The sequence below is a fragment of the Cystobacter fuscus genome (assembly GCF_044360685.1).
GTDB lineage: Bacteria > Myxococcota > Myxococcia > Myxococcales > Myxococcaceae > Cystobacter > Cystobacter fuscus_C.
The window spans coordinates 6,610,371-6,667,688 of sequence record NZ_CP043491.1 but is presented as its reverse complement, the minus strand read 5'-3'; the positions used below and the strand labels follow the sequence as shown (position 1 = coordinate 6,667,688).

At 66.2% G+C, this 57,318-nt stretch carries 46 protein-coding genes (2 of these 46 running past the window's edge); 25 read left to right on the top strand and 21 right to left on the bottom strand.

The features are described 5' to 3' along the window. From F0U63_RS27250 to F0U63_RS27240, 3 genes are all read left to right on the top strand, one after another. Positions 1–699, top strand: the final stretch of a protein-coding gene (locus F0U63_RS27250) for an STT3 domain-containing protein (RefSeq protein WP_395833960.1). 1,395 nt of this gene lie to the left of the window's left edge; the window shows 699 of its 2,094 coding nt (coding positions 1,396–2,094); its start codon lies off the left edge, out of view; the stop codon is at positions 697–699. Positions 700–735: 36 nt separating this feature from the next. Next, a complete protein-coding gene (locus F0U63_RS27245; RefSeq protein ID WP_395833957.1) occupies positions 736–1,281 on the top strand; it encodes a 2'-5' RNA ligase family protein in 546 nt (181 codons plus the stop codon). Positions 1,282–1,660: 379 nt separating this feature from the next. Then, on the top strand, positions 1,661–2,455 hold the full coding sequence (locus tag F0U63_RS27240; protein WP_395833955.1) for a hypothetical protein: 795 nt from the start codon (positions 1,661–1,663) through the stop codon (positions 2,453–2,455). Between the two features lie 156 nt (positions 2,456–2,611). Here the strand turns inward: F0U63_RS27240 and F0U63_RS27235 are convergent, their stop codons facing one another. Continuing rightward, positions 2,612–4,111 (bottom strand): IS1182 family transposase, encoded by a 1,500-nt coding sequence (locus F0U63_RS27235; RefSeq protein ID WP_395833953.1) that lies wholly within the window; start codon positions 4,109–4,111, stop codon positions 2,612–2,614. 229 nt (positions 4,112–4,340) lie between these two features. Between F0U63_RS27235 and F0U63_RS27230 the strand changes: the two genes are divergently transcribed. Both F0U63_RS27230 and F0U63_RS27225 read left to right on the top strand, forming a co-directional pair. Further along, entirely contained in the window at positions 4,341–4,727 is a 387-nt protein-coding gene (locus F0U63_RS27230; RefSeq protein ID WP_395833951.1) for a Tox-REase-5 domain-containing protein, read from the top strand. A gap of 2 nt (positions 4,728–4,729) precedes the next feature. After that, complete coding sequence (locus F0U63_RS27225; RefSeq protein ID WP_395833949.1) at positions 4,730–5,449, top strand: Imm52 family immunity protein; 720 nt, start codon at positions 4,730–4,732, stop codon at positions 5,447–5,449. 17 nt (positions 5,450–5,466) lie between these two features. Here the strand turns inward: F0U63_RS27225 and F0U63_RS27220 are convergent, their stop codons facing one another. Together F0U63_RS27220 and F0U63_RS27215 are read right to left on the bottom strand one after the other, a co-directional pair. Further along, complete coding sequence (locus tag F0U63_RS27220; protein WP_395833947.1) at positions 5,467–6,273, bottom strand: hypothetical protein; 807 nt, start codon at positions 6,271–6,273, stop codon at positions 5,467–5,469. Between the two features lie 100 nt (positions 6,274–6,373). After that, the gene (locus F0U63_RS27215; protein WP_395848430.1) at positions 6,374–6,724 is read right to left on the bottom strand and encodes a DUF2019 domain-containing protein; all 351 of its coding nucleotides are present in this window, start codon (positions 6,722–6,724) and stop codon (positions 6,374–6,376) included. A 220-nt stretch (positions 6,725–6,944) separates the two neighbouring features. Between F0U63_RS27215 and F0U63_RS27210 the strand changes: the two genes are divergently transcribed. Genes F0U63_RS27210 through F0U63_RS27195 form a run of 4 tightly spaced genes read left to right on the top strand, consistent with a single transcriptional unit; the run spans position 6,945 to position 10,298 of the window. Further along, entirely contained in the window at positions 6,945–7,979 is a 1,035-nt protein-coding gene (locus F0U63_RS27210; RefSeq protein ID WP_395833945.1) for a hypothetical protein, read from the top strand. Further along, positions 7,979–8,536 carry a 16S rRNA (guanine(966)-N(2))-methyltransferase RsmD gene (gene rsmD, locus F0U63_RS27205; protein ID WP_395833943.1) on the top strand — a complete coding sequence of 186 codons (558 nt, stop codon included), beginning with the start codon at positions 7,979–7,981 and terminating at the stop codon, positions 8,534–8,536. The genes F0U63_RS27210 and rsmD overlap by 1 nt, the downstream gene beginning before the upstream one ends. Positions 8,537–8,569: 33 nt before the next feature. Next, positions 8,570–9,049 (top strand): pantetheine-phosphate adenylyltransferase, encoded by a 480-nt coding sequence (gene coaD, locus F0U63_RS27200; RefSeq protein WP_002625995.1) that lies wholly within the window; start codon positions 8,570–8,572, stop codon positions 9,047–9,049. A gap of 58 nt (positions 9,050–9,107) precedes the next feature. Continuing rightward, positions 9,108–10,298, top strand: a complete 1,191-nt coding sequence (locus F0U63_RS27195) for a pyridoxal phosphate-dependent aminotransferase (RefSeq protein ID WP_395833941.1) — start codon at positions 9,108–9,110, stop codon at positions 10,296–10,298. 44 nt (positions 10,299–10,342) lie between these two features. Here the strand turns inward: F0U63_RS27195 and F0U63_RS27190 are convergent, their stop codons facing one another. Beyond that, on the bottom strand, positions 10,343–10,981 hold the full coding sequence (locus F0U63_RS27190) for a hypothetical protein (protein WP_395833939.1): 639 nt from the start codon (positions 10,979–10,981) through the stop codon (positions 10,343–10,345). A gap of 107 nt (positions 10,982–11,088) precedes the next feature. On the opposite strand from F0U63_RS27190, the gene carB reads away from it, so the two are divergent. Continuing rightward, complete coding sequence (gene carB, locus F0U63_RS27185) at positions 11,089–14,322, top strand: carbamoyl-phosphate synthase large subunit (RefSeq protein ID WP_395833937.1); 3,234 nt, start codon at positions 11,089–11,091, stop codon at positions 14,320–14,322. A 214-nt stretch (positions 14,323–14,536) separates the two neighbouring features. Then, positions 14,537–16,051, top strand: a complete 1,515-nt coding sequence (locus F0U63_RS27180; protein ID WP_395833935.1) for a fibronectin type III domain-containing protein — start codon at positions 14,537–14,539, stop codon at positions 16,049–16,051. A gap of 76 nt (positions 16,052–16,127) precedes the next feature. Here F0U63_RS27180 and F0U63_RS27175 read toward each other — a convergent pair whose 3' ends face one another. From F0U63_RS27175 to F0U63_RS27165, 3 genes are all read right to left on the bottom strand, one after another. Beyond that, entirely contained in the window at positions 16,128–18,137 is a 2,010-nt protein-coding gene (locus tag F0U63_RS27175; protein ID WP_395833933.1) for a M13 family metallopeptidase, read from the bottom strand. 71 nt (positions 18,138–18,208) lie between these two features. Further along, complete coding sequence (locus F0U63_RS27170; RefSeq protein WP_395833931.1) at positions 18,209–18,718, bottom strand: response regulator; 510 nt, start codon at positions 18,716–18,718, stop codon at positions 18,209–18,211. Then, positions 18,715–20,832 carry an ATP-binding protein gene (locus F0U63_RS27165; protein ID WP_395833929.1) on the bottom strand — a complete coding sequence of 706 codons (2,118 nt, stop codon included), beginning with the start codon at positions 20,830–20,832 and terminating at the stop codon, positions 18,715–18,717. Before F0U63_RS27165 ends, F0U63_RS27170 begins: the two co-directional genes overlap by 4 nt. 237 nt (positions 20,833–21,069) lie before the next feature. Between F0U63_RS27165 and F0U63_RS27160 the strand changes: the two genes are divergently transcribed. Continuing rightward, on the top strand, positions 21,070–21,966 hold the full coding sequence (locus F0U63_RS27160; RefSeq protein WP_395833927.1) for an alpha/beta fold hydrolase: 897 nt from the start codon (positions 21,070–21,072) through the stop codon (positions 21,964–21,966). Between the two features lie 48 nt (positions 21,967–22,014). Here F0U63_RS27160 and F0U63_RS27155 read toward each other — a convergent pair whose 3' ends face one another. The 5 genes from F0U63_RS27155 to F0U63_RS27135 all read right to left on the bottom strand — a co-directional run bounded on the left by F0U63_RS27155 (position 22,015) and on the right by F0U63_RS27135 (position 27,494). Then, the gene (locus F0U63_RS27155; RefSeq protein ID WP_395833925.1) at positions 22,015–22,491 is read right to left on the bottom strand and encodes a hypothetical protein; all 477 of its coding nucleotides are present in this window, start codon (positions 22,489–22,491) and stop codon (positions 22,015–22,017) included. Between the two features lie 253 nt (positions 22,492–22,744). Next, complete coding sequence (locus F0U63_RS27150; RefSeq protein WP_395833923.1) at positions 22,745–22,942, bottom strand: hypothetical protein; 198 nt, start codon at positions 22,940–22,942, stop codon at positions 22,745–22,747. Positions 22,943–23,013: 71 nt separating this feature from the next. Continuing rightward, on the bottom strand, positions 23,014–25,944 hold the full coding sequence (locus tag F0U63_RS27145; protein ID WP_395833921.1) for a CHAT domain-containing protein: 2,931 nt from the start codon (positions 25,942–25,944) through the stop codon (positions 23,014–23,016). Further along, the gene (locus F0U63_RS27140; RefSeq protein ID WP_395833919.1) at positions 25,944–26,495 is read right to left on the bottom strand and encodes an RNA polymerase sigma factor; all 552 of its coding nucleotides are present in this window, start codon (positions 26,493–26,495) and stop codon (positions 25,944–25,946) included. Before F0U63_RS27140 ends, F0U63_RS27145 begins: the two co-directional genes overlap by 1 nt. A gap of 180 nt (positions 26,496–26,675) precedes the next feature. Continuing rightward, entirely contained in the window at positions 26,676–27,494 is an 819-nt protein-coding gene (locus F0U63_RS27135; RefSeq protein ID WP_395833917.1) for an SDR family NAD(P)-dependent oxidoreductase, read from the bottom strand. Positions 27,495–27,641: 147 nt separating this feature from the next. On the opposite strand from F0U63_RS27135, the gene F0U63_RS27130 reads away from it, so the two are divergent. Then, on the top strand, positions 27,642–28,616 hold the full coding sequence (locus F0U63_RS27130) for an AraC family transcriptional regulator N-terminal domain-containing protein (protein ID WP_395833915.1): 975 nt from the start codon (positions 27,642–27,644) through the stop codon (positions 28,614–28,616). Positions 28,617–28,764: 148 nt separating this feature from the next. Further along, positions 28,765–29,478, top strand: a complete 714-nt coding sequence (locus tag F0U63_RS27125) for a hypothetical protein (RefSeq protein WP_395833913.1) — start codon at positions 28,765–28,767, stop codon at positions 29,476–29,478. A 162-nt stretch (positions 29,479–29,640) separates the two neighbouring features. On the opposite strand, the gene F0U63_RS27120 is transcribed toward F0U63_RS27125, so the two are convergent. Next, positions 29,641–33,078, bottom strand: coding sequence for an NACHT domain-containing protein (locus F0U63_RS27120; protein WP_395833911.1), 3,438 nt, complete (start codon positions 33,076–33,078; stop codon positions 29,641–29,643). Positions 33,079–33,279: 201 nt separating this feature from the next. After that, a complete protein-coding gene (locus F0U63_RS27115; RefSeq protein ID WP_395833909.1) occupies positions 33,280–34,779 on the bottom strand; it encodes an aldehyde dehydrogenase family protein in 1,500 nt (499 codons plus the stop codon). Between F0U63_RS27115 and dacB the strand changes: the two genes are divergently transcribed. Both dacB and F0U63_RS27105 read left to right on the top strand, forming a co-directional pair. After that, positions 34,778–36,280, top strand: a complete 1,503-nt coding sequence (dacB, locus tag F0U63_RS27110; RefSeq protein ID WP_395833907.1) for a D-alanyl-D-alanine carboxypeptidase/D-alanyl-D-alanine-endopeptidase — start codon at positions 34,778–34,780, stop codon at positions 36,278–36,280. The genes F0U63_RS27115 and dacB overlap by 2 nt on opposite strands. Before the next feature lie 61 nt (positions 36,281–36,341). Further along, complete coding sequence (locus tag F0U63_RS27105; RefSeq protein WP_395833905.1) at positions 36,342–37,202, top strand: NAD-dependent epimerase/dehydratase family protein; 861 nt, start codon at positions 36,342–36,344, stop codon at positions 37,200–37,202. Between the two features lie 85 nt (positions 37,203–37,287). Here F0U63_RS27105 and F0U63_RS27100 read toward each other — a convergent pair whose 3' ends face one another. Further along, a complete protein-coding gene (locus tag F0U63_RS27100; RefSeq protein ID WP_395833903.1) occupies positions 37,288–40,224 on the bottom strand; it encodes a carbohydrate binding domain-containing protein in 2,937 nt (978 codons plus the stop codon). Between the two features lie 122 nt (positions 40,225–40,346). On the opposite strand from F0U63_RS27100, the gene F0U63_RS27095 reads away from it, so the two are divergent. Next, positions 40,347–40,850, top strand: a complete 504-nt coding sequence (locus tag F0U63_RS27095) for a hypothetical protein (protein WP_395833901.1) — start codon at positions 40,347–40,349, stop codon at positions 40,848–40,850. A 173-nt stretch (positions 40,851–41,023) separates the two neighbouring features. Continuing rightward, positions 41,024–42,322, top strand: a complete 1,299-nt coding sequence (locus tag F0U63_RS27090; RefSeq protein ID WP_395833899.1) for a carboxypeptidase-like regulatory domain-containing protein — start codon at positions 41,024–41,026, stop codon at positions 42,320–42,322. Positions 42,323–42,388: 66 nt separating this feature from the next. Here F0U63_RS27090 and F0U63_RS27085 read toward each other — a convergent pair whose 3' ends face one another. Together F0U63_RS27085 and F0U63_RS27080 are read right to left on the bottom strand one after the other, a co-directional pair. Beyond that, on the bottom strand, positions 42,389–43,060 hold the full coding sequence (locus F0U63_RS27085; protein WP_395833897.1) for a hydrolase: 672 nt from the start codon (positions 43,058–43,060) through the stop codon (positions 42,389–42,391). 126 nt (positions 43,061–43,186) lie between these two features. Further along, entirely contained in the window at positions 43,187–44,101 is a 915-nt protein-coding gene (locus F0U63_RS27080; RefSeq protein WP_395833895.1) for a helix-turn-helix domain-containing protein, read from the bottom strand. A 184-nt stretch (positions 44,102–44,285) separates the two neighbouring features. On the opposite strand from F0U63_RS27080, the gene F0U63_RS27075 reads away from it, so the two are divergent. Continuing rightward, entirely contained in the window at positions 44,286–46,031 is a 1,746-nt protein-coding gene (locus F0U63_RS27075) for a PPC domain-containing protein (protein ID WP_395833893.1), read from the top strand. A 468-nt stretch (positions 46,032–46,499) separates the two neighbouring features. After that, complete coding sequence (locus F0U63_RS27070; protein ID WP_395833891.1) at positions 46,500–46,715, top strand: hypothetical protein; 216 nt, start codon at positions 46,500–46,502, stop codon at positions 46,713–46,715. 78 nt (positions 46,716–46,793) lie between these two features. Here the strand turns inward: F0U63_RS27070 and F0U63_RS27065 are convergent, their stop codons facing one another. Both F0U63_RS27065 and F0U63_RS27060 read right to left on the bottom strand, forming a co-directional pair. Then, positions 46,794–49,064 (bottom strand): carboxypeptidase regulatory-like domain-containing protein, encoded by a 2,271-nt coding sequence (locus F0U63_RS27065; RefSeq protein WP_395833889.1) that lies wholly within the window; start codon positions 49,062–49,064, stop codon positions 46,794–46,796. Between the two features lie 117 nt (positions 49,065–49,181). Next, on the bottom strand, positions 49,182–49,529 hold the full coding sequence (locus F0U63_RS27060; RefSeq protein ID WP_395833887.1) for a hypothetical protein: 348 nt from the start codon (positions 49,527–49,529) through the stop codon (positions 49,182–49,184). 110 nt (positions 49,530–49,639) lie between these two features. On the opposite strand from F0U63_RS27060, the gene F0U63_RS27055 reads away from it, so the two are divergent. After that, entirely contained in the window at positions 49,640–50,584 is a 945-nt protein-coding gene (locus F0U63_RS27055) for a fatty acid desaturase (protein ID WP_395833885.1), read from the top strand. A gap of 221 nt (positions 50,585–50,805) precedes the next feature. Here F0U63_RS27055 and F0U63_RS27050 read toward each other — a convergent pair whose 3' ends face one another. After that, on the bottom strand, positions 50,806–51,711 hold the full coding sequence (locus F0U63_RS27050) for an alpha/beta hydrolase (protein WP_395833883.1): 906 nt from the start codon (positions 51,709–51,711) through the stop codon (positions 50,806–50,808). Positions 51,712–52,124: 413 nt separating this feature from the next. Between F0U63_RS27050 and F0U63_RS27045 the strand changes: the two genes are divergently transcribed. The 3 genes from F0U63_RS27045 to F0U63_RS27035 all read left to right on the top strand — a co-directional run bounded on the left by F0U63_RS27045 (position 52,125) and on the right by F0U63_RS27035 (position 55,775). After that, the gene (locus F0U63_RS27045) at positions 52,125–52,523 is read left to right on the top strand and encodes a VOC family protein (protein ID WP_395833881.1); all 399 of its coding nucleotides are present in this window, start codon (positions 52,125–52,127) and stop codon (positions 52,521–52,523) included. Between the two features lie 191 nt (positions 52,524–52,714). Next, positions 52,715–54,550: an AAA family ATPase gene (locus tag F0U63_RS27040; RefSeq protein ID WP_395833879.1), complete on the top strand. Its 1,836-nt coding sequence runs from the start codon at positions 52,715–52,717 to the stop codon at positions 54,548–54,550. A 256-nt stretch (positions 54,551–54,806) separates the two neighbouring features. After that, positions 54,807–55,775, top strand: coding sequence for an NAD-dependent epimerase/dehydratase family protein (locus F0U63_RS27035; protein WP_395833877.1), 969 nt, complete (start codon positions 54,807–54,809; stop codon positions 55,773–55,775). Here F0U63_RS27035 and F0U63_RS27030 read toward each other — a convergent pair. After that, on the bottom strand, positions 55,772–56,290 hold the full coding sequence (locus tag F0U63_RS27030) for a hypothetical protein (RefSeq protein ID WP_395848554.1): 519 nt from the start codon (positions 56,288–56,290) through the stop codon (positions 55,772–55,774). The two genes, F0U63_RS27035 and F0U63_RS27030, sit on opposite strands and share 4 nt — an antisense overlap. 43 nt (positions 56,291–56,333) lie before the next feature. Here F0U63_RS27030 and F0U63_RS27025 point away from each other — a divergent pair, with 43 nt between their 5' ends. Beyond that, positions 56,334–57,318, top strand: the 5' portion of a protein-coding gene (locus tag F0U63_RS27025; protein ID WP_395833875.1) for an oxygenase MpaB family protein. It continues 32 nt past the right edge of the window; only the first 985 of its 1,017 coding nucleotides appear in the window; it begins with the start codon at positions 56,334–56,336; its stop codon lies off the right edge, out of view.

Below are 57,318 nucleotides of genomic sequence, written 5' to 3'. Positions count from 1 at the left end.
CCGTGGGACGCGAGTGTCCGCCCGGGGTGGAGTGTCATCGCGCCCTATGACATGGGGCACCTGCTGGTGCTGTGGGCCGAGCGCCCCGCGGTGGCCACGCCCTTCTCCCAGGTGCCGGTGCACCAGGAGGCCAATGCCCGGGCCAGCGCGGTGCTCGGCGCCACGTCCGAGGAAGAGGCCTATGTGCTCGCGCGGGCGTCGTCCGCGCGCTACCTGCTGCTCACGCCCATGGATGGGGTGCTGGGACGCCCCGAGGTGAAGCTGTCCGACACGCTCGCGTTCTGGCTGCGGGAGCACGCGGGGCTCGCCACGGGAGCGTGGGCCGCGAGCGCGCGCTTCCGCCTCGTGCATGACTCGGTCGAGTCGCGCCGCCAGCATCCGGAGCTGCCGCATGCGCGCGTGTTCGAGGTCGTCCCTGGAGCCGAGCTGCGCGGCCGGTGTTCGCCCGGCGCGTTGGTGACGGCCTCGTTGGAGCTGGAGACGGGGCGGGGGGCGACGCTCCGGTACGAGCCCCGGGCCACCGCAGGTGCGGAGGGAGGCTTCTCCCTGCGCGTGGCCTATCCAACGGTCCGGGACACCCGCGAGTCCGATGTGCTCGCCCGGGGCGCCTACCGCGTCCAATGTGAGGGAGGCGGAGGCACCGCCCAGGTGTCCGAACGGGCCGTGCGCGAGGGACAGGCGGTGGACGTAGGGGCGTGAGCGGCCGGACGCCTCGAGGCTGAGAAGGAGAGGCGGATGGAGCCACTCATCGTGACCTTGAAGCTCGACGCGGACACGTTCGCCCACTTCGACCGCCTGCGCCGGGAGCACTTCCCGGCGAAGCTCAACCACCTCTCCGCGCACCTGACGCTGTTCCACCATCTGCCCGGGGAGGAGCGGGGCAGGGTGGAGGCGGACCTGCGCGCGGTGGCGCCCACGGCCGCAGTGGAGTTGCAGGTGACGGGCCTGCGCTCACTGGGGCGAGGGGTGGCATTCGAGCTGGCCTCTCCGCCATTGAATTCGTTGCGCGCGGAGCTGGCCCAGCGGTGGGCACATTGGCTGACGCCCCAGGATCGGCAGGGATTCCGCCCGCACGTGACGGTGCAGAACAAGGTCACCCCGGAGGAGGCCCGCGCATTGAAGGCTTTACTGTTGGCGGACTTCTCGCCCTTCACGGCACGAGGAGAAGGCTTTCAATTGTGGCGCTATCTGAACGGGCCCTGGGCATTGGATGCCGAGGTCGCGTTCAGTCCCTCTTTTGGTGGGAGAAAAAGTGCTTCTCCAGTAATTTCGGACACCTAAGCCGAATTGATGGGGTGAGAATAGCGGAAATTAAGGTTTGCTCTAACATTCTGCTGAAAAAGGGTCGGAACCTCTGTTGTTGCGCATCCAATATTTGGGGTTCGGTCCCGATGCTTTATCCATCTAGTAGTGGATTGTCTGGGGGCCGAAGGACTTTTTCAGCACCTTGCTAGCGCTCGAAGCTACATCTGTAGGTAACCACATGAGAAAGGGTCGTCAAAACCATGGAATTGGAAGAAAAGGTAAAGGACTGGCTTCTCAAAGAGGGTTACCCACTCGAATTCAAGACGGGAGCTCTTTTCGAGAAACACGATTTCTTGGCAGGACATGGGATTTATGCCCGCGCCACAGATGATTCCCCCCTAGAGAAATCGATGTATTGGCATCAAGAACGCAAGACATCGGCGATAAAGGATTCCTGCGTATCGAGTACGTAGTCGAATGCAAATGGACTCGTGATAAGCCCTGGGTCGTTTTCGCATCCAAGCGCGGCATACATCCAGCCGCAGCAATCGCACAAACAATGGGTTCTTCATTAGGTGAGGCGTGCTTGTGGTTTGCAGCAGACAATGCCGAGATGCAGAATCTTGATTTGTTCAAGAAGTTGCCGAGGAGTGGATTCAGCGGAGTACGTGCATTTGGCGCCGGTGAGGATTTGTTTTACAATGCGCTTCGAGGAGTGGCGGAGCGCGCATGGTGTCGAGTTGCCTATTATGACAGCCCTCCGACCCCTCCAGATGTTCTTCCTGAAACGACAGTTATCGTGCGCCCCGTGATTGTTATCGACGGAGATCTGCTCGAGGCCTATTATGATGATTCAACTCAGAAGCTTGAGCTTGTGCGAGCGTCCAAGGCGCGCATTCATTGGCGGGGCGCTGAAAAATGGAGTCTTCATTGCTTGGTTGATGTCGTAACCGTGGATGGATTGGAGGAATACGTACAGACACAGGCCAAGCAAGTAAAAACGGTGTTCTCGGTGTTGGGGCGAGCGAGAGAAGATATTGAAAAATGCTTCATCGAGAAAAGTCTGGACGTGCTTAGGCCAACCAAGGGACCGCGTGGAGTTTTGAACTTGCCACCACTGCTGGCGCTTTTCCAGGAACACCTGGAGGGCAGTCACCGGACACTTCCAAAACACCCCCCCAAAAAAAAGAGGCAGACCCGACGTAAATAGATGGAGTAGGAAGAGGGGCAGTTGTTTTGGCATGCCGCTTCAATTGGTGCAGTTCCTCTAGGAGCTTGTCGGCGAATCGGCTAGGAGCACGTCCGAGCGTAGCAGGCACCAGGAGGTGCCTGTCTCCGCGGCTCGACGGGCGTGGGGCCCCGCCCGTCAGGCGGGCTGCGCCACCAGCACGGGCAACTGCCTGCCCTTGCGCCACAGCTTCTTGAGGTTGTGCACTGCGCACGCCAGGGAGAATTCTCCGCTTACCTTGTGCAGACCCCGCAGAGAGAAGCGCGGCAGCGTCCCATTCTTCACCTGCCCGATGACGGGCTCGGCCGTCACCTTGCGTCGGGCATAGGCCGCACGGCCTCGCTTCGTCAGCAGCTTGCGCTGCATCCGCCCCTTGAAGCTCAAGTCCTTGGGCGGGCGTCCGCGGGGTGCCGCTTCTGGCTCCTGTCCGTGCTTGGAGCGGCCCGTGGCGACAAAGCACTCCACTGCCTGGGCCTGCACCTTCTCTATGTCTTCCTGGCACAAGTAGCCCGAGTCCGCGCTCAACTGCACGGGCAACAGCCCCGTGTTGTCGCGCGTCTGCTCCACCATCGGCTCGAGCTGCCGCGCATCGTTGCCGCTCTGCCCCACCTGCTGCGCCACTATCAATTGGCTGTCCGCGTCCACCGCCACCTGCGCGTTGTAGGACTGCTGGAAGCTGCCTGCCCGGGGCATGATTCTGGAGTCCGGGTCGGTGAAATTGCGCTGCGCCTTCTCGCCAGGCCTGGCCTCCTCGGGGTTTTCTCCCCGGGCCTCGGCCTTCTCCCGGGCCTCCTTCTCCAAGTCCTTCTTGGCCTGGCCAATCTTCTCCCGGCGCTTCTTCTTCTGCGCCGCCAGCTCGCGCTTCTTCTCCGCCTCCAGCTGACGTGCCGCCTGCCGCAGACGCTCGGCCCGCTTCTCTGGATTCTTCAGCTCCTCGGGCAGCTCGTCCCCGCGCCTGCCCTTGCCGTAGCGCTTGTCCTCCTCGGCATCCAGTGCCGCGGCCTGCTCCAATAGCCTGTCAATCTGCTCGTCCAGCTTCTTCATGGCCTCCTCCATGCGTCCGTAGCTCATGGCCTTGTGCTTGCTGGCATTGGCTTTCACCTTCGTGCCGTCCACCGACACATGCCCCAGCTTCTTGAGCCCCGAGCCGCGCGCCAGTCTCAGCGTGTCCACGAAGAGCGCGCGGAAGGCTTCCAGGTGCCTCACCCGGAAGGCGCAGACCGTGTCATGGTCGGGCCTCCCTCCTCCCGTCAGATAGCGGAAGGCGATGTCCGTCTCGCACCGCCTCTCAATCTCCCGGCTGCTCGTAATGCCTCGTGCGTACGCGTACATGAGCAGCAGCGCCATCATCACCGGGTGGTAGGCCGGCTGGCCGCACTCCTTCGTGTACGCACTCAGGATGGGGCTGAAGTCGAGCGCCTTGCGCAGCTCGACGAAGAAGCTCGCCAGGTGTCCTTCTCCCAGCACCTCCCGCGCATACTGCGGCAGCAACTGCCCCTGCTCCGGTTGCCACTCCCGGAACGGCCTCGGCGAGCTGAACCGGGCGGAGCTCTTCGTCTCCTCCCGCCTCGGCTTCTCCTTGGTGGCTACTTCCAACAGCGCGGCCTGCTCCGGCTTCTTCGTCGACGGGGTGCTCACCCTCCACCTTCAACCAGAACTCGCCTCCCCTCTGAAGGACCACCTGGGGCATCACCCCTCCGGCCCACCCTCTACGGTGGGATTCTCCGACAAGCTCCTAGGCATGCCGATGAGTGTCAACGGAGTTGTCGCGAGAAGCTGACTCAAGCAGTCAGCCGAAATGAAGGCACTGCAGGGGTGGAGTGCTGGGAGGGGCTGAGGCGGACAGGGCCAGCCGGTCAAGTAGGAAATGGCCGACGAGAATACGTCTTCGAATGCCCGGCGCTATCAGTCCCAGGTAACAGGTTCCCCTCCAGGTTGGGTGTACCGCGTATGGAGGAATGGAGAGAAGGTTGACTTCGACGGTTACAGTCTCAGCGAGGGCTTGCTCCTGGACGCCAAGGCGTTCAGTTACGCCAAGCACTTCGACGAGAATCTCGACCCCAAGGCGTACTATCAGGGAGCCAAGAAGCTGATTGATATGGCTTGGCGTCAGAGCAGGGTCGCCAATGGGGTTCCCATCCGGTGGCATGTGGCGGAAGCCAGGATGGTCCCGATCCTCCAGAAGATGCTCGCGGGACAAAGAATCCGTGGTATCGAGGTTGTCTACACCGCGCCATTGCCGAGAGTTGATTGATTATGGCAGATAGCTACCACGCAGCCGTATATTGGCCAGATCGTCAGGAGTCCGCAGCGGCGTGCGCCCGGCGCGCTGAAGATTTCTTTCATCTCCTCTCACGATGTGATCCCATCTACTCGCGATGGTTTGAGCAGGCGGATACGCCCGAGGAGGCACTTCAGCTCCCGTTTGAGCCTACCTCTGACGTGTTCCTACGCTTTTTCGCACAAGAGAGGTATCAACTTGGTCGAGAAGGATTCAGTTTCGGCGCCTGGACGGGACACCCAGAGGATGGGCGGGGTGGGGGTGTCCTGTTGTACTGTGGCTCTGCCGCTGAGGTCGCGCCCAACAGTTGTCAACTTCACCTGCCCTGGCCTCAAAGAGAGCCAGAAGGGCCTCGTGTCTTGAATGTCCCAGTTCTGAAGGAAGTGTTGCGAGCCTTGGTTCGCTCCTGGGAGCCGGAGGTGGGAGTCATCGTCTCCGATGACTTCCGGGAGACCATGAGGACTCAGGGGGATTGGCGGGAGAGCGTGGGCTGGCTCATGTATCTGTCGCGGGCCCGGGGGGAGGTGCCTCGCCTCCCAGCACCCGTGCACGTGGAACCCTTCGAGGACAAGGGGACACTCATCATCCTCACCCCGGAGCGACTCCAGGGCACAAACCCAGAGCACCTGGAACTCGGGCTCCGTGTTCAAGCGCTCATGGATGAGAAGGACCTCCTCCGGCCGGTTGTCCCGTGACCCCGCCGCTTCGTGATTCAAGGATGGCTGGAGCGGGGCTCGCGGTCCCGTTTCTTTGAAACGGGCAGGTAACACTTGCCCTGGTATTCCGCCTGGACCTCGGTGCACGGAGGCCGCCGAGCGATTTCCACCCAACAGCCACCATTGATCTCTTCTTCGCCCATCTTGAGTCGGCAAGGAGTTGATGATTGATCCCTGAATGGCTTCGGGGGCAGTGGATAGGCGATGCGTTCCTCGTTTGGTTCATTGGCATGGGACGGTCCCATGTCAGTCAACGAATGAGGCGCATCGGCTAATGTCAGAGCATCGGATGTCAGGGTGGGCATGGGCTTCTGCGGCTGCGCGCATCCAGCACCCCTCGCCGCGTGGAGCCAGACCCCCAGGGTGACCACGGCCAGTCCCGCGACCGCGACCCCCTTCCAGGAACTCCCGAGGTGGCGAGCACGTCCCGCCCACTGTTTGGCGAATCCTGCCGAGCCTCGTGCGAGGTGGGCCTGGACCTGGGCGTTGTTCTCCACGCGTTCGACCGAGGCCGCCATCAGGACGAGGATGTTGGCCAGCTCCGACACCCGAGCCGCGGAGGGCGCCTGCTTGACCTCCAAAGTCACCCGGGTGGGTGCCGGCCGACACGTGAGTTGCACCCGCCACGGGCCTTCGGGCTGCCAGTCCACATGCTCTCCCAGCCGCAGCATCAAGGCCGCCGTCCCCGTGCCCACATGCCGTGCCTCGTAGAGGAGGCCCAGGTCCGGCCCCACCTCTTCGCACCTCCTGACGAGGTGGAAGGGTCCCATCCATCCACCCGCGATGCTCTTCCCGTCCGCCACGCGTCCTCCTTACTTTGGAAGTAGGCACGTCGTAGCAGATCATCGGACGTGACTCAAGAGGTCATGGTGCGTGGCCATCCGGAGAGGTCATGTCGTGTGACTACTCCGGGTCGAGAGCCCAGGTGCCGTCATCCCAGCGCTTCAGTGTCATGACCGCTCCGATGGCGGCCACGCCTCCTTCTTTCGCCGCCTCTTCCAGGACTGCCCTGGCTTCGGCTGTCCGGTAGCGGAGTAGGAACGCAGCCGCCATGGTGCGAACATCCATTCGGGGGTGCTTCAGCAGCACGGCGAGGGCATCGCGTCCGGCATTTCCCCGCGCGCGTAGTTCCTGAAGCGCGGCGGTGTATTGCCTGGCGTGTTTGTTCCCCGTCCTGGCGTTGCCTTGCCGAAGGGCCTCGGTCTGCGCGGCCACGTTCCGGGCGAACTGTTCGACCAACTCCTCCATCTCCATCACCAGGACCCCTTCGTCACGGTCGCGCAACACGGCTTCATGGAGACTCCTCCTGGCCCCGCCATCCTCCCTTGACTCCCGGCCCCCGGGTGAAACCCCGGGCCGCTCCCCCTGTCCAGCGGTGAACCCGACCCCCGTACGGGCGTACCGGTAAGGGGCTGAACGGAAGCGCTACGGGAATGTTGCAGCGGACCCGGGGGAAGATGATTCTCCGCGCCGGATGAACGTACTCGACAAGGTACTGACGTTGCGGCCGACGAGCGTGGTGAGCCGGCTGGGCCCCGCCTCGCGGCTGCCCGTGCTCAGTCCCCGCGAACTCGCCAAGGCACTGGAGAACGCCCCGGCGGCGCTGCCGTGCCTGCCCGTGCCCGCCCGTCCCATGCTGCCCGGCCTGCTCGCCGCCGCCCGGGGCGAGGACGCGGTGCTGGGGCTCGTGTGTCCCCATCCCCTCGCGGACCGGGGCGCCGCCGAGCGCTTCGTGGCGGCCGTGCAGGAGGTGGCCGAGGCCGATGGTCACGCGCGCCCGCTCTTCCTCCAGGCCGGGCCCGTGCGTGTGACCGGTACCGCTCCGGCGAGCCTGGCGCCCGTGCAGGACGGCCTCTTCCGGCTCGTGGACACGGGCTTCTCCCTGCTGGCACTGGACGTGTCGCGGCTGCCCGCCAGTGCCGCGGTGGAGGCGGTGCTCCGGCTGTCGGAGACACTGGTCGAGCGCGAGTTCGCCCTGGAAGTCTCCCTGCCGGGTGGCCCCGAGGGCGAGGAGCTGGAGGGCGCGCGCATCCTCCTGGAGGGGCTCGCGCCGCGGATGCCGGGCCTGCGCTTCCTGCGCGTCTCCGAGTCGGTGCTCGGCGACGAGGTGCAGGACGTGCAGTTCCTGCGCTCCCTGGTGGAGCTGGCCGGGCAGTACGGGCTGGGCATCTCCGTGGGCGAGGCGGGGCGGCGCTCCACGCGGGTGCTGCCCACGTACGTGGCCGCGGGGGTGAAGAAGGTGGAGTGCGCGGCGCCCTTCGAGCACCTGGCGCTGGCCGCCTGGCCCGCGGAGCGCGAGGGCCTGGAGCAGAAGGCTCAGAAGGCCGGACTGACGCCGGGGGAACTGCTGGGGGTGCTGGGTGGACAACTGTCTCCGTTGGAGCCCGCGGACGCCTCGCGGCTCGAGGCGCTCACGTTCGCCGAGGCTTCCGAGGTATTGGAGTCTCTGGGTGCGAGCCGGACGGGCTGGAAGTCCATGCTCTTCCTCGCCGAGAACCGGGGAGATTGATGCGGATTGTTGCGGGCAGTGCGAAGGGACGGGCCCTGGCGGGCCCCAAGGCGACCTCCAAACATATCCGTCCCACGGCGGATCGCGTGCGCGAGACGCTCTTCAACGTGCTCGGCCAGTGGTTGGAAGGGCAACGGGTGTTGGATCTGTACGCCGGGACGGGCGCGCTGGGCCTGGAGGCCGTGTCGCGCGGGGCCAAGGGCGTGGTGCTGGTGGACTCGGATCGCGAGGCCCTGGCGCTGTGCCGCGCGAACACCGACACCCTGGGCTTCTCGGCCCGCGTGGAGGTGCTCGCCCAGCCCGTGGCGCGTGCCCTGGAGACGCTCGGCCGCCGGGGAGACCGCTTCCAGCTCATCTTCGCCGACCCGCCCTACGCCGCGCGCGTGGTGGAGACGGTGCTGGAGGGACTCTCGGCCCACCAACTACTCGCCGACGGGGGCACCGTGGTCATCGAGCACGACAAGCGCGAGCCCGCGCCCGAGGCCCACGCGGGCTTCACCCGGGTGGATCAGCGGCGGTTCGGCGACACGTTGGTGAGCCTGTTCCGCATTGCTTGACCCTTTGCCGGGGTGCGTCGAGACTGCGCCGACATGCGTATCGCCATCTATCCAGGCTCGTTCGATCCACTGACCAACGGGCATCTGAGCATCATCCATCGCGCGCTGCAGATGTTCGACCGGGTGATCGTCGCCGTGGCGGTGAACCCGAAGAAGACACCGCTGTTCACCGAGGAGGAGCGCAAGGCGTTCATCCGCGAGGCCTGTCCGGACCCGCGCGTGGAGGTGGATGCCTTCCATGGCCTGCTGGTGGAGTACGCCAAGGCGCGTGGGGTGAACGTGCTGCTGCGCGGCCTGCGGGCCGTGTCGGACTTCGAATACGAGTTCCAGCTCGCGAACATGAACCGCAAGCTCGCCCCCGGCGTGGAGACGGTCTTCATGATGACGGGCGAGGACTATTTCTACGTGTCGTCGAACCTGGTGCGCGAGGTGGCGCTGTTCGGCGGAGACGTGGAGGGGTTGGTGCCTCCCGGGGTCTTCCAGGCCCTGCGCGCCAAGTACACGAAGAAGTAGGGCAGGGTGCCCACCACCGTTGTCTCCACCGTTTTCTCTCTCTTTTCCCAGGTCGATCATGAACCTCGCGAACCGGCTCAAGGCCATCAAACCGTCCCCCACGCTCGCCCTCAACGCGAAGGCCAAGGCGCTGGCGGCCCAGGGCGTGGACGTGGTGAGCTTCGCCGCGGGTGAGCCCGACTTCGACACGCCCGACTTCATCAAGCAGGCGGCGATCGACGCCCTCAACAAGGGCTTCACCAAGTACACGCCCACCGCGGGCATCCCCGAGCTGCGCGAGGCCATCTGCGCCAAGCTCGAGCGCGACAACCACCTCACCTATGCACCGGAGCAGGTGCTGGTGTCGGTGGGTGCCAAGCACTCGCTCTACAACATCTTCCAGGCGCTCCTGAACGAGGGGGACGAGGTCATCATCCTGTCGCCCTACTGGGTGAGCTACCCGGACATGGTGCAGCTGGCCGGGGGCAAGCCCGTCATCATCGAGACGCGCGAGGAGGACGGCTTCGCGCCGGACCCCGAGGCCATCCGCAAGGCGCTCTCGCCGCGCACCAAGGCGCTCATCATCAACAGCCCGAGCAATCCCTCCGGCGTGGTGTTGTCGCGCGACACGCTCTCGAAGATCGCCGACGCGGTGCGCGGGCATGAGTGCCTGCTGGTGAGCGACGACATCTACGAGAAGCTGCTCTACACGGGCGAGTTCGCCAACATCGGCAACGTGGCGCCGGATCTGGTGCCGCGCCTGGTCGTCGTCAACGGCATGAGCAAGGCCTTCTCCATGACGGGCTGGCGCCTGGGTTACACGGCGGGGCCCAAGTGGCTCATCGCCGGCATGCAGATGATCCAGGATCAGTCCACGTCCAACCCCTCGTCCTTCTCGCAGAAGGCCGCGGTGGCGGCGCTCAAGGGGCCCGAGTCCATCTTCGAGCCCATGGTGAAGGAGTACCGGGCGCGGCGGGACATGGTGGTGGAGCTGCTCAACTCGTTCGACGGGGTGCGCTGCCGCTCGCCCGAGGGCGCCTTCTACGTGCTGCCCAACATCTCCGGCCTGTACGGGCGCTCGTACAAGGGCACGCCGCTGCAGGGCTCGCTCCAGGTGTCGGAGATCCTCCTCAACGACTTCCGGATCGCCGCGGTGCCGGGCGCGCCCTTCGGCGTGGACGCGAACATCCGCCTGAGCTTCGCCACCTCGCGCGAGCTGCTGCGCAAGGGCCTGGAGCGCTTCCGGGAGTTCACCGCCTCCGTGCGCTGAGGCGGCGCGGGGGTCCCCCCAGGAAGAGGGGGGACCGCCCACCCTCAGTCCGTGTAGGCGAAGGCCTTCCAGCCGTCCTCGGTCTGCCGGTAGAGGATGACCGCCGCGTGCCCCGAGAGGTTGGCCACGGCGGCGTACACCTCGGTCCCCCGTGGGATGATGGCCCCCAGCCGGGCGGGGGGCTTGCCGTACTTCCTCTCCAGCTCCGCGTAGGGCAGCACCTCGATGTCGTACAGGGTGACGAGATCCGTGCGCTTGTTGCGCAGCTCCTTCACCCAGGTGGCCACCAGGGGCTCGGGCGCGTCGAACCGCCGCTCCTCCAGTTGAAAGGGGAAGGCCAGGTGCCCCACGGAGCCCCGGACATCCCCGGCGAGCAGGGAGTCGACCAGCTGGTGTGCATCCTTGCGGATGCGCTCCGGCTCGTTACCGGTCCGTGATGTGGGCCGTGGCTCGGGCGCCTCCTCGGCGGGAGCGGGGGCCGGTGCGGGGGCAGGAGCCGGGGTGGGGGCCTCGGTTCGGGTCCGGGAGCGGCGGCGAGAGGGCCGGGTGCCCTCGGAGGCGGGCGGAGGGGAGGTGGGAGCCTCGGCGGCGGGCGCCTGGGCGGGCGGGGCCTCGGTGGGCGGGTTTTCCTGGGAGAGGGCGGGAGCGGCGGACAGCAGCAGGAGCAGGGACCAGCGGCGCATGGGACCTCACGAGAATCGGTGCCGAGCCTACCAGAGGCCGGCGGGGGACCGACCCCTTCACACGAGTTCGTGCAAGCGCGGGTGAACGTGCTATGGGCCCCCCCTCGATGCCTAAGCGAAATGATATCCGGAAGGTTCTCGTCATTGGCTCGGGCCCGATCGTCATCGGGCAGGCGTGCGAGTTCGACTACTCAGGGACCCAGGCCATCAAGGCGTTGCGCGAGGAGGGCGTCGAGGTCGTCCTGCTCAACAGCAACCCGGCCACGGTGATGACGGACCCCGAGTTCGCTCACCGGACGTACATCGAGCCCATCACCGTCGAGGTCGCCGAGCGCATCCTCGCCCAGGAGCGTCCCGACTCGGTGCTGCCCACCATGGGCGGCCAGACGGCGCTCAACCTCGCCAAGGCGCTCGCCGAGCAGGGGATCCTGGAGAAGTACGGCGTGCGGCTCATCGGCGCGTCCCTCGAGGCCATCAACAAGGCCGAGGACCGGCAGCTCTTCAAGGCGGCCATGCAGAAGATCGGCGTGGCGCTGCCCAAGAGCGGCTACGCGACGAACATGCAGGAGGCGCTCGCCCTCATCGACGAGGTGGGCTTTCCCACCATCATCCGCCCCTCGTTCACCCTGGGCGGCACCGGCGGCGGCATCGCCTACAACCGCGAGGAGTTCGAGGCCATCTGCCGCTCGGGCCTCAAGGCGAGCCCCAACTCCACCATCCTCGTCGAGGAGAGCGTGCTCGGCTGGAAGGAGTACGAGCTGGAGGTGGTGCGCGACTCGGCGGACAACGTCATCATCATCTGCTCCATCGAGAACCTGGATCCGATGGGCGTGCACACCGGCGACTCCATCACGGTGGCCCCGGCGCAGACGCTCACCGACCGCGAGTACCAGCGGCTGCGCGAGGCGTCCCTGCGCATCATCCGGGAGATCGGCGTCGACACGGGCGGCAGCAACATCCAGTTCGGCGTGAACCCCAAGGATGGCCGCATCGTGGTCATCGAGATGAACCCGCGCGTGTCGCGCTCCAGCGCGCTCGCGTCCAAGGCGACGGGCTACCCCATCGCCAAGGTGGCCGCGAAGCTGGCCCTGGGCTACACGCTGGACGAGCTGCGCAACGACATCACCCGCGACACCCCGGCCTCCTTCGAGCCCACGCTGGACTACGTGGTGGTGAAGGTGCCGCGCTTCAACTTCGAGAAGTTCCCCCACGCCGACCGCACCCTCACCACCAGCATGCGCGCGGTGGGCGAGGTGATGGCCATGGGCCGCACCTTCCGCGAGGCCTACCTCAAGGCCATGCGCTCCATGGAGTCGGGCCGCACGGGCCTGGAAGCGCCCGAGCTGCCCACGGAGAAGGAGGAGCGGCGCAAGGTGCTGCGCGACTACGTGCGCGTGCCCCGTCCCGAGCGTCCCATCTACGTGGCCCAGGCCTTCCGCGAGGGGCTGAGCGTGGAGGACGTGCACGAGCTATCCGCCATCGATCCCTGGTTCCTGCGCCACATCCAGGGCCTCGTCCAGGAGGCCGAGTCCATCCAGGCGCTCGGCGGGCTGGACAAGCTGCCGGATGACACGCTGCGCGCGGCCAAGGCGGATGGCCTCTCCGACAAGTACCTCGCGTCGCTGCTCGGGTGCACCGAGGCGGAGGTGCGCGCGCGTCGGCACGCCAAGGGCATCCGCCCCGTGTACAAGCGCGTGGACACCTGCGCCGCCGAGTTCGAGGCCTACACGCCCTACCTGTACTCCACCTACGAGGAGGAGGACGAGGCGCCCCCCACGGCGCGCCAGAAGGTGCTCATCCTGGGCAGTGGCCCCATCCGCATCGGCCAGGGCATCGAGTTCGACTACTGCTGCGTGCACGCGGCGTTCGCACTGCGCTCGGCCGGGTACGAGACGGTGATGGTCAACTGCAACCCGGAGACGGTGTCCACCGACTACGACACGTCGGACCGGCTGTACTTCGAGCCGCTCACCATCGAGGACGTGCTCGAGGTGGCCCAGCGCGAGAAGCCCGTGGGCGCCATCGTCCAGTTCGGCGGCCAGACGCCGCTGCGCCTGTCGGTGCCCCTGGAGAAGGCGGGCCTGCCCATCCTCGGCACGTCCCCGGACGCCATCGACCGCGCCGAGGACCGCGAGCGCTTCGCGCAGCTGATCGAGAAGCTGGGCCTCACCCAGCCGGAGAACGGCGTCGCGCGCAGCCACGAGGAGGCCTACAAGGTCGCCCAGCGCATCGGCTACCCGGTCATGGTGCGCCCCTCCTACGTGCTCGGCGGCCGGGCCATGGAGGTCGTCTACGATCAGCAGAGCCTGGAGCGCTACATGCGCGAGGCGGTGAGTGCTTCGCCCGAGCACCCGGTGCTCATCGATCGCTTCCTCAAGGAGGCCATCGAGGTGGACCTGGACCTCGTCGCGGACCGCACCGGCGCGGTGCTGGTGGGCGGAGTGCTCGAGCACGTGGAGGAAGCGGGGGTGCACTCGGGTGACGCGGCGTGCACGCTGCCGCCGCACTCGCTGTCGCCCGACCTGGTCGAGCGCATGAAGGATCAGGCCATCGCCCTGGCGCGCGAGCTCGGGGTGGTGGGGCTGATGAACGTGCAGTTCGCCATCCAGGGAAAGAAGATCTACGTGCTGGAGGTCAACCCGCGCGCGAGCCGCACCGTGCCCTTCATCTCCAAGGCGACGGGCGTGGCGCTCGCGAAGATCGCCAGCCTGTGCATGGTGGGCAAGACGCTCGCGGAGCTGGGTGCCACGAGCATTCCCGAGTTCAAGCACGTGGCCGTCAAGGAGTCCGTGTTCCCCTTCGCGCGCTTCGCCGGCGTGGACGTCATCCTCGGCCCGGAGATGAAGTCCACGGGTGAGGTGATGGGCATCGCCGCGGACTTCCCGTCGGCGTTCGCCAAGAGCCAGCAGGCCGCGGGCGTGAAGCTGCCCCGGAGCGGCAAGGTCTTCATCTCCGTGCGCAACGACGACAAGCCAGCGGTGGTGGACCTGGCGCGGCGCCTGCGCGCGCTCGGCTTCAAGCTGGTGACCACGGGCGGCACCCACGACTACCTGGCGAACAAGGGCATCGAAACGGAGAAGGTGCTCAAGGTGGCCGAGGGCCGTCCGCACATCGTGGACAAGATCGTCGACGGGCAGATCGTCCTCGTCATCAACACCACGTTCGGCAAGCAGGAGATCTCCGACAGCTTCTCCATCCGCCGCGAGGCGCTGATGCACAGCGTGCCGTACTTCACGACCGTGCAGGCGGCCCGCATGGCCGTGGGCGCCATGGAGTCGTTGATCCACACCGAGCAGACCGTCAAGCCGCTCCAGGACTACCTCGGCGCGAACGCGAAGTAATCCAGGCGCCCCGGGCCTGCGGCGGCGGTGGCGGGCCCCCACCTGATCAGGACTTCAGGTGGGGGTTTCCCCGTCGCCGTCATTGCGGCCTTCCTCTTCCTTCCCCTTTTGTGCGTACGCTGTTCACCGCCAGTCCAGGGCAGGCCCGTGGGCCCATCCTGGCTGGCGCGAGAGCCGTGAACCGCAGGGGACTCACATCCGAAGGGGGAAAATCATGTCGAAGGCGAGCAAGGCACTGCTGCTCCTGGCTTCTCTGGGACTGGGCTGCGATCCGAAGAGCGAGCCGCAGCCGCCTCCTGTCGAGGACAAAAGCTTCCGGGTACGCAGCGTCCAGTACTTCCACACGGCGAGCGGTGTGGAGGAACGCCCGGCGGACTTCTCCACCGACCCGATGAAGCTGTTCGTCTTGGCGGATGGGAACTTCATCGCCCGTCCCGGCGCGCGGACGAGCGCGGAAGAGTATGCGTTCGCGGACGTGCCAGACGGCACCTACTACCTCAAGTGGGGAAACAGCTATGTCGTCACCTCCGCACGGCGTGTGGACCGGAGTTCCCACTGGCTCGGCCGGGCGGATGCCCAGGAACTCCCCGAGTCCACTTTCCCAGTGCGGGTCCGGTTGGACATCAACGGGCTCGAGCCATGGGCGGAGGACGTGCAAAGCCTCTGGGGGAACATGCAGCTCGTCTCCGGGGAGCTGGACGTCGCGGGGTCCATCAACGCCGACGAAGTCATGCAGCCGCAGAGCACGTCGGTCCGTGGCGCAGTCGTCTCGTTCAACATCCACTCCAACCTGCTTCCGTTTCGCTTCGAGCAAGCGCGCGGAGACCGGGCCTGGGTGAACCAGCTCGTGCCCCGGGTGGCGGGCAAGCTGGCGGATGGCAGCTCCCTGCGCTACGCCACCCTCGCTCGCTCCCTGCACCTGGCGCCCTTCTCCTTCGATGGGAGCCAACCCCTCTCCGTGAGCGGGACGTTCCAGGCGCTGCCCCAGAAGCCGCTCTCCCTGAGCTGGGCGCTGTCCTCCTTCGCGCCTCATGCCGCGGACGTGCACCCGGCCGCGAGACTGGACGGCGCGACGTTTTCACTCGTCGCGGCCGCGCACGGAGTGGAGGACGCCGGGTGGGTGGGTTTCTCGGGTGAGCTGCTCTCGTTCGTGCTGCCCGCGGACTACGCCACGGACGTCCGTGACACGCTCGTCTACGGCAACCCCTTCCCGTCCACCTGGGGTGAGGTCGCCTGGTTCGATGCCCCCTTCGCAGTGAACTACCCCATCCCAGGCACCGAGTCGCTGGTCACCGTCTACGCCAGCATGGAGGTCTACGAGCGCGTCTCCTCCCTGGCCGCCGGCCCCATCCAGCCTCTCATCCTCCCTCCTCGTGGCTTGAGGCTCGACGGAGAGGACACCTTCCCGGCACGGCCCGTCACGCTGGGGAGCCACGTCATCTCGTGGCAACCCCCGGCCTCGGGCCAGGTGAGTGCCTACAGGCTGATGCTCCGACGGTATGTGGTGGACGGGGACTCCGCCCGATTCGTGGATCGGGTCTCCTTCACCCTGGGGGGACAGTCCACCTCCATGCGGCTGCCGCCTGATGTCCTGAAACCCGCGAGCCATTACGTCGTCCAACTCGCCGCCATCTCCGCGCCCGGGTATTCGGCGGAGAACACGGGCGCCCTCTACCACTTGCCCAAGGGCCAGGCGGAGACCCTGAGCGGCCTGCTCTCCACGCCGTGAACTCGTGGGGACTGCCGCCTGGAGCCCCACGGCCTCCTGTGCCCGGCGGGCTGCCCTCCGCCGCGGGTGCATCGCACTACCAGACGCGGACGCGGTCCTCGGGGGCGAGGTAGAGCTTCTGGCCGGGTTCTACCTGGTACGCGGCATACCAGGAGTCGAGGTTGCGCACGGTCCACACGCGCTCGCGCGCCGGGGCGTGCGCATCCGACAGGAGCTGGGCTCTGAGCGCGGGCTCACGGTACTTGCTCCGCCTGCTGCGCGCATGGCCCAGGAAGAAGCGCTGGTCGCCCGTGGTGCCGCCGAGCACCGGGGCGGGCTCACCCCGGAGCGACCGGTGATAGGCGTCATATGCCACCGCGAGTCCGGCCAGATCGGCGAGGTTCTCGCCCAGCGTCAGCGCGCCTTGGATGTGCTGCCCGGGGATGGGCTCATAGGCGTCATATTGCGCGATCAGCTTGTCGGTGCGCGCGGTGAACCGCTCGACGTCCCGCGGCGTCCACCACTCGGCGAGCCGGCCCGACGCATCGAACTTGCGTCCCTGGTCGTCGAAGAGGTGGCTGAGCTCATGGCCAATCGTGGCGCCGATGCCGCCATGGTTGATCGCTGGATCGGCGTTCGGGTCGAAGTAGGGCGGCTGGAGGAGGGCCGCGGGAAGGATGATCTCGTTCGCGGTCATGTGGGCGAAGGCGTTCGCCGCCGTGACCGGGGACAGCCACTCGTCGCGATCGACGGGCCGCCCGAGCCGTCCCACCAGCCGCCGGTATTCGAAGGCGTTGGCGCGCGCCACGTTGCCGACCAGATCGTCCGGCCTGATCTCGAGCGCGCTGTAGTCACGCCAGGTGTTCGGGTACCCGATCTTCACCCGGACAGTGCCGAGCTTGGTGCGTGCCTTCGCTTTCGTCTCGGGCGTCATCCAGTCGAGCCGCTCCAGCCGTTCTCCCATCGCGGCGATCACGTTCTGGACCATCGCCTCGACCTCGGTCCGGGCCCGTGGCGGGAAGTAGCGCGCGACGTATTCCCTGCCCACCGCGTCGCCCATGTAGTTGCTCACGAGCATCACGGCGCGTCTGGCACGAGGTTGCGGCTCGGGCGTTCCGGCGAGCGTCGTGCCGTAGAACGCGAAGCGCGTCTCCTCGAAGGGCTTGGAGAGATAACGCGCGTAGCTGCTCAGCATCCTGAGCATCAGGTAGTCCTTGAGTACCGGCAGCGCCGTGGTGGCGAAGACCCGCGCCTCGCCGGTGAAGGCGCTCGGTTGCTGAGCGATGTAGGCGGGCTGGGGGGGAAGCTCCATCGCGGCGAAGTAGTCGCGCCAGGGGAAACCCGGAGCCTTCGCCTCGAAGTCGGCGAGTGACCACTGGTTGTAGGTCTTCTCCACGTCGCGTGCGTCCGCGCGTGTCCAGTGTGCCTGCGCGAGTGCCTTCTCGAACGCGAACACGGCCGCCGCGCGCTCGTCCGCATCGCGCTCCCCCGCGAGCGTCAGCATCTTCGCCAGATAGGCTCGATAGGCGGTCCGGATCGACGCGAGCCGCGCGTCCTCGTCGAGGTACAGCTCGCGATCCGGCAGCCCCAGGCCCGACTGGCGCAGGCTCGCGACATAGACATCCGGATTCTTGTCGTCCCGTCCGACATTGGGCGCGAAGAGTCCGCCGATGTCATGGCGCGCGAGCGTCGCCATTTCGATCGCGAGCGCCTCGCGGGTGGTGGCGCCCGCGATGGCCTTCATCCACGGCTTGACGGGTTCGAGGCCCCTGGCCTGAATCGTGGCTTCGTCGACGAAACTCGCATGGAAGTCGCCCAGCTTGGAGCCTCGCGTCTTCGCGGCCTCCTCGATGATGAGACGGGTACGCTCGGTCGAGAGTTCCTGGAGCGTCTGGTCCACGCCGTAGAAGGCGCGATCCTCCGGGATCGGCGTGTCCCTCAACCAGCCGCCGTTGGCATGGGCGTAGAAGTCGTCGCCTGGAGCGACGCTGCTGTCCATACCGGAGGTGTCGCCTGATGCCGTGCCCGCTCCGGTTCCGCTTGCCCGCGTCATCGCACCGCACGCCAGGTTGAGCAGCAGGTACGGCGTGAGCCAGTGAATCTTCATCCCAGAACTCCCTTCGTCGGTTCACATCGACGTCAGGACTCCCGAGACCCCCACCTTGGATTCACCCGGCTTCAGATTCCAGGCACGAGTCCCTGGCCGGTGAGCTTGAGCGCGAGCTGGCGCACTTCCTGGCTGTTGAAGGGCTTTCTCAGCTCCTTGAGCAGCTTGAGATCCCTGAACTCGCGCATCAGCTCCGCCCAGGAGTAGTCGGAGTAGGCCGAGCAGAGCACCACACCCAGCGAGGGATCCACCTCGCGCAGCCGCCGCAGCGTCTCGGCGCCATTCCAGCCAGGGGGCATCCGGTAGTCGAGGAAGACCAGCGAATAGGGCCGGTGCGCCTTCAGGGCCGCCTGGATCTTGGCCAACCCTTCCTGCCCCTGGTAGGCGGAATCCACCTCGAACATGTTCTCGTCACAGACCACGGCGCGAACGGGCGCCGAACCGAAGAGCGCCGCCTCCAACTCGTCGATGTCGCTCTGGCACCGGCGCTGGGGCGGACCGAGGATCCGGCGGAAGTCGGTGTGAATGGCCTCGGAGTCGTCGATGACGAGAATCCGCTTCTTGCTCGCACATGCGCTCATGCGGCCTCCTGGTGGGGCAGGTAGGGGAGTTCCAACGTGAAGGTGGCTCCATGCCCCGGGCCTTTGCTGTGGACGGTCAGCGAGCCCCCCATTTCCTGGGCCGCGATGGCACTGGAATGCAAGCCGAAGCCATGGCCCTCCTCCCGGGTGGTGAAGCCGTACTGGAAGATGCGGGTGAGCATCTCCGGCGCGATGCCCATGCCGTTGTCGTGCACCTGGATGCGGACACGGTCGGACTCCGCGGACTCCAGCTCCACGCGGAGTGTCCGCTCGGCGGGCGGCACCCCATCCATGGCGTATTTGGCGTTGCTGACCAGATTGACGAGGATCATCAGCGTCTTGTTCTTGTCGGTGAGCATCGGCGGCAGAGACGCCAGGTGCCGCACCACCTTCACCTGGTGACGGGTAAGTCCGGCCGAGTTGATGCGCAGCGCGTCCTCCACCAGGTCGGCCAGCTGGACGGACTCATGCAGCCGGGGCGTGCGCGCGTAGTTCTGCTGCACCTTGACGATGTCGCCCACGTGCTCGGTGTAACGCCCCACTTCCTCGAGCAGCGTGACGATCTGCTGGCGCTCATCGAGCAGGTTCTGTCCCAGCTTGCTCAGCAAGGGCAGGACGTTGCGTCCGCGCGTGTCCTGGGTGAGGAAGGTGCCGAGGTCGGACTGTCGCTCCTGGAGCAGCAGGGCGACGCGGCCCACGTGCTCCAAGCGCAAGTCCGCCACGCGCTCCTTGGCGAGCTGGGCGGAGGTGTAGACGCTGTTGAGCACGTTGCCCACGTTGTGCAGCACGTTGGTGGCGATCTCCGCCATGCCGGCGCGGCGGGCGGTCTGTACCAGCTGCATGTGGACTTGCTTGAGCTCGTGCGTCCGCTCCTCGACGCGCTGCTCGAGCCCCTCGTTGGCATGACGCAGCTCTTCCTCGCGCCGTTGCACCTGGTTGGCCATGCTCCGGAAGGCGTGGGCCAGTTGCCCCAGCTCGTCGCCCCGGGAGGTGTCCAGCTCGACGTGGAACTCACCGGCGGCCACCCGATCCGAGGCCTGGGTGAGGGTGAGCAGTGGATGGGTGATCTGCTGCTGGAGCACCCAGTACAGGATGGCCAGCTCCAGGCAGAGCGAGAGGATTCCGAGCAGCAGGACGATCCGGGCCGCCTGGAAGGCGGGCCGGGTCACCGTGGATTCAGGCAGCACGGTGGCGAAGTTCCAACCGGGGCCCCGGAGCCGGGCCAGGGCGAGGTACTCGCCGTACCGGGGCAGCTCCAGCACGGTGTCGTCGGGGGAGCGGTTCTTCGCCTGCTCGATGATGCTCCGCAGGTGGCTCTGGGTGTCCGTGGTGCCCGGCTGCTCGGGATGGGCGATGAGCTCCCCATTGTCGCGGAAGATGAGGTTGTACGCACCCGGCAGGTGATCGTTGATGGTGCGGGCCATCAACTCCTCGAGCAGCACGTCATGGCTGAGGGTCGCGAGGTGGCGGCCTTCCTGCTCCACCGGCGTGGAGACCGAGGTCATCGGCTCGTGGCTGACTGGATCCTCGTAGACGCCGGACCAGGTCGTCTTCCGCTCGGGAGCGTTCTGGGGGAGGCTGATGGTGAAGTGCGTGAAGTCGGTGATCCGGAAGTCCGGCGCGACCTGCTGGCACCAGGCGGCGTTGGCGGGCCAGTAGAGGACGAAGGCCCCCTCGGGCAGCGTGATGCCGGTGTTGGTGAAACGGACATGGAAGGCCGGTCCGTACCAGGAGACCACGTCATACGAGGCGAGCAGTCTCCGGCGCAGGTCCGTGTCGGCCTTCACGCCCCGGGGGACGAAGACACACGGCTCCCGTGTCCCATCGAAGCCCTCGGCACGGTTGCGCAGGGTGCCGTCGGGCTCATGGACGAAGAGGCGATCGAAACGGGCGTCCACCTCCTCCGGCGGGAGGGCCTGGAGTTGCTCCTCCAGGGTCTTCTTGAGCAGGGCATGGTTGTCCTCGGCCAGCACGAAGATGGCCTGCTCGCGTTGGCCGCGCTCCGCGACATGCTGCCTCAGTTGCGCGAGCGCCTCGGTGCGCAGCGTGCTGTCCATGTGGAGGTAGCTGAGCAGCGTGGTCAGGGCGATGATGACCGCGATGCGCACGCCCATGTGGACGAGCGTCGAACGGGCCAGCGGAGCTCGGAGGCGGGAGGGATGCGGCATGGCGAGCAGTCGACGTGGCCCGGGCAGTCTATTTCAACTGGTTGTCGATTTGATCTACCCGATAACGACTCCACCTTGGCCATTCCGTCCCGGATCGTGCCAGAAGGGGCTTGTCAGGCAGGCCGCCGGTCATCCGGGGCGTGCCCACGAGGAACGGTACACTCGAGACGAGGGGGCAGTGACATGGCGGAACGCATGGTGAAGTCCAATGGCATCGAGCTGTGGACCGAGAGCTTCGGCGAGCCCGGTCACCCGCCGATCCTGTTGGTGATGGGTGCTTCGGCCCAGGGCCTTCTCTGGCCCGAGGAGTTCATCGGGTTGCTCGTCGCTGGGGGGCGTTACGTCATCCGTTACGACCATCGGGACACCGGCCAGTCGACCTGCCTCGACTTCCAGAAGAATCCCTACACGCTGGAGGACCTGGCCCAGGACGCGCTGGGGGTGCTCGATGCGTACGGCATCGCCGCGGCCCACCTGGTGGGCGCCTCGTTGGGCGGGATGATCTGCCAGCTCGTGAGCACCCTCCACCCGGAGCGCGTGCTCTCCCTCTCGGTGATGATGTCCACGCCGCTGCGTCCCGGAATCATGGAGACCTTCCAGCAGGCCTTCCAGGGGAAGACTCCGGAAGGGGCGCTTCCACCGCCCGCCCCCCGCGCGATCCAGGTGCAGTTAGCGGCGGCCAGCAACCCGCCTCGCAATCGCGAGGAGTCCATCGACCTCCAGGTGAAGATGGCTCGAGCGATGGCCGCCAGCGCGGCTCCCTTCGATGAGCAGGAGTGCCGGCGCACCGTGGAGCGGATGCTCGAGCGCGCACGCAACCCGGCCGCCGCGATGAACCACGGGTTCGTGCCTTCTCCCACGCAGGCGCAGGCCGAGGCGCTGAAGCACCTGCGCGTGCCCACGCTCGTCATCCACGGGACGGATGACCCGATGTTCCCCTCCGCGCATGGAGTCGCCGTGGCGGAGCGCATCTCCGGCGCGAAGCTGCTCATGCTCGAGGGAATGGGCCATGATCTTCCCCGGCCGCTGTTCGGGGAGATCTCCCGGGCGCTCCTCACCCACACGGGCGCGAGGGCCTGAACCGGTCGCGAGGGGGCGGGCCTCCTCCGGGGAGGAGGCCCGGGCGCGTCAGCACTCGATGGCGTCGACGTCGACGAAGTAGTTGGCCGAGGCCGGATTCTTCGTGTCCAGGCTCTTGATCGTCAGGGTGAAGTTCCCCACGTACCCCACATAGTAGCCGCCACCCAGCAGGGGGACCTGCCGATCCGTGTACGGCGAGTACCCGTCGAAGGTGCCGAGCTTCACCCCATTGAGGTAGACCTCGAAGTGGCCGCGATTGAAGGCCCGGGTGACATAGATCTCGAAGGCGGCCGAGTTCACGCAGGTGAACGTCGCGACGGAGCCGGGAGTCGACGTCAGGTGGAGCGTTCCATTGTATGCATCGGCATACGCGCCGCCCGAGACGACGCCCCACCCGTTGCTGTAGATCCAGGACGGGTGCGTGTCGTCATACACCGTTGCCTGCGCGGCTCCCGCGCCCAGCGTGGCGGACACGACGGTGGCACCCAGAACGGCCTTGAGACCCTGGCTGAAGAACGAACGCATTGTGGCGACCTCGGAGGGGAGGGCAGTGCCTCCCGCGACGGGCGCGAGCTATTTCGCGCCGCATGAACAGGACGTGGTGCCTTTTTTTTCTTACGTGCGCCGATGCGGAAAAGCGAAGGGCCCGGCCGTGTGACACGAACCGGGCCCTTTGCTGGGGATGCGTCTCACGTCAGGGTTCAACTCGCGCTTCGTCAGGGAGGACGCGGTGCCCGCGACTTCCTACCCGCGTCCTTTTTTTCATCCGCCCGGGGCCCTACTTCGGCTTGATCTTCGTCATGACACCACCGGGATCCTCGATCCTGCGAGGAGGCGGCTCGGTGGACTGGTTCTCGTCCATATCACCGCCCAAGGTTCTCGGCCGGTTCTTGTCCCCTGGACGCCGGATGGAAGGCTTGTCTTCCGACGTGGAGCCCGAAGAGGAAAGCCGGGAAGAGGTAGGAACGTCTGCCATGTGTGTCTCCTGCGTGTGAAACGGAGTGCCGCGTCGGATGAGACGGCCTCCCCGTGGTTTCTTACCTGGGCTCATTCGTAGAGCAGCACACCGCCGAGCCACCGCTGTCCCTGGCCCTGGGCGAGCCACTGGCGCCGCTCGTCCCTCAAGGCCGAGGCCGGCGAGCTGCCCTGGCGGATCCGCTCCCGGACGGCGTTGAAGAACCCGGCCGCCTCCAGATCCGGGATTTCCTCGGTGGCGGCGATCACCGCCCGGGCTCCCGCCTGGATGAAGGCCGCGGGCAGTCCCGACGGCTCGTGGAGGATGTGGGCGCCGCGCGCGGCCCGGCAGGCGGCCAGCACCACCAGCGGCGCTCCCTCCAGGTGCTGCTCCCGGATGTGTCCCGCGCGCAGCTCGTCACTCGCGCCCTCCTGGGCGAGCACGAGATAGGAGAAGCGCGAGGAGGTGATGATGCCGTGGGTCACCAGATCGATGTCCGTGGCATCCCGCATGGCCTCGAGCACCCGGGAAGGTGTCGCCTCCGTGCCCACGAGCACCCGCTGTTCCTCGGTCGGGCCAAAGGCCGTGCTCCAGGCGTTGAGCTGCCCCAGGGCTCGCACCCGCTCGGCCGAGAGCGCCACGTCCTTCACCACGAGGTGGATGCCCCGTCCCGTCGGGGGGGAGGGCGGGAGTCCCGCGCGCAGCCTGTAGCTCCAGGCCATGTCCGCTGGCAGCAGGCCCGGCCGATCCATCAGGGGCGGCCGGGCGAACGCCTCCACCTTCTCACACCCCTGGAGCGCGGCGAGCGCCTCGCCGGGGACGAAGCCGCTCAGGTTCTCGGGTAGCGGGTCGCGGCGCGCTCCTTCGTGGTAGCCCAGGAGCTGACCCGCGGCGCCCCGGACGATGAGCAGGCTGCGCTCACTGTCCTCGGTCGCGGCGACCAGACACCGCGTGGGCAGGGAATGGCCCAGCTCCCGGCCGAACAGCTCCAGTGCCGCGCCATGGTCGCCCGCCTTGCCCGCGTCGAGGATGAGCGACGTGAAGGTATAGGCCCGGACCTTCTGGGCATCCGCGTCCCGGGCCACGCGCTCACCGGACTCCAGCTCCTGGAGGAGCTGCTCGAGCAGGGCGCGGCCCTTCTGGCGATCCCGCTCGAGGGTGAACCGGCCCAGGGCATGCCGCAGCATCGAGCGTTGGGCCTGCGTGGTGCTGGCGGGCGCCTCCGCGATCGCCCGGAGCAGGGCGGCCTCGTCCCCGGGGGCGGGGCGCTGTCGCGACAGGTCCGCGAGCGCCAGCGCCCCGACGAACGTCAGGGGAAGGCCCGTGGCCATCGCCCGGTCGAGCTCCACGCGCGCCAGGTCGAAGCGCAGCCCGCTCAGCGCGAGGTTCGCCAGGATTTGATGGGCGAAGCGCTCGTACTCCTTGTCCCCTTCGTGCCGTGTGAGGAGCTCCGCGAAGTAGGCACGCGCGAGCGGCTCATCGTCGCGCAACCGCGCGAGCTGCGCGAGGTGGCCGAGCGCGAGGTCCTCCTTGTCCCGGCTGTTCGTCGCGCGGGCGCGCCGCCAGGCCTGCTCCGCGGCCACCCGCGCCTCGTCCAGCCGCAGCTGCTTGGACTCGATTCCGGCGAGCTCCAGCTCGATGAACTGACAGCGGTACTCGATGCGGGTGGTGGCGCAGAGCGAGTGGGCGCCCAGGAGCGTCTTCCGGGCCTCCTCCTCCTGTCCTCGCGCCACCTGGGCCGCCGCGCGCTCCTGGGCCGCGAGCAACCGGAACCAGGGATCCTGGCTGGCCTCGGCCCGTGCCTCGAAGTCCTCCAGGTGGCTGCCCACGGCCTTGGCGTAGACGAGCGCGCCCATGAGCAGATCTCCCTCGGGGGAGTGGAGCAACCGCGCGATCAACGCCTGGACCTGCTCGGGCGGGAGGGCGCCCTGACGAAGCTGGCCATAGGCCTGGGCCAGGGGGGCCCGGCGCGCGAAGTCGCTCGCGGCGATGCGCTCGACGTAGCGGGCCAGCACGTCTCCTCCCGCCTGTTGATCGAGCTGCCGCGCCAGGGGCAGCAGCGCCTGGACCTGCTCGGGCGAGGTGCGGGTGCGGACGGCGTCATAGAAGTACAGCCGGAGGTGGGGGGAACGCTCGGCGAGCAACTCCGCGGAGGGCGGCGTGCCGTTCGAGGCGAGCGCCCGCCCCGCGCTCAGGACGCTCTTCCAGCGCTGGATGCGGGCCTGTTCGGCCGCGCGGAGTGTCTCGGCGCGCTGGCGTGCTTCCTCCGCCCACCCGGGCTCTCCCCGCTCGGCGATGTCGCGGAAGAGGCGGGCCGAGGGCTCCAGGAGATCCAGCTCCCTCAAGGCGAGGGCCTTGTTCCAGAGCGCCTGGGGGAAGGTGGGATCCTGGTCGAGCGCGCGATCCAGGTGCCGGAGTGCCTCCTCGGGAGCGCCCTGGAGCAGCAGGGCCGTGGCCCGGAGGGTCTCGTTGGGAGGCGTGGCCGGCAGGGGCGCGAGATAGGTCAGCGCCTGCTCGGCGAGGCTCTTGTCGTTCCTCGCGAGCAGGGCGGCGGCCAGCCCCGCGGCGTCGCCGTTCCGTTCGAGTTCCGCCAGCGTCTCGAGCGGAAGCCTCGCGTCTGGCGAGGGCGCCTGCCCCATCTTCCGGGCCGCCAGGGGGCGGTGGTGATCGGCGTCCGCGATGGCCAGCCGCATCTCGAGCCGTCGCTCCGGCTCACGCATCAACCACGGATCCGTCCGCGAGGCCCCGGGCCGAATGAAGATGACGGCGGCGAGGAGCGCGGCACACGCCCCTGCCACGAGGGCCGCCATGCCCCAACGGGGGGAGGCGCGGCGGGCGGGCACGGGGAGGGAGGCCGGGTGCCGCTCGGCATGGCGCGAGGCCATCATCTTGAGCTGCAAGAGCTCGCCGAGCCCCGCCTGGCACCGGACGCAGTCCAGCAGGTGCTCGCGGAAGGCCTCCGCCTCGTCGGGAGCCAGCTCGCCATCCGCGAAGCGCTCGAGTCGTTCACAGTGCGCGGACATCAGTTGTCTCCCACTTGGATGAGGGGTTCGAGCAGCTTGCGCAGCCGCGAGCGGGCATCGTGGAGCCGCTTGGCCACGGTGCCTTCCTGGATGCCGAGCTCCTGGGCGATTTCCTTGTACTTCCGGCCTCGGGCATGCAGTTCGAAGGTGGTGCGCGCCACCGGGCTCAGAGCCTGGACGGCCGAGCTGAACTGCTCGTCGGTGACGCGCTCATGGAGGGGGCGAACGGGGGGGTCGGGATCGACCGGGAGCGCCTGCTGGGCCAGCTCCTCGGCGCTCCGCTCCCGGGTGCGCTGTCGGCGGAGCTGATCGTAGAAACAGTTCGTCAGGGTGGTGACGAGCCAGCTGGCACAGACATGCTCGTCGGGCAGCTGGGAGACCTGGCTGAAGGCGGCCAGAAAGCGGAGGATCGTCTCCTGGGTGAGGTCCTCGGCATCGGTGGGATTGCGGCAGAGGACGCGGGCCTGGGCGAGCAGCCAGCGTCGTTGCCGGGCGAGAAGCTCGTGGAGCCGCTGGGCAACAGCCTCATCGGCATCTGACGGGAGGGTCATTAGCACTCACGAAAGGGACGGAGAGCGAGGAGCCTCTTACCCTCGAATCGCTAGAGCGTTCAAACCCGGACGGATGCTTGGGGAGGTGTCATGCCTCCAGGGGCACCTCGATGGTGAAGGTCGCCCCCTGGCCGGGGCCCGGGCTCGACCAGGAGGGCGAGCCGCCCAGTGCCCGGACTTCTAGAGGTACAGGCCTCCGGAGACCTCGATGCGCTGGGCGGTCACCCACCGGTTCGCATCGGAGAGCAGCGAGGCGATCATGGGACCGATGTCATCGGGAACACCGGTCCGGCCAAGCGCGGTGTTCGCGGCCACCTCCCGGTTGATCGCGGGATTGTCGCGCACCGCGCCGCCAAGGAAGTCCGTCTCGGTGGCGCCGGGCGCGACCACGTTGACGGTGATGCCGCGCGGAGCCAGTTCCTTGGCCATGTAGCGCGTGAGCACCTCGACGGCCCCCTTCATCGAGGCATAGGCCGCGCTGCCCGCGCTGACGAAGCGAGTGAGACCGGTGGAGAGATTCACGATCCTTCCGCCTTCGGCGATCAGCGGCAGGAGTTTCTGCGTCAGGAAGAGCACGCCCTTGAAGTGGAGGTCACAGAGCCGATTGAAGTCCTCTTCGGTGATCTGGCCGAATGGGGGTGGATGGTGTGCCCCCGCGTTATTGACGAGATGGTCGAAACGGTCTCTGGCCCACACGCTCCGCAACGCCCCTCGTACCTGCTCGGCGAAGCCATCGAAGGAGGCGATGTCGCTGGCGTCGAGCCTCAGGGCGACGGCCTTTCGTCCGAGCGCTTCGACGGCCGTGACGACACTGTCGGCTTCAGCGCGATTCGAGTGATAGGTTACAATTACATCGGTGCCGCACTTGGCCAGGCTGATGGCCGTGTTGCGTCCAAGGCCGCGACTGGCACCGGTGACGATCGCCACTTTTCCCGTCGAGTTCACTTGCATCTCCTTTGGCCTGGGTCGCTCCCAGGCGTGTTGGGTGAGCACAATCATGCGAGAGGCCCCTCGGGCCTTCATGCCCGAACCCTTGAATTTCTTGCCTGATCCTCCAAATCGGGTGGGTGGTGCCTGGGGTCCGCGGTACAGTTGGCTGGAAAGAAGGCATTCGGGTCGAGCGGCTCGTGCGCGGAGACCCCCTGTATGTCGTCAGCCTTGAAGAGCGCCCTGGCGCACTACATCGAAGCGAGTGGCGGCGGCGATGGTGTATTCCCCACGCCGATAGAGGGCCTCGCCCTGATGAGGACGAGCAAGGAAGTCCTGCCTCATCATTTGATCTACAAGCCGGCGCTCTGCATCGCCGTGCAGGGGGCGAAGCAGGTGTCGCTGGGCGACAGGGTGTTCGACTACACCGAGATGCAAGCCCTTGTCGTCGGAGTTGAACTCCCGGCGTTCGGAAGGGTGACCCAGGCGAGTGCCACCGAGCCCTATCTGGGCATGACCGTCGAGTTCGATGTCGGTGTCATGCGGGAAGTCCTGGAGCAGCTCGATGTTTCGCACCAGCCGAAGGGGCAGGTCGGTTCCGCGGTTTTCGTGGAAGAACTCACCGCTCCCGTGGTGGATTGTCTCACGCGGCTGGTGCGCATGCTCGCGACGCCCATGGCGATCCCCGTGCTCCATCCCTCCGTCATGCGGGAAATCTGCTTCTGGTTGCTGACGGGTCCCCATGGTGGTGGGTTCCGCGAGCTCGCGCTCCCGAATGGTCACATGCAGCGCATCGCCGACGCGGTCTACATCCTGAGGCGGAATTTCTCGCGACCCATTCGCATCAAGGAGCTGGCCTCGGCGGCGCGGATGAGCGAGTCCTCCTTTCATCAACACTTCAGGGGGCTGATGTCCATGACCCCACTTCAATATCAGAAACAGTTGCGGCTGCTGGAGGCACGGCGTCTGATGGTGGCGGAGGGCGAGAACGTGATGCAGGCCGCTCTTCAGGTTGGCTATGAAAGCGCATCTCAGTTCAGCCGGGAATACGCGCGCATGTTTGGGACGCCGCCCAAGCGCGATACCATGAAGGCACTCCAGACGCCGCGCGCCAGGGACGTGAAAACACCTGGCGGGACGGGCCGCCGCGGCCGCCCAAGCAGACGCCCTGGGGGCAGACGGTGGCCTATGTGAGGGAGCCAGATGTTGGCGCCAGCACGCCTCGTCTTCCCCCAGCGCGGTGGGGCGGGACGGCAGGCGCGGCGACGCGGAGCGCCGGCACGGCCGATGGCTCTGCGCGGGCTCGCTGCTGTCCCTGCTGCCGGTGACTTCCAGCATGCCCATGGGCCGGTTGCTGTTCGTGCCAGGCCTGGGCGCCTCGGTCCTCCTGGCCGCGGTGCTGCGTCAGGCGTGGCGCTCACGGGTGGGGGGCTGGCGCCCACGCGGCGTGGCCGTGGCGGGCGGCGTGCTCGCGCTGTTCCACCTCGTCCTCGCACCGCTCGGCTGGCCCGCGATGGCGATGATGATCCGTCAGCTCGGCACGGACTCCGAGCAACTGGCCTGGCGGGTGAGGAGCGAGCTGGATCCCACGCTCCTGCCGTCCCAGCGGGTGGTGGTGCTCGATGCCAGGGACATTGGCACGCTCCTCTACGTCCCCGTCCGGTGGGCGCTGCGGGGCCAGGAGATGCCTCGCGCGTGGTGGCCCCTGTCGATGGTGGGGGAGTCGCCCATCCTCACTCGCACCGGCGCCACGTCCCTCACGCTGGAGCTGCCCCGGGGAGGCCACTTCCTCACCACCGAGGCCGAGCAGACGCTCCGTGCTCCGGAGTACATGCTGGGGGAGGGCGCGCGGGTGGAGTTGGAGGGAATGCGGGTGACGGTGCTGGCCGCCGACGCCCACGGGCCGACCCGCCTGGGCTTCGAGTTCGATGTGCCGCTCGAGGATCCCTCGCTCGTGTTCCTGCACTGGCGGGAGGGGACGCTGCGCCGGCTCACGCCGCCGCCAGAGGGCACACGCTTGGAGCTCTCTGCCGTGGCGGGAGGAGGGGCGGATTGACGCCGCCCACTTCCTCGGGGGCAGCCACATGTGGGGAACGCCCATCCGCCCTTCAGTCGGGAGTGCTCCGAACCGGGAAACGGACGAACTCAGCCCCATCCGTTGCCAGGAACCGATCCAACAAGCGGAGGATGTCGGTGGGGGAATTGAACTCACTGGGCTTCAGCCTGATTGGCGCTCTAGACGCCGAAGCTCAGTTCGCGTCTCCTCAAGGCCAAGATGTCCGATACGCATACGGGTTTGTTCAGCTGTCTTGAAGCAATTTTTCGCGTTAGCGATGTCTCCCAACCTTCGATGTGCGATACCCAAGACATGCAGTGCATCTGCTTCTCCCCGTGCATAGCCACAATCAGCATGTCTTGCGCGCGTCAGTGCGGAAAGGGCGGCATCGCGTGCGTGTGTTGGCTTTGCGGCATCCAAGCAGGCAAGGGCAAGAGCGAGGCGGAGTTTGATGGAGTGAATACCCATCCCGCATCCATCCGCTACCCGCACCCCCTGATTCGCCTCAACCATCGCAGTTTTGGAATCACCCTCATGAAGCGAAATACAGGACGCCAACTCATGACTACGCGCCACAATATCGATGTCCCCTGTGCGATCGGACCATGCCCGGGCTTTGTCAAGATAACTTCTCGCCCTTGGCAGATCCGTGGGAATATTCAAATGTCCACGGAGTATGTAACAGTGCGCCATATAACTGCCATCATGATGCTCTGCCAATTGCAGGAGTTGTCTTACTTGACGAGCGGCGATTTCGCGAGGCTTGACATCCAATAGGAACTCAGCATACCGAAGCGTGGAGAATGCAGTCAAATGCAAGCTTCCAAGAAGGATCGCTGAGTTGTAATGTTCGTTCGCTTGATTCATTTCGCCCAAGCCATGCAGGGCAGCCGCGACGAAGTCGGGACGATTTTTCTGGATGTATGTTCGATTGTTGTTGATGTCATGTGCATCCAATGCATATTGGCGCGCACGACGCAGGCGGCCTTGCAATAGATAGATCTCCGCGAGATGCTCGGACCAGCGCTTGGAATCGATGACACCCCATTGGCTTTCATCTTCTCTGCCTGCAATGAAGCATTGCTCGGCAGTTTCCAGATCGCCAAGCCCCTTTGCAAACAAGCCCCAGTGAAGAAGTAATTCGTAGGTTCGTGTTCCGACCGCGGTCAGTCCTAATCCTCCCATCTTCCTGGGCGTTCCATCGGAGGAGAAGCCGCGAAGGATGCGAACTCCCCGGCCATAGTCTCCGAGGTCGAGGCCCAGGTGCGTGTAGCCTCCGAGCCCCTGGAAATACAGCCGGATGGCATCACCCACACGGCCTGCTGCTGCGGAGTGTTGAATCAGCCGCTCGTAGCGGTCGAGGATTTCCGCATGAACAGGGTAGGATGATGGTTTCTCCTCGAGACTGGGGGCGAGCCTGACGCGTATGGCCTCATGGATCTGCTCTGTTTTGACTTCTAGCTGTTCGCGGAAGTAATCTCGAAGAAAAGGGTGTGCCGAGTATGTCTTTCTCGTCCCCTCTCCGTAGATGTAGATTAAACCCAGGCGGCGCAGGCGCTCGCCAATGACCGCGATTCTAGAGCCATTCATGCCTGACAAAGCACCAGCAACCTCCTTCGGCGCGTCGGCGATGAACTGGAGAAACTCCATGCTGATGCCTTCGGAGAATGTCGAGAGGCGAACCAGCAAATCACATTCGCTGTCGTCGATGACGTTCAGGTACGCCTTCAGGATGCGAGCAAGCTTTGCTGCTTTTTTATCTGCAAGGGAGGCATCATCCAACTTGAACTGAAAGGCCGCGGTGGGGTCTCCTCCACAGAAATTACCCAGATATGAGCCCAGAACAGATAGGGACAACGCGTGGTACCCCACCTGCCTTGCCAGCTTCTCCAGGCTTGCATCACTGCCTTGGACACCCCAGGCGTGCAGAAGCCCGCGTGCGGACCGCGGGTCCAGGTCATCTAGAAGCCTTGGGCTGTAACCTTGCCCTTCCCAGTTTTGCAAATCAATGAGTGGAAAACGAGACGTGACCAATGCGCGTGTGTTGCCGAGGCCGTCCGCGAGCGCCCGGAGAAAGAGCTTGAGCTGGTGCTCCTCCACTGCTCCCCGGTTCGCGTTGGCTTCCACTTGAACTCGCTCTAGTCCATCCAACACCAGCAGATGGGGCCGTTCGTCGGAGAGAGCTCGCTGTAAGCGCTCAAGCTGGCCTGCCAGCTTGCTGTCCTTGTCACTTTCGTCGCAAAAATATTCGCAAGCAGAGCCCAGGAATTGAGCAGAACTAGCAGCCTCATAAAAAGACCAGACGAACACTCCTCCAGGGCGTTTTTGTGTCTTGAGCCCTCGGATGATCTGCTCTGCCAGGGCGGTCTTACCGGTTCCACCAGCCGCTATCAGCGATATAATCTTCTCTGTTACCACTGATTCTTGACACCAGTTTTTCAATTCAACAACCAGCTCTTCACGTCCTTGGAAATGGTTCGCGGGCTGTAGTGCATGCGCGAACCATGGAGCCCATTCTTCCAGAGCTCGTTTGGAGTCAGAGCGGTGCTTGGGTATACCCACGTCCATCTTCTCGCGGAGGAACGCCAGCAAGCACTCAGCCGAGGCTCGCGCTGCATACTCCTTGAATTGGTCATCCCGTCCGTGATTGGCGAAGTCCATCACGCCCTTCATCACCAGTGCGTCGAGCCGATGGTCGCGCTGCGCATGCGCCAGCGCGCCGAGCGCCGCCGCCTCCATCTCCAGGCCGAGTGCCTTGCGCATGTGCTCGGACACGTAGCTCCACACGCGAGCGTCCTCGACCACCTGGCTGCCACTGCCCATCGGGGCCACGTGCACCTTGAAGGGCAGGAGTGAGCCCGAGGGCGACAGGTCCGGCAGGCCGTTGCGATGCTTGACGAGTACCCGGCCAATCTTCTTGCGTCCCTCCTCCGTCAGGAGGAGTTCTCCATCCTGAACGGCCCCCGACATCCAGAGCGACTCGATGACCTGTTCCCACCGGGGACAGAATCGCTCGAACTCGGAATCGCTGACCAGATCAGTCACACCCGCGTTGAGCTTCGCCAGTACCCAGTTCTCCTGCCACTCGTAGGGAATGGGCCGCTGCCGCCACCACTCCTGTTCCTGGAAGCGGGTGGCGAAGTCAAAGCTGTCGAGCGCGATCTTCCAGTCGTCGCGCAGGTTGTACGTCTTGGGATCCTGCTGCACCTGGTCTGGCAGCCGTTTTCCTGTGTCATGGAAGAACAAGCGCTCGGCGGCAATCACGTCCCCGAGATTTGTCTTGCCTGGGCGACCTGCGCACACTCCGCACATGGCCACGCACCGGGGCCCGTAGCGCTCCACCAGGGGTAGCAGTGCGTTCGTCGCCGCACCTGCCCCCATGTCTCCCGCCTGCGCGACCGCCACCCGCAGGGGCCGCTGACCTTCACGCGTCTTGAACTCTCGGAACGCCACTGGAAGACCGTTGGGCCCCTGCTCTTCCACCCACCGGCTCCCCTGACACGCCCCCGTATCCACCCGGAGCACCGCCTGATACTCCAATGTGATCGCAGTCAGCACCACGACATCGACACTTAGCTGGGGCACCCCACGCGTCGCCATTTCTGGAGCCTAGCCGTCCGCTCCGCGCACCGCCACCTGCTCCTTCGTCAAGCAGTGGCCCCTGCCTCGCGAGCTGGGCCTGAGATGTTCATTGACCCCCCCGGGCATGTTGAGCGTCCGAAAGCACCTGCTCCCGGACGGACAACGCACCGTATGCGGTACTACTACGGCGGGGTCAACGCGTGCCCTCGCCGGGGGGTACTAGAACGACAACCGGAAGTGGATGGACTTGGGCCGGGTGAGCTGATCGAAGCCCAGCGCGCTCAGGCTGTGTCCACGGCCCGAGTTCTTCACGCCAATCCACGGCAGCGCCGGATCCACCGAGTCGCACCGGTTCATGTAGACGGTGCCGAACTCGAGCTGGGTGGCGAAGCGCGCGGCGCGCTCCCGATCCTTCGTCCAGACGCTCGCCGTCAGGCCGAGGTCCGACTTGTTCATCCGCGCGAGCGCTTCCTCGTCCGAGTCCACTGGCGCGATGGGCAGCAGCGGCCCGAAGGACTCCTGCCGCATCAACTGCATCGAGTCGTCCAGGTCCGTGAGGAGCGTGGCCTCGAAGAAGCGGCCCTTGCCGTCCACCTGGGTCCGCTTGCCGCCCACCACCACCCGGGCCCCCTTGCCGCGGGCATCCTCCACGAGCTGCTCCAGCTCCTGCGGGTGGTTGGGCTGCGCGATGGGGCCCAGCGTCGTCTTGTCACTCATCGGATCGCCGAGCACGTACCCGCGCACCAATGCCTCGCACGCCTCGGTGAAGCGCTTGTAGAGCGAGCGGTGCACGTAGACGCGCTCCACCGCGCAGCAGCTCTGGCCCGCGTTGTAGATGGCGCCGTCCACCACGTTCTCCACCGTCTTGTCGAAGTCACAGTCCGGTGCCACGTACGCGGGATCGTTCCCGCCCAGCTCCAGCCCCATGTGCCGGAAGCGCGCGGAGCCCGCCAGCGTGAGCCGCTGTCCGCCGTACACCGAGCCGGTGAACACCACGTGGTCCACCCGCGCGTCGCCCACCACGCGCTCGCTGGTGGGGTGATCGCAGTGCATCGCCTGGACGAGGTGCGGAGGCGCTCCCGCCTCGACGAAGGCCCGGGCGAAGTGCTCTCCGCACAAGGGCGAGCGCGGCGAGTGCTTCACCACCACCGCGTTGCCCGCCAGCACCGCCGGCACCACCACGTTCACCGCGGTGAGCAGCGGGTAGTTCCACGCGGGCAGATCCACCACCACGCCCAACGGCTCCTTGACGATCCGGCGCTCGAAGCCCGCCTTGGGCGGCAGCACCACATCCGCCAGCGCCGTGTCCGCGATGGAGATCATGTACCGGGCCCGCTCGGCCATGCCGCGGATCTCCCCCCGTGCCTGGGCGAGCGGCTTGCCCATCATCCGGGAGATGTCCGTGGCGATGGCATCCGCCTTCGCCTCCATGGCGGCGACCATGCGCTCGCACCAGTCCTTGCGCTGGGCGAGCGGGGTGGCACGCGCCGCCCGGGCGGCGGCTCGTGCCTGATCGAGCACGGTGTTCACGGTGGCCTCGTCCGCGAGCGGAACGGTGCAGGCGACATCGCCCGTGTAGGGATTGTCGACAGTCAGGGTGGTCATGGCCGGCAAGGGTAGTGCGTCGGGACACGTCTCGTCCCGGGGGATGTCCAGCGCGGTGCTCTTCGTGCGTTCGCTCCTGGACGGCCGGAGGGCCGGGACGTACGGTGCTTCCATGCGCCGTCCCCCGTTCGCGAGCCTTCTGCTCGCCGTCCTCGCGCTACCTGCCTGTCTCTCCTCGCCCCCCCTCCGTCCTCCCGCCCCGACCCTGAGCGCCGTGGCGGACGAGCTCTTCGAGTTCGTCGAGCGCGAGGGCACTGGCGTGGGCGTCCTCGTGGTGGACGCGGCCACGGGCACGCCGCTCTATGCCCGGCGCGAGAACGCCCGCTCGCTTCCCGCGTCCACCATGAAGGTGGTGTCCACCTCGGCGGCCCTGTCCGCGTTCGGCCCGGACTTCCGCTTCCATACGCCCGTGTGGTTGGAAGGCATGCAGGTGGGCAACCTCTTCCTCGGAGACCTCGTGGTGGAGGCGTCCGGAGATCCCTCCCTGGGCTCGTGGCGCTTTCCCGAGACGGCCCTGGCCTGTGAGCGGCTCGCGGACGCGCTGCTGGCCCGGGGCATCCGGCAGTGGCACGGGGCGCTCCAGGTGAGCCAGACCAACCCGGGGCCGTACGATCTCTATGGTCCGGGCTGGGCCTGGGACGACGCGGCCTCGGCCTACAGCGCGGCGCCCACCACCTTCGTCTTCCGGGAGAACGTGGTGGACCTCACCCTCACGCGCCCCGAGGGCCAGGACTGTGCCTCGCCCCTGCGGCGGCCCCTGGAGGTGCGCTACACCCCGCCCATCGATGCGTCCTCGACCGTGGTGTACACCGACCCGGGTGCCCAGCGGGCCGGGGTGGCGTGCGTGCGCGAGCGCGGGACGGGACGCACGCGCTGCGTCTGGCGCGCGCCGGGAGGGCAGTGCCCGCGCCAGGCGTCCCTGCGTGTGTCCGTGGACGAGCCCCAGGCGCTGTTCACCGCCTGTCTGGAAGACGCCCTGCGCGCGCGGGGCATCTGGCGCGTGCCGGAGGCCCTGGCGCAGGCCGTTCCCCCCGCGCTCCTGCGGCGCGAGCCGCTGCTGGACTTCGTCAGTCCCTCCCTCGCCGAGCTCGTGAAGGTGACGAACAAGGAATCCCTCAACCTCTACGCCGAGCGGCTCGCCTTGCGCTTCGCCCGCGAGCGCACGGGCAACGAGAGCTACGCCGCGCTGCGCGAGGCGATGGAGAAGGAGCTCGCGCGCCGGGGCATCCCGCCGCGGCTGTTGCGGTCCGTGGATGGCAGTGGCCTGTCCCGCTACAACCTGGCCACCGCGCGGGGGATGGTGGGGGTGCTCTCCACCAGCCTCCAGGAGCCCTCCGCGAGCGCGCTGGTGGACAGCCTGCCCATCGCCGGCGTGGATGGCACGCTCGCGGGCAGTGCGCTTCCGCCGGAACTCCGGGGCCTCATCCGCGCCAAGACGGGGACGCTCTCGGGGCAGAAGGCCTATGTGGGGATCGCCGAGCGCCCTCACGACCCCGAGCACCCCCGCGTCGTCTTCGCGCTCCTGCTGAGCAACCTCGACGAGCAGCCGGCCTATACGGCGGGCCAGGTGTTCGAGCGCTTCGCCGAGGCGATGGTGAAGCTGCCTCCGCGCTGAACACCTGGCTCTTCTCATGCTTGAGCGAAGCGAGTCCCGAGGCGAGGTCCTGGAGAGGCGGATGAGCCACGTGGGAAGCATCAGGAGGGTTTTCGTCACCGGCAGCTCGGGACAGCTCGGCGCGGAGATCTGTCGGCAACTCTCCGGCGAGTACCAGGTGACGGGCCTGGACACCGCACCTGGACCCTTCACGCAGGTCATCGGGAGCGTGGAGGACCGTGCGCTCGTCTTCGCCCAGGTCGCGCGGGTGGACGCGGTCATCCACGTGGCCTCGCTGCACGCCCCACACCGGGAACAGCTGCCGAAGTCGCGCTTCGTCGACGTGAACGTGCAGGGAGTGCTCCATCTGCTCGAGGCGGCTGCGGAGCACCGCTGCCAGCGCTTCGTGTACACGAGCACGACCTCGGTGTACGGGCGCGCGATGGAGCCCCGAGCGGATGCCGCCATCTGGGTGACGGAGGAGCTCGCGCCCGGGCCGCGAGACATCTACGACGTCACCAAGCTGGCCGCGGAGCAGCTCTGCCGGCTCGTCCACGAGGAGACGGGGCTGCCCGTCATCACCCTGCGCACTTCGCGCTTCTATCCGCAGCCGAGGGAGTTGATGGCCATCCACCGGCTCCACCGGGGGCTGGACGTGCGCGACTGCGCATGGGCCCACCGGTTGGCGCTCGAATCCCCGGTGCCCTTCGGGCTGTACAACATCTCCGCCCGCTCGCCCTTCCGGCGCGAGGACCTGACGGAGCTGCTGCACGACGCGTCGGCCGTCATCCGCCGCCGGGCCCCCACGGAGGCCGGACTGCTCCTCCAGCAAGGCATCCCTCTCCCCTCGCGCCTGGACCGGGTCTACGTCATCGAGCGGGCCGAAGCCGAGCTGGGCTTCCATCCCCGATTCAACGCACTCGAACTCCTGCGGGACGAGTGAACGCCGACCTCCTCACGAGAAGCGGGCGCGCCACGGCAAGGCCGAGCGCGCGCCGCCCGTTTCCTCCCTGGCCGAGGAGGGCCTCTCAGGGCTTGAGGTAGGGGCCGTCCACGCCCACCTTGCCCGGCGCCGGGTTGCCCGCGAGGTCGAGCACGTACACCCTCAGGTTGCCCTTGCCGGAGACGCTGGCGGTCAACGTGCCGCTCGTCACCGTCTTCACGTCCCCGGTGACGGCGTCCTTGTAGGTGCCGTTGGGGATGCCGTTGAAGGTGGCGCCGCCGGAGACGGTGACGAGCGCGAAGCTGTCCACGCCCTTGGCCGAGTCCGTGAAGCGGCGCTTGAAGGCCATGCCGCCCACGACGCCGTCCGTGGAGTACTGCCCCTTCTGGAGCGCGGGGATGCGCCGGCGGATCTGATTCAGGCGTTGTAGGTGCTTGGCCAGCGGCTTGGCGAGCGTCTCGGCGACCTTGCCCGAGGCGCTGCCCACCACGCCGAAGTCCGAGGCCGAGACACTGCCCTCGAGGTGGTCGCCGTAGTAGGCGCGGCCGGTGGTGGCCAGGGGGCACGTGGGGCCGCAGTCGATTTGCTTGCCAGCCTGGAACTCGATCTCCGAGCCGTAATACAGTGTCGGGATGCCGCGGAAGGTCCACATGAGGCTCATGTTCTCCGCCCAGGCGTCGGTGCCTCCGGCGTAGCGGGTGCTGGACTTGTTCGGGCCGTAGTCGTGGGAGTCGACATACACGACGTTGTAGGTGGCGTCGTTGTAGCTGTCGTCCGAGTCCTTGCCGTTGAAGAAGGCGTTGCTGGCCTCGCCGAAGTTCATGTGCATGCGCATGTCGATCACGCTCATGCCGGAGAACTGGCTGTGATCCGGCGTGTGATAGACATTGCCCTGGAGGAAGGCATTGGTGGAGGTGGGCTGCGAGGCCGTGCCCTGGGCCTGCTCGTAGTTGTACTGCTCGCGCGCGGCGGCGGTGTCATCGGCGCTGTAGGTCCGGCGCTCCTTCCAGGTGAAGAACTGCGCGGAGTGGTTGGGCGAGCCGCGGTTCCACTTGTCATTCACGAACGAGCCGACCTCGCCGAACATGAAGAAGTCCTTGCCCTTGGCACCGAACTTGTCCTGGGCGTGCTGCTGGGCGGCGGGCAGCAGGCGCCGGTTCCAGGTGACGCGGGGGATGTGGACCGCGGTGTCGATGCGGAAGCCATCCACGCCCATGTCGATGTACTTGTTGTACACGTCGATGAGGAAGTTCTGCACGGGCGTGCTCTCCGTGTTGAAGTCCGCCAGGTCCTCGTGGATCCAGCAGCTGCGCGAGTCCTCGCCTTCCCAGTTCCCAATCCAGCACTGGTGGAAGTACTGCGCCGGGAACATGCCGGAGGTGGGGTTGGGCCACTGGCAGTTGTAGAGGCGGTAGCCCTCCTTGCTGTAGCCGCCGGTGGCGACGCCCCAGTTGCGGCAGGTGTTGCCGGCGGGCTCGGCCGTCGACCACAGATCCCCATTGTAATAGGACTTGCCGGAGTTGGGCTCCACGGTCAGACCGTCATAGGTGAAACCAGACACGGGCGCGTCGTAGTACCAGCTCCACTGGCTGTCGCGCACGCCGTAGACCTTGGGTGAGAACAGTCCCTTGGCGCCCCAACGGCTGGAGTGGTTGTAGACCACGTCCTGGATGATCTTGATGCCCTTGGCGTGGGCGGCGTTGATGAGATCCTGGTAGCTCGCGCCGGAGGACTCCAGGCGGGGGTCGACCCGGTAGAAGTCCCAGCCGTGGTAGCCGTGATAGTCGTAGTCGGAGCGGTTGAGCACCACGGGGGTGATCCACACGGCGGAGAAGCCCAGGGCCTTGATGTAGTCGAGCTTCTGGATGAGGCCCTTGAAGTCACCGCGGAACATCGGATCGTTGTTGGCGGCGTTGCCCGACTGGGTGTGCATGCTGCCGCCGCGGTTGTTCGAGGAGTCACCGTCGTAGAAGCGCGCGGTGAGCACGAAGTAGATGGAGTCCTCGCGGATGTCTCCCCCCAGCGGCTGTCCCGCGGCGGCGGGAGGCGGGGCGTCGCCCGTGGTGGCCGAGGCCGTGGTGCTCGCGGCGGACTTGTTGCCCGCGGCGTCGAAGGCCTTGACGGTGTAGAGGTAGGCGGTGCGGGCGCTCAGGCCGGAGTCGCTGTAGCTCGTGGCGGTGGTGGTCCAGGTCTTCGTGCCCTGGGTGCCGCCGGTGCGCACCAGCTCGTAGCCCGTCACGGCGCGATCATCGGTCGAGGCGTTCCACGACAGCGTGATTTGAGTGCCGGAGGCCGAGGCGGTGAGCCCCGAGGGGATGGATGGAGCGCTCGTGTCGGGGGGGAGCGTCACGCACGGGGAGGCGGCGTTGGCGGTGACCACGCCATCCTTGACGGTGATCCGCCCCGTGCCCAGGGAGTAGTCCGAGCCACCGTTGTTGTCCCAGGTGGTGCCGTTGTTGAACGCCGCCTTCATTCCCGTGGCGGAGCCCAGGGCGACGGTCTTCCTCACCCAACTGGTGCAGGCGGTCTCGTTCATCGCCACACCGGGCGAGGTGGTCCAGGTGCCACCGGTGGGCGCGTAATGGATGTTGACGGTGCTCCAGCCGCGCGTGCCGGTGAAGTAATACACCTCGGCCTGGTTGTTGGTGGAGGTGGTGCAGGGCGAGCCCGCGTTGGCCAGGAGCTGGCCATTCTTGACCTGGTGGGTGCCGCTGGTCGGGAGGTTGTAATTAGCACCGGACTGGTTGTTCGGGTTGTCCCAGTGGTTCTGCCCATCGGTGAAGACGGCCTGGAAGGTGCTCGCCGTCCCCGTGGTGAGCACCTTCGTCACCCAATTCGTGCAGGCCGGACTCAGGGACTCGCCCGGCGAGGCCGTCCAGCTTCCGCTGGCATTGTGATGGATGTAGGGCGTGCTCCACACCTTGTAGGGTGTGTAATAATAGACGGTTGCCGTGCCGGCGAACGCGGATGGACCTGTCAGCATCAGCGCCAGCAGGGCACTTCCTCTCCAGCGGATTCTCATGTGCTCGCGACCTTTCCAGGGGGTAAGGACAGCGGGCGCCGGTATAGTCTTTTCCAGATTTCTTGGAAATCTGGATGGGCTGTTCAAGCCGGTATGACTTGATGCGTCACGGGGAGGAAACCATGCGATTGCCGTGTGTCGTGCTGGTGTTGGTCTCGTTGGGAGGGGCGGGGGCCTGTCGTTCAACCGGGGAGGTGTACGAGCCCCTGAGTGGGAACGCGCCCGCTTGTGTCGATGATGCGCGGGAGGATGACGACACCCTGGAGCAAGGGTTGGCCGCCGCTCCCATCTCCCATGTCTTCAACCATGGGCCCGCGAGACTCGAGGGGCAGGTGGCGTGCCCCGGGGACGCGGACTGGATTCACGCCTATGCGGACTGCTGCAACCCGTCTGGTGCGCGGGTCCGCTGGGACGCTTCGCGGGGGCCTCTGGAGGTGGAGCTCTTCGACTCCGAGGGAAACCCGATCCCGCTGGGCGCACCTGGCGACATCGTCCAGCGGCAACCGGGCGAGGTGTACCTGCTTCGCGCCGAGTACGGGGGCCGGTTCCTCGTGCGCGTGCGCACCAGCGGCGAGGTGGCGGTGCCGTACTCCGTCGAGCTGTTCGCGCCCGTGTTCGTCCGCTGAGCCATCCTCCATGGCTCCGCAGGCCACACCCGCGTGCCCTCCTTGTTGCTCCGTCGTCGACAACACTGGGAGCCGCGGTGTGGCCTCGCTCTCCGAGAATGCCGCGAGGACGGCTCCGCTCGTGCTGGTACGCGCCGTGCAACTCCCGCCGCGTCCACCCCCCGGAGAACCCGATGATGAGACGCTCTGCGCTTCTGCTCTTCCCAGTCCTGTTCGGCCTCGCCTGTGGCGAGGGCACCGCCCCTTCTTCCGCCGAGGAACTCCAGGCCCGCCCCGCCGCGCTGTCGGCGGTCTTCTCGGGCAGGGTCCTGGATGCCAACAACCAGCCCATCGTCAATGCCCGCGTGACGGTGAATGGCATCATCCGCTACACCAACAGCACGGGGGCGTACTCCCTCTCGGTGACGGAGTCGCCCACGGGTTACGTGCTCGACATCCGCAAGGAGGGGTACGGCCCGGTGAACAAGCTCCAGATGTCGGGCCAGCTCAGTCAGGAGTACGTGCTCCGCAAGGCCTACACGCAGCAGATCAGCCCCACGGCCAACACCGTCATCCAAGACCCGGCCTCGGGCATCCGCGTGGAGGTGGTCGCCAACACCCTGCGCACCGCGGCGGGCGGTCTGCCCGAGGGCGGCGTGCTGTTCTCCATCGTGCCGCACGGCCCGGACTCCATGCCCGGTGACTTCACCGCGCGCAACGCGCTCGGCAAGACGGTGGCGCTCGAGACCGTGGGCGCGGTGACGCTGTCGGCCGTGGATGGCCGGGGCAACACGCTCGTGCTGGCCGCCGGGGCCTCGATGAACGTGCTCCTGCCCGTGCCCGCCGTCCTCGGCGGCACCATGCCGGCCTGCGTGCTCAAGGGGAGCTGCCGGACCGTGATGTGGCGGTTCAACCCGTCCACGGGTCTGTGGATCGAACAGAGCGCGAGCCCCCAGTTCTCCACCACGGCCACGACGTTCCGGATCACGGGCGCACGCCAGGGCGGCACCATCGATCCCCTGGATGGCCTGGGCTCCTGGAACACCGACATCGAGAAGGTCAACCCGTCCTGCTCCATCATCGAGTTCGTCAACATCCCCCTGTCTTGCTACAACCCGCTGGGCACGACCCCCGAGCCCGGGCTGACCCTGAACCTCTCTCAGATGTCCTCGGGCGGCACGACGTGGCCGAGCATCGCGACCGTGCGCTCCAGCGCGACGTACATCGCACAATACAACCTCCTGTCGAATGCCTCCCTGACGTTGCAGGTGGGGTTCCCGACGGGTGCTCCCCCCTATTGCGCCACCAACCTGACCCTGACCGCGACTCCAGGGTCGACGGTCTCGGGGAGTGTCATCTCGTACAACTCGGGCGCGCCCGCCTCCGCTCCGGGTTATCCGAAGGACTCGGCCGGCAACCCGATCGACTTCCAAGACGTGGTCGACGGCAACCACACGTGCAGTTCGCACATCTACATCGAGACGCACCCGTAAGGCGGCTCGCGTGGCACCCGGCGGCGTGCGCGAAGCGGGCGCACGCCGTGGCCCCCGCGGGGATGATCACACGCCAGGAGGGAGCGTCTTGTTGTGGGTGCTCAGCAACTGGAGTTCCCACGCGAAGTTGGTTCCCACCGCGCCCATGTGCTCGAGCATGATCTGCGCGACCTTCGGGACGGTCGCCTCGCGCGCCCAATCCCGCTGGAGCTCGCCCATGAAGGCCCCCGAGGTGAGGGGCACCGCGCCCGCCTGGACCATTCGCTGGATGGCCACGGTGTGGGCCTCCACGCTGACGCCGCCCGAGGCGTCCGTCACGATGTAGACCTCGTAGCCGTCACCCAGGGCGTGGATGACGGGGAATGCCAGGCAGATCTCCGTCCAGAGCGCCGCCATCACGATCTTCTTGCGGCCGGTCTTCTTCACCCACTCGACGACGCGCGGATCCTCCCAGGTGTTGATGGTGGTGCGGTTGATGGGCTTCTGCTCGGGGAAGACGTCCTGCAACTGCTTGATCAGATAGCCCCCGCGCTCCTCGATCACGGTGGTCAGCAGGGTGGGGACGTTGAAGGCCTTGGCGGACTTCGCCAGCGCGACCACGTTGTTGATCATCAACGCGGGATCGATGTTCTGCACGCCACTGACCTGGAACGGCTGGTGATCGATGAGGATCAGCACGCAGTTGTCCGGCGTCAGCAGCGCGTTGAGTCCGACCTTGTTGTTGGGTGAAGCGCCCATGTTCGTGCTCCTGTGTCTCGAGGTGGTTGGGAGAGACGGGCACCACCGTATCGAGGGAGGGGCGGCACGGGATTGACCCGTTTCGGCGCCGTTTGACGGAAATCGGCGTCACCCGCACGAGCCCGGTTACCACCTCCGTGCGCGCCGCCAGGCGCCGGGGGAGGTGCCCACCACCCGCTGGAAGACGCGCGTGAAGTGACTCTGCTCGGAGAAGCCCGTGGCGAGCGAGATCTCCGCGAGCGACAGGCGGCCGTCGAGCAGCAGCTCCCGCGCCCGGGCGATTCGCGCCTGGGTCTGCCAGCGGAAGGGCGTCATGCCGGTGGAGACCTTGAAGGCCCGGCCGAACTGCGATTGGGACAGGCCCGTGAGCTGGGCCAGATCCCGAAGCCTCACGCCGTCCGACAGATGGGCCTGGAGATAGTCTTTCGCCTTCCGGAGCTGCCAGGGGGCGAGTCCCCCCTGCTTGCGCTCGTTGGGGGGCCGCCTGCCCATTCGCAGCAGATCGATGAACAAGGCGGTCGTCAGGCTGTCGCCGTAGAGCTGGCTGAGCGAGTCGGGTGTCTCGCATTGGGCCGCCAGGAGTTCTCCGAGCCGCCAGATGCGGTCATCTCGGAACGTCAGCAGGGGCGTCTCGAACTTCCGCCGATCGAGTTCCTCGCCCAGCACCGATTCGAGGGGAGCGAAGTTGAAGTCGAGCCGGGCTTCGCGTACGCGGCGGCTGTCTTCCGCATGTCCCCAGAGCGTCATGCCCTTGGGGATGAGGCTGATGGGGCGGAGGGTCTGGTGATGGGCCGGATTGGGCAGGTCGAGCGTCTGACGTGTCTCGACGTGCCCCCCGCCTGTTTCCAGGATGATCGACAGGCTGCCCTGCTCGGACGTGAGATCGATCCACGCCCGGCCCGGCAGCACCTCGATGTCCAGCGCGTACACGGTGACGCCGTTCCAGGTCCGGCTCTTGCTCCTGACGGTCTTGATGCCATGCGCCGAACGGATCTTCGGCGAGTCGGGGGGCGTCACCGCACGGGAGGGTTCCAACAACATGGTGGCTGACGATACACGACAACCGCCCGTCGGCCTCGGCCAGCAGCGTCAGCTCCCTCGAGCGGGGGCGGAGCCGGGTCTTCATTGAATAACCGTGGAGGGGCGGCAGTCTGGGCGCGTCCAAATGCGCCAATCCTTCCGATTCAAGAGTGTGTCGCTCGCGCTATGTGCGTGGGCTTTTGTCGTGGGTCTCATCAGTTGCTCCGGAGACAACAACGAGCCCGTCCAGACGCCATGCGAGGGCGTCGCCTGTGGTCCCGGACGCTGCGAGGTCTCCGATGACCGTCCCGTCTGTGCCTGCGATCCAGGCCACCACGCCGAGGGCCTGACGTGCCTGCGCGACGGCACGCCCCCGTTCGATCCGTGCGCGCCCAACCCGTGCATGCACGCGGGCCGGGGCCAGTGCTCCAACGTGCAGGGCCAGGCCGTCTGCGCGTGCGATCCGGGCAAGGTGGAGGACGGAAGCGGGCAGTGTGTCTCGCTCGATGCCTGCGAGCCCAATCCCTGCACCGCACCGTACAAGACGAATTGCTCCGTGGTGGAGGGGCAGCCGGTCTGCGCGTGCGTGAGCGGCTACGTGCCCCAGGGCGAGGCGTGTGTGCTGTCGGTTCCGGATGACCACGGCGACACGCCGTCCGCGGCCACCCCGGTGACGCCCTCGAGCACGTCCGTTGGCGCGATCCTCCACGCGACCACGGACGTGGACGTGTTCTCGTTCGAGGCCGCCGCGGGCCATGTCTACGAGCTCGCGTGTAACACGTCGGCATTCGACTGTGACCTGGTGCTGCTGAACGCACTCGGCACGGTGGTGGCCTCGGACACCACAAACACCACGTACGCGCGGGTCCGCGTGGAGTTGAACACGCCTGGCACCTACTTCTTCCGGATCGAGCCGGGAGGCTCGACGGTGGGTGCCTACACGTACCGGCTGCAGGACCTGGGCGTGGATGACCATGGGGACACGCTGGCCACCGCCACGCCCATCACCCCGGGCACGAGCGGGGTGCCGGCGCAGTTCGAGGTGTCCAGGGACGAGGACTGGTTCTCGTTCACCGCCACGGCGGGCCGCCTCTACGACTTCACCTGCTCGACCGCGTCCATCGACTGCGACGTGTACCTGCTGGATGCCCATGGGAACGTGGTGGCGGCGGACACCACGTCCACGACCGTCACCCGGGTGCGCAGGAAGTTCACCACGGGCGGGACGTTCTCCTACCGGGTCGTGGCCAACTCGGGCTGGAACGTCTCGTACACGAGCTACACGTACCGGCTGCAGGATCTGGGCGTGGATGACCATGGGGACACGCAGGCCACCGCCACGCCCATCACCCCGAGCGCGAGCTGGGTGCCGGCACAGTTCGAGGTGTCCAGGGACGAGGATTGGTTCTCGTTCACCGCCACGGCGGGCCGCCTCTACGAATTCAGCTGCTCGACCGCGTCCATCGACTGCGACCTGTACCTGCTGGACTCCGAGGGGAAGGTGATTGTGGCGAACACCACGTCCACGTCCACGACGCGGGTGCGCTGGAGGCCCACCACCGGCGGGACGTTCTCCTACCGGGTCGTGGCCGCCAGCGGCTGGAACGTCTCGTACACGAGCTATTCGTACCAGTTGCAGGATCTGGGCGTGGATGACCACGCGGACACGTTCTCGGGGGCCACGGTGCTCACGCCAGGCACGGCGACCTCGGGCAATCTCGAGCTCTCCGGAGACGTGGACTTCTTCGAGGTGAGCCTGGCGGCCAGCACCGCCTACTCGGTGACCACGACGGGTAGCTCCACCACGCTCACCGTGTATGCCACGGACAAGACGACGGTCCTCTCCACCGGCGCCAGCCCGCGTGCCTTCACCAGCAACGCGGCGGGAGGCGCGCACTACGTCCGCGTGTCGGGCAGCACGACGGGGGCGTACACGGTCAAGGTGCAGTAGTCCCGCGGACAACGGAGACCACGGGCCGCTCCGGTTTCAACACGGACGCGGCCACGCCGCCCAAACCCATGAGGCTCACTTGCTCGGGATTCCGGTATGTCTTCGTCGGCGCCCACGCAGTGCGAACAGGCCGAATTCCGGCAGCCCATCAACGCGATGGTTCAATTGGAGCTCTGCTTGAATTCAAGCTTTCCGCTGAGGATAGCGTCCATGAGCTTGTCCACGTTGCCGTGTATGATTCAACTCCGGCTCCCCGAGGTCTTCAGCCGGAGCGCCGGAGCCGTGCCCGCGCCTACTGGGGGCTACCGCCCCCGTCCCCCACGCGTTCAGAGATGCAATCGACGGGTTGGCCAGGTGATCGGAGTCGTCTCGAAGCTAATGGTTTTACCGGGGCCTGCTCGGGATTGACAGTCAATGGGTTGGGGGGATTTACTCAGACTCTCGGAAACCTCGGAATAGGAAAGCTCCATGTTTCATTCCACAGTGGAACTTGATGACATCGCGGGTGGGAAACTTCATGTTGGCTTCGTGTGTTGTTTTGGCGAGCCGTCAGTGGAGTGGGCGTTCGTAGACGCCGAAGGCCAGCCATCAGGGCTGGGATCGATTCGGGTTTCGAGAGTCGAAGAGTTCATCGAGGCCTTGCGCCGTGCCAGCCAGCAAGCCCGCGCCAACGACCCTCGCTAGTCCCCTCGATGCCGTCGACCGAGAAGCTGCCCCAGCGCAGGGGCGCCCCTGACTTCGAGCGCCCCTGCGCCCCTCGGCTCAGAAGGCCGAGCCGTTGGCGCGCTTACCGGGCGAGGACGTGAGCGTCGAGAGCGAGTTGTGCAGCACGAACCCTACCCCCGCGCTGGCATCCGGGCTGCGGTTCATGGACACCCCATCTGCTCCGGCCAGCGAGCTGGGATAGGTGAACGTGTCGATGGTGGCGCCCGCGGCGTTCTTCACGGTGACCGTGTCGGTGGTGTTTGCCAGGTTGAGCGTCCCGGTGGAGGACGCCACCGCGTTGGTCACTCCCGACGGGATGCCCGAGGCCCCACCGAATACCACCCGGGCCGTGCCCGGAGCGAGCACGGTGCCCGCGGCGAAGGTATGGCGCACAGCGGTCTCGTCGGAGATCGTCCAGCCGCTGATGTCGATGGAGGAGCCGCCCACGTTGACCAGCTCGACGAACTCGCCCGCGGTGCTCGAGCCGGGCTCGTTGGCGAGGATCTCATTGACGAGGATGCGTCCGGACGCCGCCTGGCAGGTGAGCCCATCCCCCGTGTAGCCCGCGTTGCAGGTGCACGTGCGCGAACCGGGGAAGTTCGTGCAGGAGGCGTTCGCGCTGCAGCCGCCGTTGTTGACGAGGCACTCGTTGAGATCATCGATGACGTACTGCCTGCTCGTGGAGCCAGAGAACGTCTCGTCCGGGAGCCAGGTCTGCAGGTAGCCGGCGGCCGAGGAAGGACTGAGCCGCATGGAGGCGTAGGTGCCCGGGAGGATGCGGATCTGGAAGCGGCCATCAGAGCCCGAGGTGGGGACCAGGTAGCTGGTGCCTTCCGTGAAGTAGCCGTAGCCGGACAGCTGAACGCCCGCCACCGGCTGGCCGCTGCTGTTGAGGATGCGGCCGCTGAGCAGGATGTCCTTCACGGTCAGGTTCAGCTGGGTGCTGGTGGTGATGGAGCGCGCCTGCGCTACCAGCTGAGTGCCGGAGTAGCCGGGCACGGAGTACTGCACGACGAAGTCATAGGTGCCCGGGGCCAGAGGCACCGAGTAGTTCCCGGCCGAATCCACGCCGACGTACAGGGATTCACCGCTGGAGGTGGGCCGGGCGTAGATGGAGGCGGAGCTCACCACGGTGCCATCGGCGAACTTCACCTGTCCGCTCACGATGGCGGCGTTGGCCAGCACATAGTCCCGGGAGACCGAGGCGGAGAACGTCTCATTGGGCAGGTTGGTGACGGCATAGGAAGTGCCCGAGGGAGGATTGAGCCGCATGGAGGCGTAGGCGCCCGGGAGGATGCGGATCTGGAAGCGGCCATCAGAGCCCGAGGTGGGGACCAGGTAACTGGTGCCTTCCGTGAAGTAGCCGTAGCCGGACAGCTGAACGCCCGCCACCGGCTGGCCGCTGCTGTTGAGGATGCGGCCGCTGAACAGGATGTCCTTCACGGTCAGGTTCAGCTGGGTGCTGGTGGTGATGGAGCGCGCCTGCGCTACCAGCTGAGTGCCGGAGTAGCCGGGCACGGAGTACTGCACGACGAAGTCATAGGTGCCCGGGGCCAGAGGCACCGAGTAGTTCCCGGCCGAATCCACGCCGACGTACAGGGATTCACTGCTGGAGGTGAGCCGGGCGTAGATGGAGGCGGAGCTCACCACGGTGCCATCGGCGAACTTCACCTGTCCGCTCACGATGGCGGCGTTGGCCAGCACATAGTCCCGGGAGACCGAGGCGGAGAACGTCTGATCGGGCAGGGGGGTGACGGCATAGGGAGTGCCCGAGGGAGGACTGAGCCGCATGGAGGCGTAGGCGCCCGGGAGGATGCGGATCTGGAAGCGGCCATCAGAGCCCGAGGTGGGGGTCAGGTAGCTGGTGCCTTCCGTGAAGTAGCCGTAGCCGGACAGCATGACGCCCGCCACCGGCTGGCCGCTGCTGTTGAGGATGCGGCCGCTGAGCAGGATGTCCTTCACGGTCAGGTTCAGCTGGGTGCTGGTGGTGATGGAGCGCGCCTGCGCTACCAGCTGAGTGCCGGAGTAGCCGGGCACGGAGTACTGCACGAGGAGGTCATAGGTGCCCGGAGGCAGGTACATCGAGTAGTTCCCGGCCGCATCCGCGCTGGCGGACAGGGAGTTATCGCTGGAGGTGGGCCGGGCGTAGATGGAGGCGGAGCTCACCACGGTGCCATCCGCGAAGCGCACCTGCCCACTGATGACCACCTGCTCCGCCCAGGCGGAACCTGGCAGCACCAGCAGGGCCAGGGCGATGAGCAAGAGCTGGAGGGGAGAAGCGGAGGCGTTCGGGCTTCGATGTGTCAGCGAGGGGAAATGATGTTTCAAGGCGGGGACTCCATCTTCCTGACGGGAAAGGACAGGAGGCAGAAAGCAGCCCATCAATACCGGAACAGTCTGACAGACACGCTTGATGGGTCTGGTTGGCACCTCCACCCAGCAGCCTCACTTTCCGGCAGGAGCCGTACGAAGTGTCCGACACCCTTCCTGTGGCGCCGCTGACGCTTCGACGCCGCCGTCGTGCACGTTGCCGCCGCCTCCGTTCCAAATCGCCACGCCCTTCACCGCGAGTGCGCCCTTCTTCGGCGCGATGTCGAGCACGTTGTCGAAGTACCGCCATGAGCTCTTCCAGGCATTGAGCCCCGTCGGCGTCGCGGACCTCTTCACCTCGAAACTCACCGCCGGCAGCCACCCCACGGTCGGAGGGGCCTTCTTCGGCTGGAACCACGCGCACACGAAGGCCTGGTAGCGGTGGGCCACGACGACGGACTTGCCTGGGCCCATCAGATCCACCACGGCCCCCAGCGACCTTGTACCCGCAAGGGGGGGCGGCGGTAGCGCACCCGAGTGCACAGCGCGGTATATGTGCCCATCCCCCTTGGTGCTGAGGTAGCGTTGGCGCCATGTCCAATGGCTTCATCTGGTCCAGCGCTGACGAACCGCACGCCGCGCGGCGGCGCGAGATGCTTCGCACTCATCCCGAGATCAAGGAACTCTACGGCCCGTGCTCGCGCACGAAGTACGTCTGCACGCTGCTCGTCGGGCTGCAGCTCTCGCTCGCCTTCCTGCTGCGTGACGCGCCCTGGTGGCTGATTGTTCTGGTCGCCTATGCGGTGGGCGGAGTGATCAACCAGGCGCTACTCCTGGCCATTCACGAGCTCTCTCACAATCTCGCGTTTCGCAAGCCCTGGCACAATCGCGTGTTCGGCGTCTTCATCAATCTGCCCGTGGGTGTGCCGGTCTCGGAAACGTTTCGCTACTACCACCTGCGCCATCACACCCATCAGGGTGACGAGCGGCTCGACACGGATCTACCGACGGAGTTCGAGGCGCGCTTGCTGCGCAATCGCGCAAGCAAACTGCTCTGGCTCTCTTGCCAAGGCTTTGCCTACGCGCTCCGCCCGCTGTTCGTGGATCCAAAGAAGCCGGGAGCTTCCGAGATCGCGAACCTGCTCGTGCAGGTCGCGTTCAACGTGGCCGTGTTCCATTTCTGGGGCGGCAAAGCGCTTGCCTATCTGCCAATCAGCTCACTGATCGTCATGGGGCTCCATCCGATTGCCGGACACTACATCTCGGAGCACTACGTCTTCCGCGAAGGGCAGGAGACCTACTCGTACTACGGGCCGCTCAACGTGCTCGCGTTCAATGTCGGCTACCACAACGAGCACCACGACTTCCCCTACGTTCCTGGCTCGCGCCTGCCGAAGCTACGAGCGATGGCGCCGGAATTCTACGACGGCCTCCTGTCGCACCAATCGTGGACGGCGACGCTTTGGAACTTCGTCATGAGCCCCAGCCTGGGCGGTTACAGCCGCATCAAGCGGCGCGTGGAGCGGCGGCGAGACTAGCGCCCCTCCTATAACGCGAAGCGGGCGCAGGTGACGGCGGCGCACCTGGTGGAGCGGGTGCTGCCGCACGTGCCTTATCGACAGTGGACGCTGTCCTTTCCGCACCGGGTGCGGTGGGTACTCCTCAAGGACGCGCGGCTGGAACTGTGAAGGCTCTGGTCCCTGGCTCGACCACTACAACTACGCTCGACCCCACACCGCATGCGGCGGCCAGCCACCCATCAGCCGACTGTCACCAACCTGCTGACCGAGTACACCTGGCGTGTATGGCATGTCTTCAAATAGCTCAGGAACGATGCCTGCAGCCCGGTGACGTGTGTCTCGTGTAACAACGCGCTCGAAACATCCTGCGATCGTCCCTTGCCGTGCAGCTCTTCCACGACCGAGAGCACGTTGCGCGCCATTGTTCGATAGATCGGAATACCCCCTAGAAGTTCAGACTCATTCAGCGTGACGTGCAACTTCGGAGCCGCTGAGTCCACACTGCGCTCAGGCAGGGCCTCGACTAGCTTGAACACCTGGCTGTCCGCACTCGCGACTCCGGGGGTGCCCGCACCAAAGGTCGCGAACGGGGCTGCCGCCCGCAGCCATGCATAGAGGGCGAAAAGACCTCCGTAGGAGTAGCCGAAGAGGCCATGCCCGGACTCGCTGACACGCAACCGCGATTGCAACTGAGGGTGGAGCTCGGCAGTCAGGAAGTCGAGGAAGATGTCCGCGTGAGTGTCCGCTAGATTCGCGAGGTAGGCGTCCGCCTGCTCCTGAGTCATCGCACCCGTGTCGCGAGCCGACGTGACTGTGGCCACCATCTCGTCGCTGACAGGCTCCCCCGGCGGCACCAGATCGCGGTTGCGAAGCTGTGCCCAGGCCGCGGCCTCCTCACCGGCGTAACCGATGCTGACTTGAATGTACGGGGCGATCGTCAAATATGGGTCTGCCTGGGTGACGATGAGGGGTGCGGTGAGGCCAACGGTCCAGTTGCCGTCTACCACGTAGATCAGCGGCAGGGGATCTGTGGAGTCCGCATAACCGGGGGGGGTGGTCACCCAGACGCCGTAACGGTGCCCCGACCGTGCTGTGATCTCAAAGTACTCCGTGTCCGGCAAGCAGCCGTGCAATATCTTGCTCATCGAGCTTCCTTCTTCACAGTGCGGCCTGCCTTCACAACGAGGGCGGCCATATCTGGATCGGCGAACACCTATGCGTCTTGAAGCGGGTCTCGTTGCCAGGCGGCCATGTCTGCCTGCATCCCCACGCGGAGAATCCCGACGTACTCTACAGTGGTGAACCTGTCAACGGAGGTAAGGTGAGGTCACCGGTGGGGGAAGGGACACAGCGCTGCTGGATGCGCTGTTCGACGAGTTCGATGAGAACGGCCCGAGCCCGATCGATTTGGTCCCCCAAGGCGAGCCGCGCATCCTCTTTGGGAGTAGGCTCGGCTCACAGCGGCGGGTAACTTCTAGTGGGAGCGGCGGGAATCGAACCCGCCAAGAGTGGATCCGCCTCCACTCGGGACCAGCTCACCTTCCAACGTGGAGACTTCATGAACAAGCAGATCATCTTCAACCTGCCGGTCAGGAACCTGGACAAATCCAAGGCCTTCTTTTCCGCTCTCGGATTCAGCTTCAATCCGCACTTTTCCAACGAGAGCTCGGCGTTCATGGTCATCGTGGACGGCAGTATCAATGCCATGCTGATGACCGAAGCCTTTTTCAAGAGCTTCATCAACAAGCCCGTCGTGCAGGCGAAGGAGGCCAACGAGGTCATCATCTGCCTGAGCTGTGAGAGCCGGGAGGAAGTCGACAGCCTGATCGCCAAGGCCACCGCCGCCGGCGCCCGCATCCCGCATCCGCCGGAGGACCACGGCTTCATGTATGACCAGGGCTTCGAAGACCTCGACGGCCACCTCTGGAACCTGGTCTGGACGGCGCCGCAGGCTTGACCAGGCCGGCTGACGGTAGCGTGTGTCTATGAGTGCGATGGAGACGCGGGCGGCGGATGGGGAGGGGGTGGGCTGGGGCGTGACCCAGCGTGACAACCTCCTCTGTCTCCTTGTCCCATCTGGGTCAGAAGCACCTTGCGATCCTCTTCCTTGAGTGCAAAGAATCCGTACTCTTCGTGAGGGAGGGGACGATGACGAGTCAGGCCGCCATCCAGGTCGAGTTGCTGGGACGAGCGCGAGTGATTTCCTCAGAGCATCCCCCCAGGCATCTGGAGCGCAAGACGGCGGCGCTGGTGACCTACCTCGCCCTGGAAGGTGCGACCGAGCGGCGCCGGCTCGCGGGTCTGCTCTGGCCTGAGAGTTCCGAGGAGAAGGCCCGTGGCAACCTGCGCCAGCTCCTGCACCGGCTGAAGGGGAAGTTGGGAGGGCACGGTATCGAAGGCGACGACCCCGTGTGGTTGTGCGACGGGCTGAGCGTCGACGCCGTCCTGCTCCGCGAGGTCATCCTGGCCAGGGACTATGCACGGCTCTCGAAGTTCCATGGAGAACTGCTCGCCGGCTTCACCTTCGATGATTGCACCGAGTTGGATGAGTGGTTGAGCAAGCAGCGCATCTACTTCCATCAACTGAGGATCCGTGCCGCCGAGGAGCAGGCGCTCCAACTGGAAAAGGAGGGACGGTTCGATACCGCCATGGATGCGGCTCGGCGCCTGCTCAACCTGGATCCCGCCTCCGAGGAAGGGTGGCGGATCGTCATGCGGTTGCACCTGCATCAAGGAGACCGCTCCGCCGCCTTGATGGCCTATCGCGCTTGCCAGGATCTGCTCAAGGAATTGGGTGCCAGGCCATCACCACCCACCGAGGAGCTCGCCCGGAAGATCGAGCAGCAACCCAATCCGGTGCGAGCACCTCCCAGGACAGAGATGAGCGCGCTGCCTCTTTCCATTCTCTCTCCGCCGGAACTCATTGGCCGCGAGCGGGAATGGGCCTTCATGGAAGAGGCCTGGGCTGCCAACCGGCCAGTCTATGTCTGTGGAGAAGCTGGCATCGGAAAGACACGGCTGGTCAGTGAGTTCTGCAATGCCCAGGGCTCCTGGCTCCTGGTTCCGGCCAGACCGTCGGATCCCTCGTTTCCCTATGCCACTTGCGCGCGGATGATCCAACTGCTCCTGGAGGTCACCTCCGCCCACGGCCTGGAGCGAAGGGTTCTGCAGGATCTCTCCCGGATCAGCCCGATGCGAGGCCTCGACGGGCGTGGTCCTCCCACCACTCCCGAGGAGAAGCTGCGTCTCTCTGAATCCTTCGCGCAACTGCTCTCGCTGCTTGGCCATGAAATGGAAGCACTGGTCCTCGATGATGCGCACCATTGCGATCCGGCCAGCTTCGAGTTGTATTTGCGCGCACAGGATCTGCTGGAGCAGAAGGCTTCTCCCAGGAGACCACGCATCATCACCTGCTTCCGGAGCTTCGAACTGCCGGGCACGTTCGAGAGCCTGCTCAATCGTTATGTGGAGACGGGTCTCGCCCGGAGGCTCGTGCTGGAGTCACTCCCCCCGGGAGCGGTGGGCCCCCTCCTGGCCAGCATGGCGGTCCCGGGCCTGGAGTCACTCGCGGAGGAGATGGCGAGCTACACGGGCGGCAATCCGCTCTTCATTGTCGAGACGGTCAAGTCGCTCGTGGAGACCACGCATGTCTCGAAGCTCGCCCTGATCTATCTTCCGCCGCCGCTCCGGTTGGTGCTCATTCTCGAGCAGCTCTTCAAACGGCTCTCTCCAGATGCCTTGCGACTCGCCCGTATCATCGCCGTCGCCGGCACTGCCTTCCGGTCCAGACATGCCTCCCGCATCCTCGACCTGTCGCTCGAGCAACTCGCCACGCCCTGGAAGGAACTGGAACGGGCACGGTTGCTGAAAGGCACCTCCTTCACCAGCGGTCTGGTGCGAGGGCTCGTCATCGAAACCATGCCCCAGGATGTACGGGATGGCGTCGTCCATTGGATCCTCCGCCTCCTGCGAGACGATCGCTGACCGCCCCGTGCGCGCCAACTCGCAAGTCCGCGGAAGCATTTGAAGAGGGTGGGTTCAACCGTCCACGCCGAGTCTCGTTCTGGTTCGGGTCTCTCGTTTCAAAGCCTTTGATCCCTCCGGCGGAAATATCCGTATGACTTTCAGATCGCCCGTCGAACCTCTTGGGGAACATGGGGCGCCAGAGTGGAGAACCCCATTCGTCAATCAGTAGACTACATTGAGGAGTGGAGAAGTCACTCACAAAGGAAAACGGCGCATGACCCGAAAGACAGTCCTCGTGACTGGCGCAAACGGCTACATCGGAAACGCGGTCGCCAAGGCGTTCAGCCGCGCCGGGTGGAAGGTCTACGGCCTGGTCCGGCGCGCGGAGGCGGCCAACGATCTGGCTCGTCACGAGATCCACCCGGTCATCGGTACGCCGGAAGAGCTGTCCTTCCTGGAGCAGACCGAGGGCGCGGTGTTCGACGTGATCGTGTCGAATACCGAAGACCCCAAGAATGCGGTCGGCCATCTGGCGAAGGTTCGCACGATGATGAACACGATCGTGCGCCGGAGCGAGGACGCCGGAGTCCGTCCGCTGGTCATGTTCTCCAGTGGTTGCAAGGATTACGGCATGATGGCCGAAAAGCACGGCGATGCAGCGCTTGCCCCCCACACGGAAAACAGCCCGCTCAATCCTCCTGAGGTGCTGATTGCGCGGTGCACGCTCGGCGCGACGCTGCTCGACAAGGCTCAGACGCACTATGACGCGATCGTCCTACGCCCGACGATCGTCTATGGATTGTCATCCAGTCTCTACGGTTCGCTGTTCGATCTGGCAGCAAAGAGTGATGGTGTCCTCAGGCTCATGGCCGATCCAAACGCCGTGATGCACTCCTGCCACGTCGATGACTGCGCCGAGGCCTATGTGATGCTCGCTGAGCATCCGAACCGCAGTGAGGTTGTGGGCCAAGCCTTCAACATCTCAAACGCGCGATATGAGACGGCGCAGCAGATCGGACAGGCGCTGGCGCGCGCTTATGGGCTCACGCTGGAGTTTGCCGCGCCGGAAGACGGTTCGGGTTTGAATCTCAACTCCGTGCACGGCCTCGCCAATTTCTGGCAGTGGGTTGGCTCGGACAAAATCCGCGCCGTCATCGGCTGGAGGGAACGGCGAGCGACCTTCGCCGAGGCGATCGAAGAATACCGCCTCGCCTACGAGGCGATAGTTCCCGCCAAGAACTAACCTGCCGGCCGCACGCGTGCTGGCAGCGAGAGAACGCAGATGAAGTTCGTCGTTCCGGAGAGGGTGCGCTTGAGGAACTCGGGCCGGGTATGCGGGTGCTGGGCCCTCACCGTCCAGCTGAACCACTGGAACAGTCGCCGAGCCGGGCCCAGCAACTGTGGCAGGCACGTGAGGCCCGGCCACTCGGTACTCCTCTCCACCAGGCTCTCCTTCACCCCATGGGCCAGGACGTAGCGCAACCGGCCTACCAGCGCCTCGGCTCGTGGGTACCGCATGGCGGAGTAGCCCCGCGAGGCCCAGGAGCCGAAGAGCACCCGCCAGTCCTTGCGCGGTGCCGCGACCTCCTCGGCGGAGTGCTTGCGCACCAGGGCCGTGGCCCCGCTCGTCTCGTGCGTGGCCAGATAGAGCTCCACCTGGCTGTCATGGGACTGCTCGTCTGACACCCTTCCTGGCTCCCCATACGCCGGGTTCCAGTTGCCCATGGCCGAGTAGGGCACGGCTTGCGGGTTGGCCACCTATGTGCCACAGGAGGATGACACTCGTGAGGGAGGTCATTTCGTGAATACGCAGGGGAACCCGAGGCGGTGGCCACCACCGCCGGAAATGGAGCAGCAGGTCAATCAGGACCGCGAGCGTTTCCGCAAGTGTCTCGACTACATGCGGGAACACGCGGCAGGCGAGACCGAGGGGGTCTACGGCCCCGACAGCGTGACCTGGATGATCTATCGCGAGCCGGTGATCCTCCTCGGTGGACTGCGCGCCATCCTGCTGCAGATCGCCCATCCGGCAGTGGCCGACGGCGTCTCCCAGAACAGCAACTTCCGCAATGACCTGCTCGGCCGTGCGCGACGCACCTATACGGCCATGTACCAGCTCAAGTTTGGTGGCCTCCGCGAGGCGACGGGCGCCGCGAAGCGGATCCACAGCCTGCACAGCCGCGTCCACGGCTCACTCGCGGATGGCGCCGGACCCTATCGCGCGAACGATCCTTCCTTGCTGCGCTGGGTGCACGCCACCCTCATCGATACCGCCATGCTGATCTTCGACACCTTCGTGCGGCCGCTCAGCATCGAGGAGAAGCGCCGCTATTATCAGGAGACGCTGCGTGCCGCGGCGTACTTCGGGATCCTGCCGGAGCAGCTGCCACCCACGCTCGAGGACTTCTATGCGTGGTATGACGGAGAGCTGGCGGGGGAGCGGCTGCGCGTGGGAGACACGGCGCTCGAGCTGGCGGGCCTGCTCTTCAATTCGCCGTTCACGCGGGGACAGGTCGATGAGGTGCTCACCGCTGGACTCCTGCCGGAGCGCTGGCGCGAGGCGTACGGGCTGGCGTGGGGTCGGAAGGAACAGCTCGCGTGGAAGCTGCTGAAGGGCTCGATGCGCCGGGGAATCAACCTCACCCCGCCCGAGCTTCGCTCCGTCACGGCCTGGCATCAGGCCCAGATGCGGGTGGCCCTGGCTCGAGGAGAGCGGCCGACGGTCATGGCCCGGGTGCTGAACACCATCGACTCCTACGTCGACGTGCCGTTCAGCATCCGGCCGG

Excerpts from the sequence above, each read along its gene's own strand:
- rsmD (WP_395833943.1), top strand. The coding sequence starts at position 7,979 with ATGCGGATTGTTGCGGGCAGTGCGAAGGGACGGGCCCTGGCGGGCCCC.
- F0U63_RS27055 (WP_395833885.1), top strand. The coding sequence starts at position 49,640 with ATGTCCAATGGCTTCATCTGGTCCAGCGCTGACGAACCGCACGCCGCG.
- F0U63_RS27045 (WP_395833881.1), top strand. The coding sequence starts at position 52,125 with ATGAACAAGCAGATCATCTTCAACCTGCCGGTCAGGAACCTGGACAAA.
- F0U63_RS27145 (WP_395833921.1), bottom strand. The coding sequence starts at position 25,944 with ATGTCCGCGCACTGTGAACGACTCGAGCGCTTCGCGGATGGCGAGCTG.
- F0U63_RS27035 (WP_395833877.1), top strand. The coding sequence starts at position 54,807 with ATGACCCGAAAGACAGTCCTCGTGACTGGCGCAAACGGCTACATCGGA.
- F0U63_RS27135 (WP_395833917.1), bottom strand. The coding sequence starts at position 27,494 with ATGATTGTGCTCACCCAACACGCCTGGGAGCGACCCAGGCCAAAGGAG.
- F0U63_RS27215 (WP_395848430.1), bottom strand. The coding sequence starts at position 6,724 with ATGGAGATGGAGGAGTTGGTCGAACAGTTCGCCCGGAACGTGGCCGCG.
- F0U63_RS27085 (WP_395833897.1), bottom strand. The coding sequence starts at position 43,060 with ATGGGCGCTTCACCCAACAACAAGGTCGGACTCAACGCGCTGCTGACG.
- F0U63_RS27160 (WP_395833927.1), top strand. The coding sequence starts at position 21,070 with ATGGCGGAACGCATGGTGAAGTCCAATGGCATCGAGCTGTGGACCGAG.
- F0U63_RS27180 (WP_395833935.1), top strand. The coding sequence starts at position 14,537 with ATGTCGAAGGCGAGCAAGGCACTGCTGCTCCTGGCTTCTCTGGGACTG.
- dacB (WP_395833907.1), top strand. The coding sequence starts at position 34,778 with ATGCGCCGTCCCCCGTTCGCGAGCCTTCTGCTCGCCGTCCTCGCGCTA.
- carB (WP_395833937.1), top strand. The coding sequence starts at position 11,089 with ATGCCTAAGCGAAATGATATCCGGAAGGTTCTCGTCATTGGCTCGGGC.
- F0U63_RS27095 (WP_395833901.1), top strand. The coding sequence starts at position 40,347 with ATGCGATTGCCGTGTGTCGTGCTGGTGTTGGTCTCGTTGGGAGGGGCG.
- F0U63_RS27150 (WP_395833923.1), bottom strand. The coding sequence starts at position 22,942 with ATGGCAGACGTTCCTACCTCTTCCCGGCTTTCCTCTTCGGGCTCCACG.
- F0U63_RS27140 (WP_395833919.1), bottom strand. The coding sequence starts at position 26,495 with ATGACCCTCCCGTCAGATGCCGATGAGGCTGTTGCCCAGCGGCTCCAC.
- F0U63_RS27050 (WP_395833883.1), bottom strand. The coding sequence starts at position 51,711 with ATGAGCAAGATATTGCACGGCTGCTTGCCGGACACGGAGTACTTTGAG.
- coaD (WP_002625995.1), top strand. The coding sequence starts at position 8,570 with ATGCGTATCGCCATCTATCCAGGCTCGTTCGATCCACTGACCAACGGG.
- F0U63_RS27120 (WP_395833911.1), bottom strand. The coding sequence starts at position 33,078 with ATGGCGACGCGTGGGGTGCCCCAGCTAAGTGTCGATGTCGTGGTGCTG.
- F0U63_RS27040 (WP_395833879.1), top strand. The coding sequence starts at position 52,715 with ATGACGAGTCAGGCCGCCATCCAGGTCGAGTTGCTGGGACGAGCGCGA.
- F0U63_RS27195 (WP_395833941.1), top strand. The coding sequence starts at position 9,108 with ATGAACCTCGCGAACCGGCTCAAGGCCATCAAACCGTCCCCCACGCTC.
- F0U63_RS27230 (WP_395833951.1), top strand. The coding sequence starts at position 4,341 with ATGGCCGACGAGAATACGTCTTCGAATGCCCGGCGCTATCAGTCCCAG.
- F0U63_RS27170 (WP_395833931.1), bottom strand. The coding sequence starts at position 18,718 with ATGAGCGCATGTGCGAGCAAGAAGCGGATTCTCGTCATCGACGACTCC.
- F0U63_RS27165 (WP_395833929.1), bottom strand. The coding sequence starts at position 20,832 with ATGGGCGTGCGCATCGCGGTCATCATCGCCCTGACCACGCTGCTCAGC.
- F0U63_RS27210 (WP_395833945.1), top strand. The coding sequence starts at position 6,945 with ATGAACGTACTCGACAAGGTACTGACGTTGCGGCCGACGAGCGTGGTG.
- F0U63_RS27105 (WP_395833905.1), top strand. The coding sequence starts at position 36,342 with ATGAGCCACGTGGGAAGCATCAGGAGGGTTTTCGTCACCGGCAGCTCG.
- F0U63_RS27080 (WP_395833895.1), bottom strand. The coding sequence starts at position 44,101 with ATGTTGTTGGAACCCTCCCGTGCGGTGACGCCCCCCGACTCGCCGAAG.
- F0U63_RS27190 (WP_395833939.1), bottom strand. The coding sequence starts at position 10,981 with ATGCGCCGCTGGTCCCTGCTCCTGCTGCTGTCCGCCGCTCCCGCCCTC.
- F0U63_RS27225 (WP_395833949.1), top strand. The coding sequence starts at position 4,730 with ATGGCAGATAGCTACCACGCAGCCGTATATTGGCCAGATCGTCAGGAG.
- F0U63_RS27155 (WP_395833925.1), bottom strand. The coding sequence starts at position 22,491 with ATGCGTTCGTTCTTCAGCCAGGGTCTCAAGGCCGTTCTGGGTGCCACC.
- F0U63_RS27115 (WP_395833909.1), bottom strand. The coding sequence starts at position 34,779 with ATGGAAGCACCGTACGTCCCGGCCCTCCGGCCGTCCAGGAGCGAACGC.
- F0U63_RS27100 (WP_395833903.1), bottom strand. The coding sequence starts at position 40,224 with ATGAGAATCCGCTGGAGAGGAAGTGCCCTGCTGGCGCTGATGCTGACA.
- F0U63_RS27245 (WP_395833957.1), top strand. The coding sequence starts at position 736 with ATGGAGCCACTCATCGTGACCTTGAAGCTCGACGCGGACACGTTCGCC.
- F0U63_RS27175 (WP_395833933.1), bottom strand. The coding sequence starts at position 18,137 with ATGAAGATTCACTGGCTCACGCCGTACCTGCTGCTCAACCTGGCGTGC.
- F0U63_RS27090 (WP_395833899.1), top strand. The coding sequence starts at position 41,024 with ATGATGAGACGCTCTGCGCTTCTGCTCTTCCCAGTCCTGTTCGGCCTC.
- F0U63_RS27125 (WP_395833913.1), top strand. The coding sequence starts at position 28,765 with ATGGGCCGGTTGCTGTTCGTGCCAGGCCTGGGCGCCTCGGTCCTCCTG.
- F0U63_RS27070 (WP_395833891.1), top strand. The coding sequence starts at position 46,500 with ATGTTTCATTCCACAGTGGAACTTGATGACATCGCGGGTGGGAAACTT.
- F0U63_RS27130 (WP_395833915.1), top strand. The coding sequence starts at position 27,642 with ATGTCGTCAGCCTTGAAGAGCGCCCTGGCGCACTACATCGAAGCGAGT.